General features: G+C 54.8%; 48 protein-coding genes, 1 tRNA gene and 1 pseudogene (1 of these 50 running past the window's edge). 24 read left to right on the top strand and 26 right to left on the bottom strand.

What is annotated here, in order from left to right; all coding sequences use genetic code 11:
* Positions 1–1,521, bottom strand: partial view of a prolyl oligopeptidase family serine peptidase gene (locus KG007_RS09265; protein ID WP_213348416.1) — the 5' portion only. Its footprint begins 615 nt before the window's first position; only the first 1,521 of its 2,136 coding nucleotides appear in the window; its start codon is at positions 1,519–1,521; its stop codon lies off the left edge, out of view.
* Between the two features lie 89 nt (positions 1,522–1,610).
* Here KG007_RS09265 and KG007_RS09260 point away from each other — a divergent pair, with 89 nt between their 5' ends.
* The gene (locus KG007_RS09260; RefSeq protein ID WP_213348414.1) at positions 1,611–2,438 is read left to right on the top strand and encodes a 2,3,4,5-tetrahydropyridine-2,6-dicarboxylate N-succinyltransferase; all 828 of its coding nucleotides are present in this window, start codon (positions 1,611–1,613) and stop codon (positions 2,436–2,438) included.
* Positions 2,439–2,441: 3 nt separating this feature from the next.
* Positions 2,442–3,170: a biotin--[acetyl-CoA-carboxylase] ligase gene (locus KG007_RS09255; protein ID WP_213348412.1), complete on the top strand. Its 729-nt coding sequence runs from the start codon at positions 2,442–2,444 to the stop codon at positions 3,168–3,170.
* Positions 3,171–3,237: 67 nt separating this feature from the next.
* Here the strand turns inward: KG007_RS09255 and KG007_RS09250 are convergent, their stop codons facing one another.
* Positions 3,238–3,876: a hypothetical protein gene (locus KG007_RS09250; RefSeq protein WP_213348410.1), complete on the bottom strand. Its 639-nt coding sequence runs from the start codon at positions 3,874–3,876 to the stop codon at positions 3,238–3,240.
* Between the two features lies 1 nt (position 3,877).
* Positions 3,878–5,335, bottom strand: a complete 1,458-nt coding sequence (locus KG007_RS09245) for a hypothetical protein (RefSeq protein WP_213348408.1) — start codon at positions 5,333–5,335, stop codon at positions 3,878–3,880.
* A 191-nt stretch (positions 5,336–5,526) separates the two neighbouring features.
* Here KG007_RS09245 and gcvH point away from each other — a divergent pair, with 191 nt between their 5' ends.
* Together gcvH and mdh are read left to right on the top strand one after the other, a co-directional pair.
* Positions 5,527–5,904 carry a glycine cleavage system protein GcvH gene (gene gcvH / locus KG007_RS09240; protein ID WP_195460985.1) on the top strand — a complete coding sequence of 126 codons (378 nt, stop codon included), beginning with the start codon at positions 5,527–5,529 and terminating at the stop codon, positions 5,902–5,904.
* Positions 5,905–6,118: 214 nt separating this feature from the next.
* On the top strand, positions 6,119–7,060 hold the full coding sequence (mdh, locus tag KG007_RS09235) for a malate dehydrogenase (RefSeq protein WP_195460984.1): 942 nt from the start codon (positions 6,119–6,121) through the stop codon (positions 7,058–7,060).
* 104 nt (positions 7,061–7,164) lie between these two features.
* On the opposite strand, the gene KG007_RS09230 is transcribed toward mdh, so the two are convergent.
* The 3 genes from KG007_RS09230 to greA all read right to left on the bottom strand — a co-directional run bounded on the left by KG007_RS09230 (position 7,165) and on the right by greA (position 10,561).
* Positions 7,165–9,474, bottom strand: a complete 2,310-nt coding sequence (locus tag KG007_RS09230; protein WP_213348406.1) for a TonB-dependent receptor — start codon at positions 9,472–9,474, stop codon at positions 7,165–7,167.
* Between the two features lie 146 nt (positions 9,475–9,620).
* Positions 9,621–9,950 carry a hypothetical protein gene (locus KG007_RS09225; RefSeq protein WP_213348766.1) on the bottom strand — a complete coding sequence of 110 codons (330 nt, stop codon included), beginning with the start codon at positions 9,948–9,950 and terminating at the stop codon, positions 9,621–9,623.
* 134 nt (positions 9,951–10,084) lie between these two features.
* The gene (greA, locus tag KG007_RS09220) at positions 10,085–10,561 is read right to left on the bottom strand and encodes a transcription elongation factor GreA (RefSeq protein WP_195460982.1); all 477 of its coding nucleotides are present in this window, start codon (positions 10,559–10,561) and stop codon (positions 10,085–10,087) included.
* 161 nt (positions 10,562–10,722) lie between these two features.
* Here greA and cls point away from each other — a divergent pair, with 161 nt between their 5' ends.
* The 8 genes from cls (at position 10,723) to KG007_RS09180 (ending at position 18,539) form a co-directional block, all read left to right on the top strand.
* Positions 10,723–12,087: a cardiolipin synthase gene (cls, locus tag KG007_RS09215; RefSeq protein WP_249413296.1), complete on the top strand. Its 1,365-nt coding sequence runs from the start codon at positions 10,723–10,725 to the stop codon at positions 12,085–12,087.
* Between the two features lie 23 nt (positions 12,088–12,110).
* On the top strand, positions 12,111–12,719 hold the full coding sequence (locus KG007_RS09210; RefSeq protein ID WP_213348404.1) for a porin family protein: 609 nt from the start codon (positions 12,111–12,113) through the stop codon (positions 12,717–12,719).
* A gap of 247 nt (positions 12,720–12,966) precedes the next feature.
* On the top strand, positions 12,967–13,785 hold the full coding sequence (locus KG007_RS09205) for an outer membrane protein assembly factor BamD (protein WP_213348401.1): 819 nt from the start codon (positions 12,967–12,969) through the stop codon (positions 13,783–13,785).
* A gap of 1 nt (position 13,786) precedes the next feature.
* On the top strand, positions 13,787–14,119 hold the full coding sequence (locus tag KG007_RS09200; RefSeq protein ID WP_195460979.1) for a DNA-directed RNA polymerase subunit omega: 333 nt from the start codon (positions 13,787–13,789) through the stop codon (positions 14,117–14,119).
* 12 nt (positions 14,120–14,131) lie between these two features.
* Positions 14,132–15,352, top strand: coding sequence for a bifunctional phosphopantothenoylcysteine decarboxylase/phosphopantothenate--cysteine ligase CoaBC (gene coaBC, locus KG007_RS09195; protein WP_213348399.1), 1,221 nt, complete (start codon positions 14,132–14,134; stop codon positions 15,350–15,352).
* Positions 15,353–15,427: 75 nt separating this feature from the next.
* The gene (gene recN / locus KG007_RS09190) at positions 15,428–17,071 is read left to right on the top strand and encodes a DNA repair protein RecN (protein WP_213348397.1); all 1,644 of its coding nucleotides are present in this window, start codon (positions 15,428–15,430) and stop codon (positions 17,069–17,071) included.
* Between the two features lie 79 nt (positions 17,072–17,150).
* Entirely contained in the window at positions 17,151–17,738 is a 588-nt protein-coding gene (locus tag KG007_RS09185) for a phosphoglycerate mutase family protein (protein ID WP_213348395.1), read from the top strand.
* 123 nt (positions 17,739–17,861) lie between these two features.
* Positions 17,862–18,539, top strand: coding sequence for an MIP/aquaporin family protein (locus tag KG007_RS09180; protein ID WP_213348393.1), 678 nt, complete (start codon positions 17,862–17,864; stop codon positions 18,537–18,539).
* A 54-nt stretch (positions 18,540–18,593) separates the two neighbouring features.
* Here KG007_RS09180 and KG007_RS09175 read toward each other — a convergent pair whose 3' ends face one another.
* The 3 genes from KG007_RS09175 to KG007_RS09165 all read right to left on the bottom strand — a co-directional run bounded on the left by KG007_RS09175 (position 18,594) and on the right by KG007_RS09165 (position 21,518).
* Complete coding sequence (locus KG007_RS09175; protein WP_213348391.1) at positions 18,594–19,508, bottom strand: DMT family transporter; 915 nt, start codon at positions 19,506–19,508, stop codon at positions 18,594–18,596.
* 94 nt (positions 19,509–19,602) lie between these two features.
* Entirely contained in the window at positions 19,603–21,234 is a 1,632-nt protein-coding gene (groL, locus tag KG007_RS09170) for a chaperonin GroEL (protein ID WP_213348389.1), read from the bottom strand.
* 14 nt (positions 21,235–21,248) lie between these two features.
* On the bottom strand, positions 21,249–21,518 hold the full coding sequence (locus tag KG007_RS09165; protein WP_195460972.1) for a co-chaperone GroES: 270 nt from the start codon (positions 21,516–21,518) through the stop codon (positions 21,249–21,251).
* Between the two features lie 246 nt (positions 21,519–21,764).
* Between KG007_RS09165 and KG007_RS09160 the strand changes: the two genes are divergently transcribed.
* A tRNA-His gene (locus tag KG007_RS09160) sits at positions 21,765–21,840 on the top strand.
* Between the two features lie 534 nt (positions 21,841–22,374).
* Here the strand turns inward: KG007_RS09160 and KG007_RS09155 are convergent.
* On the bottom strand, positions 22,375–25,098 hold the full coding sequence (locus KG007_RS09155; protein ID WP_213348387.1) for an ATP-binding domain-containing protein: 2,724 nt from the start codon (positions 25,096–25,098) through the stop codon (positions 22,375–22,377).
* Between the two features lie 284 nt (positions 25,099–25,382).
* On the opposite strand from KG007_RS09155, the gene KG007_RS09150 reads away from it, so the two are divergent.
* From KG007_RS09150 to KG007_RS09130, 5 genes are all read left to right on the top strand, one after another.
* Positions 25,383–25,823: a MarR family winged helix-turn-helix transcriptional regulator gene (locus KG007_RS09150; RefSeq protein ID WP_213348385.1), complete on the top strand. Its 441-nt coding sequence runs from the start codon at positions 25,383–25,385 to the stop codon at positions 25,821–25,823.
* Entirely contained in the window at positions 25,813–27,111 is a 1,299-nt protein-coding gene (locus KG007_RS09145; protein WP_213348383.1) for a TolC family protein, read from the top strand. The genes KG007_RS09150 and KG007_RS09145 overlap by 11 nt, the downstream gene beginning before the upstream one ends.
* Before the next feature lie 14 nt (positions 27,112–27,125).
* Positions 27,126–28,193, top strand: coding sequence for an HlyD family secretion protein (locus KG007_RS09140; RefSeq protein WP_213348381.1), 1,068 nt, complete (start codon positions 27,126–27,128; stop codon positions 28,191–28,193).
* A gap of 4 nt (positions 28,194–28,197) precedes the next feature.
* Positions 28,198–29,802, top strand: coding sequence for an efflux MFS transporter permease (locus KG007_RS09135; RefSeq protein WP_213348379.1), 1,605 nt, complete (start codon positions 28,198–28,200; stop codon positions 29,800–29,802).
* Between the two features lie 119 nt (positions 29,803–29,921).
* The gene (locus tag KG007_RS09130; protein WP_195460969.1) at positions 29,922–30,149 is read left to right on the top strand and encodes a (4Fe-4S)-binding protein; all 228 of its coding nucleotides are present in this window, start codon (positions 29,922–29,924) and stop codon (positions 30,147–30,149) included.
* 106 nt (positions 30,150–30,255) lie between these two features.
* Here KG007_RS09130 and eno read toward each other — a convergent pair whose 3' ends face one another.
* Positions 30,256–31,557, bottom strand: coding sequence for a phosphopyruvate hydratase (gene eno / locus KG007_RS09125; protein WP_213348377.1), 1,302 nt, complete (start codon positions 31,555–31,557; stop codon positions 30,256–30,258).
* A 198-nt stretch (positions 31,558–31,755) separates the two neighbouring features.
* Between eno and KG007_RS09120 the strand changes: the two genes are divergently transcribed.
* The 3 genes from KG007_RS09120 to KG007_RS09110 all read left to right on the top strand — a co-directional run bounded on the left by KG007_RS09120 (position 31,756) and on the right by KG007_RS09110 (position 34,417).
* Positions 31,756–32,940, top strand: a complete 1,185-nt coding sequence (locus tag KG007_RS09120; protein WP_213348374.1) for a sodium:proton antiporter — start codon at positions 31,756–31,758, stop codon at positions 32,938–32,940.
* A gap of 12 nt (positions 32,941–32,952) precedes the next feature.
* Positions 32,953–33,603 (top strand): outer membrane beta-barrel protein, encoded by a 651-nt coding sequence (locus KG007_RS09115; RefSeq protein WP_213348372.1) that lies wholly within the window; start codon positions 32,953–32,955, stop codon positions 33,601–33,603.
* Positions 33,604–33,814: 211 nt separating this feature from the next.
* Positions 33,815–34,417, top strand: coding sequence for a porin family protein (locus KG007_RS09110; protein ID WP_195460965.1), 603 nt, complete (start codon positions 33,815–33,817; stop codon positions 34,415–34,417).
* A gap of 65 nt (positions 34,418–34,482) precedes the next feature.
* Here the strand turns inward: KG007_RS09110 and KG007_RS09105 are convergent, their stop codons facing one another.
* Entirely contained in the window at positions 34,483–35,694 is a 1,212-nt protein-coding gene (locus KG007_RS09105) for an S-adenosylmethionine:tRNA ribosyltransferase-isomerase (protein WP_195460964.1), read from the bottom strand.
* A gap of 225 nt (positions 35,695–35,919) precedes the next feature.
* Between KG007_RS09105 and nadB the strand changes: the two genes are divergently transcribed.
* Together nadB and KG007_RS09095 are read left to right on the top strand one after the other, a co-directional pair.
* Positions 35,920–37,476 carry an L-aspartate oxidase gene (nadB, locus tag KG007_RS09100; protein WP_195460963.1) on the top strand — a complete coding sequence of 519 codons (1,557 nt, stop codon included), beginning with the start codon at positions 35,920–35,922 and terminating at the stop codon, positions 37,474–37,476.
* A 3-nt stretch (positions 37,477–37,479) separates the two neighbouring features.
* The gene (locus KG007_RS09095) at positions 37,480–39,063 is read left to right on the top strand and encodes a peptide chain release factor 3 (RefSeq protein WP_213348370.1); all 1,584 of its coding nucleotides are present in this window, start codon (positions 37,480–37,482) and stop codon (positions 39,061–39,063) included.
* Positions 39,064–39,132: 69 nt separating this feature from the next.
* On the opposite strand, the gene KG007_RS09090 is transcribed toward KG007_RS09095, so the two are convergent.
* Positions 39,133–39,846 (bottom strand): pirin family protein, encoded by a 714-nt coding sequence (locus tag KG007_RS09090; RefSeq protein WP_213348368.1) that lies wholly within the window; start codon positions 39,844–39,846, stop codon positions 39,133–39,135.
* Positions 39,847–39,905: 59 nt separating this feature from the next.
* A complete protein-coding gene (locus KG007_RS09085) occupies positions 39,906–42,005 on the bottom strand; it encodes a KamA family radical SAM protein (RefSeq protein WP_213348366.1) in 2,100 nt (699 codons plus the stop codon).
* Between the two features lie 301 nt (positions 42,006–42,306).
* On the opposite strand from KG007_RS09085, the gene KG007_RS09080 reads away from it, so the two are divergent.
* The gene (locus KG007_RS09080) at positions 42,307–45,414 is read left to right on the top strand and encodes a glycoside hydrolase family 2 TIM barrel-domain containing protein (RefSeq protein WP_213348365.1); all 3,108 of its coding nucleotides are present in this window, start codon (positions 42,307–42,309) and stop codon (positions 45,412–45,414) included.
* A 118-nt stretch (positions 45,415–45,532) separates the two neighbouring features.
* On the opposite strand, the gene KG007_RS09075 is transcribed toward KG007_RS09080, so the two are convergent.
* From KG007_RS09075 to KG007_RS09020, 12 genes and pseudogenes are all read right to left on the bottom strand, one after another.
* Complete coding sequence (locus tag KG007_RS09075) at positions 45,533–46,498, bottom strand: MraY family glycosyltransferase (RefSeq protein ID WP_213348363.1); 966 nt, start codon at positions 46,496–46,498, stop codon at positions 45,533–45,535.
* Positions 46,499–46,588: 90 nt separating this feature from the next.
* The gene (locus KG007_RS09070) at positions 46,589–47,791 is read right to left on the bottom strand and encodes a glycosyltransferase family 4 protein (RefSeq protein WP_213348360.1); all 1,203 of its coding nucleotides are present in this window, start codon (positions 47,789–47,791) and stop codon (positions 46,589–46,591) included.
* On the bottom strand, positions 47,788–48,651 hold the full coding sequence (locus tag KG007_RS09065; protein WP_213348358.1) for a dTDP-4-dehydrorhamnose reductase family protein: 864 nt from the start codon (positions 48,649–48,651) through the stop codon (positions 47,788–47,790). The genes KG007_RS09070 and KG007_RS09065 overlap by 4 nt, the downstream gene beginning before the upstream one ends.
* A 3-nt stretch (positions 48,652–48,654) precedes the next feature.
* Positions 48,655–49,788 (bottom strand): non-hydrolyzing UDP-N-acetylglucosamine 2-epimerase, encoded by a 1,134-nt coding sequence (gene wecB / locus KG007_RS09060; protein ID WP_213348356.1) that lies wholly within the window; start codon positions 49,786–49,788, stop codon positions 48,655–48,657.
* A 51-nt stretch (positions 49,789–49,839) separates the two neighbouring features.
* Positions 49,840–50,913 (bottom strand): polysaccharide biosynthesis protein, encoded by a 1,074-nt coding sequence (locus KG007_RS09055; protein ID WP_213348354.1) that lies wholly within the window; start codon positions 50,911–50,913, stop codon positions 49,840–49,842.
* A gap of 64 nt (positions 50,914–50,977) precedes the next feature.
* The gene (locus KG007_RS09050; protein ID WP_213348353.1) at positions 50,978–52,081 is read right to left on the bottom strand and encodes a glycosyltransferase; all 1,104 of its coding nucleotides are present in this window, start codon (positions 52,079–52,081) and stop codon (positions 50,978–50,980) included.
* A gap of 4 nt (positions 52,082–52,085) precedes the next feature.
* The gene (wzy, locus tag KG007_RS14105; protein ID WP_213348351.1) at positions 52,086–53,462 is read right to left on the bottom strand and encodes an O-antigen polysaccharide polymerase Wzy; all 1,377 of its coding nucleotides are present in this window, start codon (positions 53,460–53,462) and stop codon (positions 52,086–52,088) included.
* A gap of 100 nt (positions 53,463–53,562) precedes the next feature.
* Positions 53,563–54,813: a glycosyltransferase family protein gene (locus tag KG007_RS09040; protein WP_213348349.1), complete on the bottom strand. Its 1,251-nt coding sequence runs from the start codon at positions 54,811–54,813 to the stop codon at positions 53,563–53,565.
* Positions 54,810–56,102, bottom strand: a complete 1,293-nt coding sequence (locus KG007_RS09035) for a lipopolysaccharide biosynthesis protein (RefSeq protein WP_213348347.1) — start codon at positions 56,100–56,102, stop codon at positions 54,810–54,812. Before KG007_RS09035 ends, KG007_RS09040 begins: the two co-directional genes overlap by 4 nt.
* Before the next feature lie 110 nt (positions 56,103–56,212).
* Positions 56,213–57,016 carry a LicD family protein gene (locus KG007_RS09030; protein WP_213348345.1) on the bottom strand — a complete coding sequence of 268 codons (804 nt, stop codon included), beginning with the start codon at positions 57,014–57,016 and terminating at the stop codon, positions 56,213–56,215.
* Between the two features lie 24 nt (positions 57,017–57,040).
* Positions 57,041–57,457: an adenylyltransferase/cytidyltransferase family protein gene (locus tag KG007_RS09025; RefSeq protein WP_213348343.1), complete on the bottom strand. Its 417-nt coding sequence runs from the start codon at positions 57,455–57,457 to the stop codon at positions 57,041–57,043.
* Positions 57,454–57,671, bottom strand: a pseudogene (locus KG007_RS09020) (polysaccharide biosynthesis protein); the annotation flags it as partial. The pseudogene KG007_RS09020 and the gene KG007_RS09025, both read right to left, overlap by 4 nt.

Here is a 57,671-nt window from a genome sequence, read left to right as displayed (position 1 = left end):
CACACAGTAGATGCCGCCCTGCTCGACGAACATCAGCTCCGAGGGTTTGAACGTCGGGGTCTGGTTGATCTGGAAACCGCCGTAGGCATAGAGCAGGCAGGGATTCTTGCCGTTGCGCTTCATGTCCTTGCGATGAGTAACGAACATCGGGACCTTCGTACCGTCCTTCGAGGTGTAGAATACCTGCTCGGTTACGAACAGCGCAGGGTCGAAATTCACCTCCGGAGCCTTGTAAAGCGACGTTTCGCCCGAAGCGATGTCGTATTTGTAGATCGTCGCGGGCGCCGTATAATTGACCAGCGTATAGTAAAGTTCCGTATCTTTCTCTTTCCCGTCGAAACCGCCGACCGAACCGATGGCCGGAAGCGCCACTTCGCGGACCAGCTTGCCGGAGTAGTCATACTGGCAAACCTTGCTCTGCGCATCCTGCAGGTAGCTGGCAAACAGGTAACCGCCCGCCGTTCCGACGCCTTCGAGCAGGTTCGTCTCGCTTTCGGGAATCACCGTCACGATCTCCGCCGGACGGTTCAGGTCGACCTTCATCAGCGCATAGTTCGACGCATTGCGGTTGGTCACGTAGTAAAGCTGGTCGTCCTTGCAGTCGACAGGCATGTAATCGGCATCGAAGCCCGGCAGCAGGGTGCGGAATTTCGGTTCCGACAATTTCCTGTAAAGCACTTCGGTTCCCGACGTGCCCTCCGAACCCACGACGAAAAGCCATTTGCCGTCCTCCGAGGGCCATGCCGAGAAGTAACGCAGCGGATGCTCCCGATCCTCGTAAACGAGCACATCGGCCGACTGGGGCGTCCCCAGTTTGTGGTAATAAACCTTCTGGAACTGGTTCTGCGACGAATAGACACCCGATTTGGGAGCGTCGTAGGCGCTGTAATAAAATCCCTTCGAATCGGGAGCCCACTGTGCGCCCGAGAACTTCACCCACTCGATCCGGTCGGCGGCGAGCGATCCGGTTTCGGTGTCGATCACGCGGATTACGACCCAGTCCGAGCCCGAGGCGGCCGCCGAATAGGCGAAATAGCGTCCGTCTTTCGAAAACGACGTGGCGGCCAGGGCCACCGTACCGTCGTCGGAGAGCGTATTGGGATCGAGGAATACCTCGCCCGGCGCACCCGGCTCCTTCGTACGGCAGATCACCGCCTGGTTCTGCAAACCGTCGTTATACGTATAATAATACCAGTCGCCGTGCTTGCGCGGAGCGCTCTCCTTGGCATAGTTCCACAATTGGGTCAGCCGCTCGCGGATAGCCCCGCGGAAGGGGATTTGCGAAAGATAGTCCTGCGTCACGGCATTCTCGGCGGCAACCCATGCGGTCGTGGCCTCGGAATTGTCGTCTTCGAGCCAACGATAAGGGTCGGGAACCTCCGTACCGAAATAGTTGTCCGCCACCTCGCCGCGTTCCGCCACGGGGTAAGGCTGGTGTTTTATCTGTTTCATATTGCCGCAACTCGCCGCTATCGCCGCCGCACCGAGCAGGAGGGCGGTTTTGATGGATAAATACTTCATATATTGAACCGTTTGGGTGATGATCGGGGCAAAGTTATGAAAAATTCGATATTTTCAGTAACTTTGGCTTTCGAAAACAACAACAGACCATGAATAACGAACTCAAAACGATAATCGAGCAGGCGTGGGACAACCGCGCGCTGCTCCAGGACCCCGCCACGCAGCAGGCCGTGCGGCAGGTCGTCGAACTGGTGGACAAAGGCGAACTCCGCACCGCAGAACCCGTAGACCTCGCCAAAAGCGAATGGAAAGTCAACGAGTGGGTCAAGAAAGCCGTGATCCTCTACTTCCCGATCCAGCCCATGCGCAAGATGGAGGCGGGCGAACTGGAGTGGTACGACAAGATGGAACTCAAGCACGGCTACGAACAACTGGGCGTGCGCGTCGTGCCCCACGCCGTGGCGCGCTACGGCGCTTATATCGCCCCGGGAGCCATCCTGATGCCTTCGTACGTGAACATAGGCGCCTATGTCGACACCGGCACGATGGTCGACACATGGGCCACGGTAGGTTCGTGCGCCCAGATCGGCAAGCACGTCCACCTCTCGGGCGGCGTAGGCATCGGCGGCGTACTGGAACCCGTGCAGGCCGCACCCGTAATTATCGAAGACAGTTGTTTTATCGGCTCACGCTGCATCGTGGTCGAAGGCGCACATATCTGCCGCGAGGCGGTGCTCGGCTCGAACACCGTAATCACCGGTTCGACGCACATCATCGACGTAACAGGCCCCGAACCCGTCACCTACAAAGGGTATGTGCCGCCGCGTTCGGTGGTCGTCCCGGGCAGCTACCGCAAACAGTTCCCGGCCGGCGAATACAGCGTCACGTGCGCCCTGATCATCGGCCAGCGCAAGGAGTCCACCGACAAGAAAACCTCGCTGAACGACGCCCTGCGCGATTTCGGCGTATCGGTATAAGCCATGCTTTACCGCATTTCGGAAACAACTTCGACCAACGACGACGCGCGCGGGCCGAAATACCGCCACGGCGACATCATCTGGGCCGAGCGGCAGACCGCCGGACGCGGCCAGCGGGGCCATGCGTGGCTGAGCGCCGAGGGACTGAACCTCACCTTCTCGCTGGTGCTCGAACCGACGTTCATGCCCGCCGGCGAGCAGTTCCTGCTCAATGAAGCCGTGGCCCTCGCCCTGACGGACACGTTCGCCCAATTCGGCATCGCGACGCGCATCAAGTGGACCAACGACATCTACGCCGGGGATCGGAAACTCGTCGGCATCCTGATCGAACACAGCTATTCCGGCTCGATGCTCATGCGTACGATCGTCGGCATCGGCATCAACGTCAACCAGACGGAGTTCGACCCGGCGCTTCCCAACCCCGTTTCGATGGCCGTGGCTGCAGGCCGCACGTTCGACCGCAGCGAGGTGCTCGAAGCCTTCGGGAAACACATCGGAACCCGCTATGCGCAACTCGAGCGGGGCGAGCGGGAAACCCTCCAGCGCGACTACCGCGAACGGATGTACCGGCTGGGCGAACGCCACACCTACCGCTACCCCGACGGCACGCCGACCGAGGCTGCCATCGAAGGGGTACGCCCCACGGGCGAACTCCTCTTGCGGCACGCCGACGGCTCGCTCCGCGAATACCTGTTCAAGGAGATCGAGTTCGTGATCGAAAAAACGCAATAGGCAAAGAACCGGAATCTGACAGATTCCGGTTCTGTTTTCTCAAACAGAGTCGTTTCTTGGGATACAATCACCTCACGCCCTCATAATCCCCGCCAAGATCCGTATCAAAGTTACTGTCAAGGCCCCCGCCAATATTCGGATTTCTCGGGGGAACCTCACTGTTGAGCGGAACTTTTTGAAAATGTACAAAACTTGAGGTTTGCATAAATTCAAGTTGTTGACCGTACTTGTTAACCTCCCATTTCACATATTTTTTCAGATTATGCTCCAACAGCGCAAAGGTTTCCGGAGGCAGGGACAGCAACTCCGGAACAGCATTCATGATAAATGAAACCTCCAACGTATCGCCATCCGGACCAATTACGTAAAAAATTGTCATAGGGCTATATTTATAGGAACGTAGCGAGAGAATAACCGAATCCGGAAGAGACTTACGGAGCGCCAGGTTTTCAACGCCAGGCTTCATGCTACCGTCTATAACCGCATATTCGTCTTCCGTCTCCAGTTCTCGACCATCTTTATAGCGCCAGTTTGCTTCACCTGCATAAATATTGGCCGTATTTGACAGAAGAAAACCATTCCAACGAAAGTCAACCTCAAAGGTAATTCCATCCGCAGAGACTACCGTAACGCCCTGATACGGGTTTTGGCAATAAGCTCCGGTCGCAAAGGTCAATGCCAACAACAAGATATAATTTTTCATCATCCTATTTATTTATACAATCTTTCAACAATTCCAATAAGTTTTCCACATTCATTTTACCCGGATCGAATGGATAACGGTCTTCATTCCTATACGCTCCGACAGTCCGCAACACCCCGACGACATTTTCGTAGATTTCAGCGAACGCAGGATTCTCCAGATCGTTATTGAGTACAAAATCATTCATACGATCAAAGTAGAATATCCCCTTATTTCCGCCAAGTGCATTTCCAATACTTATTTTACTGCCGGTTCTCTCCCTATACATATACCACGCAAGTTTGGCTTCGACCTCGTTGTTCATCTTTGCGTCCTGGAAGTCAACGATGCCCAGCCGCTGGTATTGATAAACATGCATCAGTTCTTCCATAACCGACAGGGGATCGCATCTGAAGCCTATCTCTACGTTATAACCGGTAATCAACGGCCCGGTAGGAAGATCATAGACGACCGGCCTTACACTAGACCCGCCAAAATATCCGGACGTTATCGTAACCGATTTCCCGATGGCATTGATCAACAACTGCCCCATACAATCGTTGTATAAGGAATCGAGCACCGCTCTAACGGTCGGCTTATCCATCGTTATCTTGGGATTCTTCGGATAAGAAGCACCGGATGATCCTCCCGAATCGGAATTTCCACCTCCGCCCCCGCTGTTGCCCCCGAAGTCAATACCACCAAAAGGAGGCTCAATCGGCGGAATCGCCGGACCCATTGATATCAAGTCGTCGAAGACATTGATCGGCGCATGGCCTACAATTACCACGTCTTCTATCAGATTGTTGCCGTCAATCCCCCGCGTAACCGACCTCGGCCGCACTCTTGCAACACATATATCCGGAAGGAGTCCGATTATTTTATCGACATTTTCCTCTATAGTCCGCGAATCGTCCCAAAGCGATGCCGACTCGGACAGAACTCCGCCGCTGAATTTACCGACACTGACCGGACAACCCGAAAGCATCGTATAGAGAACCAGTCCTGAAAAGCCGTTCCCGGCATCCGACTCGCCGCAACCGGCATCCGGAATAAAGAAGCGCAGATAAGATGCCGTTTCATCGGTATCGGAATCTTTCAGCACAATCAAACGGCTCGGCATCGGAAAAAGTTCCGGCAGACCAGTATCGTCCCGGCGCAGCAAACGGTATCCATACCGGGCTTCGAACACAACACCAGCCTGAAAAAGATGTTCGTCGTAATAAACCGAAACGGAATCCCATAAGGGAGTTATCCAGCCTGGCGACAGGATTTCGGATTCATCGAATTCTCCATCCGCCCGAGTCTGCGGTACAGCCGCATAATCCGATTCGAACGATCGCTTTATCTCGGCAAGAGAGAACCCCGACGGACTGTCCGGCAGGATTTTTTCAGAAACCTGCGGACTTTTCGAACAGGAAAACAAGGCGGACAGAACGACCAAGGTCAGCAAGGATGCATTGAGTAAAAAACTCCTCTTCATAAGCAAGCAAATGACGATTTTAAACCAAGGAACATATCTATTTTAAAATTAGTCAATTTCCGGCAATAAACCAAAATATATCGCAGAAAAAATATATGCTAAAATAGTGTAAAAGTCTTTTGCTGTTACAGAAATAACAGTTATATTTGCATCGTAAAACCGCTAATTTTAAATCAAATATTAAGGATAATATGAACGTACCTGCAAATCTGAAATACTCCAGCGACCACGAGTGGTGTCGCATCGAGGGCGACGTAGCCGTTATCGGCATCACCGACTTTGCACAGAGCCAGTTGGGCGACATCGTCTTCGTAGACGTTCCGACCGTCGGCGAGACGCTCTCGGCAGGCGAAGTTTTCGGCTCGATCGAAGCCGTGAAAACCGTAAGCGACGCATTCCTGCCCGTGGGCGGTGAAATCCTGGAGTTCAACGAAGCCGTAGACGCCGATCCCGCCGTCGTCAACAAGGACGCATACGGCGAAGGCTGGCTCATCAAGGTCAAAATCGCCGACAAGAGCGAGTACGACGCCCTGCTGAGCGCCGCCGACTACGAGAAACTGATCGGATAGTCCGCTTAAGAAGCGGTCTTTAGGGGCGACAGGCGAAACCGAATTATACATTCGGGAGTTTCGCGTTGCAACGAGTTACCCTGTAAAACGTCGGATAAAGTCCCCTCCGAGGAGGGGATTCAGGGGAGGGTCAGATTTGCAAACGCGGCCGAAAATCGCGAACGGGCAGGCCCGGAAGAAACGAAACGAACAATTAACACAAATACTTACTGTTATGTCAAAAGTTACTGTCGTAGGTGCAGGCGCCGTAGGTGCAACCTGTGCAAACGTAATGGCTTGCCGCGAAGTGGCGAGCGAAGTTGTCCTCATCGACATCAAAGAAGGCCTCTCGGAAGGCAAGATGCTGGACATGTACCAGTGCTCGACACTGATGGACTTCGACACGAAGCTCGTCGGCGCAACCAACGATTACAAGATGACGGCCAATTCGGACGTTGTAGTCATCACCTCGGGCATTCCCCGCAAGCCGGGCATGACCCGCGAGGAACTGATCGGCACGAACGCCGGCATCATGAAGGGCGTTATCGAGAACGTCATCAAATACTCGCCCCGCGCCATCATCATCGTGGTCGCCAACCCGATGGACACGCTGACCTACCTGGCCCTGAAGGCTTCGGGACTCCCGAAGAACCGTATCATCGGCATGGGCGGCGCACTGGACTCGGCTCGTTTCAAGTGCTACCTGGCCAAGGCTACGGGCGCTAACATCAACAACGTCGACGGCATGGTCATCGGCGGCCACGGCGACACGACGATGATTCCGCTCGTATCGAAGGCTACCGTAAACGGTGTTCCCGTTTCGCAGTTCGCTTCGAAGAAGAAACTCGAGGAGGTCGTTGCCAACACGATGGTAGGCGGCGCTACGCTGACCAAACTCATCGGCACTTCGGCCTGGTATGCTCCCGGAGCCGGCGCAGCAATGATGGTAGAGGCTATCCTCAACGACCAGAAGAAGATGGTTCCCTGCTGCTGCTACCTCGACGGCGAATACGGCCAGAAGGACATCTGCATCGGCGTTCCCGCGATCATCGGCCGCAAGGGCATCGAGAAGATCGTGAAGATCGACCTCACGAAGGAAGAGGCCGAGAAGTTCGCCGCTTCGGCTGACGCCGTTCGCAAGACCAACAACGTCCTGCACGAGATCAAGGCGCTCTAATTCACAGCCGGGAAGGGCAAGGCATTCGCCGCGCCGAAACCCGATATATCCAAAAAGCCGCTCCGAATTGTCGGAGCGGCTTTTTCGTACCCGGAAGCGCGGTATCAGAAACTGACCTTGGCGCCGATAAACCAACTGCGCGGAAGCGAAGGACCGTAGATATAACCCGAGTCGCGGTCCACGCCCTTGTCGAAATCCTTCTGGTAGGCGTTGAACAGGTTCTGCACCCCGCCGTAAAGTTGGAGGGTGATCTCTTTATAAATCCGCAGGTCGTATGCAAGGCGCAGGTTCACGTCGCAGAACGAGGGCGTCGTAACGGCCACGTCCTGCTCCACACCCGAACCGGTCATGTGCTGCACGAGCATCTCGCCCGTGCAGGTTCCGGTCACGTCGGCCGTAAAGTTGCGCAGGGGCTTGAACGATGCGGTGAAATAACCGTAAAGGTCGGGCGTGCGGAACATCCGGCGCACGGGCGGGACCGTCTTGTCCTCACTCCAGTATTCGGGTTCGGCATAGCGGCTCCGCTGCCACGTCACGCCGGCCTGCAACTCGAACCAGCGGGTGAAAATCGCCCGGCCTTCGGCATTCAGCCCCCGCACCGTAGCGCCCGAGCCGTTGTAACGCTCTTTGACCTTGCCGCCGTCGGCCGTATCCTCGATGTCGCGCAGGGCAAACACGTCGTCGAGTTTCGTATAAAATCCCTCGACGAGCAGGTTGGTCTGTACGCTGCCGAACGAATGGTAGAGGTCGGCCGAAAGGCTCACACTGTGCGAACGCTCCTCCTTCAGGTCGTCGGCCAGCCGGATGCGGACCCGCTCGCCGCCCACGATGGCGATGTGCATATCCTCGTCGAAGGCCTGCGGGGCGCGGTAGCCCCCGGCGTAACTCACGCGCAGGTTCACCGATTCCGAAGGGTTGAAGCGGATATTGGCGCGGGGGCTGAAGATCGCATGGTCCACGAGGTTGTGCTTGTCGAGACGGCCGCCGATGAGCAGCGACCACTTTTTGGTCTTCCATTCGTTCTGGAGATAGGCCCCGACGATGTGCACCGTCTGGTCGGTATGGATATCGTAACCGATCGAACGGTCCGAAAGGTCGTCGTAGCTGTACTCCGTGCCGAGCGTCAGCTCCGAAGGCATGAACAGCAGTTTCCGGAAAGCGTGAATATACTGCATGCCCGCGGCGACGGTCAAATCGTGCGTCGTGCCGTAGGCGTCGAGATCCTGATTACTACCGTAGTAGCTCTTGCGGGCCGTATTCTGGAACGAAGCGTAGGCGTTGAAGCGGTTGCTGCGATCGGCCGACGAGATGTCGAACGAGAGGCTTCCGCCATCGATCGCATGGTCGGTCTGCTCGGCGACAAAGGCTTCGTGGGGAGGTTGCTTCAGCAGGTCGCCGCCCCGGCGGTACTCGTCGATGTGGTGAAACTGGGCCGTGATGCGCGAATAGGCCCCCGTACGGAAAAACGAACGCATGCCGACCGACTGGCTGTTGATGACAGGCAGTTCGGTGAATCCGTCGCCGTCGTGGTCGTAGCCCGACCGGTGGCGGCTCTGGCCGAAGACGCTGATGCCGGCACGGCCGCTTTCGGAGACGATCGAGGCGTTGAGCATCGTGTTGTTGTCGTAGGAGTTGCTGCCCCCGAGCGAAGTCAGCGTATGCGACAACTGGGCCGAACTGCGCGTCGGTTCCTTCGTGATAATGTTGATCGTCCCGCCGATGGCCGACGAACCGTAGAGCGCCGATCCGCCGCCGCGCAGCACCTCGACCCGCTCGATCATGTTGGCCGGAATCTGTTCCAGCCCGTAAACGCCCGTCAGGGCCGAAAAGACCGGGTGCGAGTCGACCAGGATCTGGGAATAATGGCCGTCGAGACCGTTGATGCGAACCTGTGTAAAGCCACAGTTCTGACAGTCGTCCTCGACGCGCACACCAGGCTGGAAGGCGAGCCCCTGCGCCAGGCACGAGGCATTGGCCCGTTCGAACAACCCCGCGTCCAGCACGCTTACCAGCGCAGGAGCTTCGCGCCGCAGCGTCGCCGAACGGCTGGCCGAGACGACCACTTCGTCCATCGAAATGCCGCTCTGCGCCACCTCGAAATTGAGTTCCAGCGTCTGGCCCTGTTTCAGCGTGACGGCCATCTGCGCCGCGGCATAGCCCAACGCACGGACTTCGAGCGTCAGTTCGCCGACAGGAAGGTTTTTCAGGAAATAGTGCCCCGAAGCATCGGTCGTCGTGCCGAAAGCCGTACCGACGACAGCTACCGAGGCATAGGGAATGTGTTCATGGGTTTCACGGTCCACAACGTGGCCGAAAAGATTCGCGTCCGTGCCCTTGCGCGGCGCATCGGCGCCCATCACGCCGGAGACAGTCAGGCACACCGCAAGGAGCCCCGACAGGATATGTCGTTTCATATGAAAATATCGAATAATGAGGTAAGTAATCCCGCTCCGGCATGCGGATAGCCGCGGCCTTCAGCCGCGTTTACAAATTCGACCCAGCCATAAGCCACTTCCGGATAGAGACTTACACAAACAGGCGGATCACCGAAAAAGCAAGATTACGCCGCAGGAGGAGCCCGCAGGGAGAAACACAAAACCTCGTCCGCACATTTGCAGCGCGTGGCTTCGGGCAGCAGCACGGCCAGTATCTCGGAATAGAATTCATGCGGAGGCCGGACTTCGGCCAGGTAGGGGAAGAAATAGAAATCGTCGACGATACAGAATTCGACGACCTGCTCGACAGCGCCGTTATCGGGGACGAGATCGCCGCTGAAAGCCGCGAAGTGAGCGTGGTCCTCCAGGTAGATATGCACCTTCTGGCCCGCGTAGGCCGCGAGCAGGACAGCCAGCAGAAATGCCGCATAACATTGTTTGAGGAACTGTTGCATCTTCTTCACAGCGGCGAAGATACGAAAAAAAGGGACCGCGACAAGCGGTCCCTGCAAAAATACCTATTAATGAGGATGTATGTCCTGTCCGGCAATCCCCGGGGAAAGCGGACGCCCCCGGAAAACCGGGCGGCTCAGATGCTGATGTCGAGAATCTCGAAATGGATCGTACCGGCCGGAACCTCCACGTCCACACGGTCGCCTTTCTTGCGGCCCAGCAGCGCCTTTGCGATAGGCGTACCGATCGCCAGCTTGCCCTCGCGCAGGTTCGCCTCGTGCTCGGCGACGATCGTGTAGGTCATCTGCTTCTGGTTGTTGTGGTTCAGGAGCGTCACCTTGCTCAGGATCTGCACCTTGCTCTTGTCGATCTTCGACTCGTCGATCACGCGCGCATTGGCCATCGTATCCTCCAGCTTGGCGATACGCATTTCCAGCAGGCCCTGCGCCTCGCGGGCAGCGTCATACTCTGCGTTCTCCGAAAGGTCGCCCTTGTCACGCGCCTCGGCGATCGCCGCCGAAATCGCCGGACGTTCGACGGAACGCATGTGGTCGAGTTCGTCCTTGATTTTCTTGTAGCCCTCCGCTGTCAGGTAAATAATCTCTTGTGCCATAATCAATAACTTTCCGGGATCTCCCGTCAAAAGCAGAAAATCCCCAAAAACTTAAATCGTAAAAATAAGAATCCTGGCCCGTAAAGGCCAGAACCCTGTTGCTATTGCATAGACAAAGATAGGAAGTAAAATCCATATTTCCAAATCTTTTTTCATTCCGCATGGCACGAATCATGCCCGGCGCAGGGGTTATGTACATCGCCCTTACGCTTCATCTGCTGTGGACGCTCGGCGCAGCCCTCGTCATCACGCGCCAGCAGCGAATCCCCGCTTCAGCCGCCGTATGGCTGGCACTTGTCTTCCTGCTGCCCGTCGCCGGCACGCTGCTTTACGTGCTGGCCGGATACCGCCGTGCAACCCCGCCGCCCGAGCCGGGCGACTACCGGGGCGACGCCGTGGAACAGATCGTCGCCCGCGGCTGCGGGACGCGCCCCGCGCCCCGCAACAGCGTCGAACTGCTGCACAACGGCAACAACGCTTTCACAGCGCTGATCGCAGCCCTGCAACACGCCGTCCGTTCGATCCACATGGAGTATTACATCATCCGCGACGACCGCATCGGCCGCACCATCGCCGAAATCCTGATCCGCAAGGCCCGCGCGGGGCTCGAAGTACGGGTCATCTACGACGCCGTAGGCTCGTGGCGGCTCAGCCGCACGACGCTTCGCCGCATGCACGAAGCCGGGGTGTGCACAGCCGCTTTCGAACCGGTACGCTTCCCGTGGTTCACAACGCGCGTCTCACGCCGCAACCACCGCAAAATAGTCGTTACAGACGGCCGCGTCGCCTTTCTGGGTGGCATAAATATTGCCAAATACTATCTCGACGGAGATTACATGGGCAAGTGGCGCGACGAGCACCTTCGCATTGAGGGCGACGCCGTGAAGGACTTGCAGCGGCTCTTCATCGCCGACTGGGCGCGTGTCACGGACGAATGTCTCGACCCGCGCCGTTACGTCGCCCCGCACGGTATCCGGCAGCGGCTGCCGATCCAGCTGGCCTGGTCCGAAGAGGGCCCTTCGCGGCTGACTATCGCCGAAGCCTTTGCAGCGGCCATCGTCCGGGCCCGGGAGCGGGTGCGCATCTGCTCGCCCTACTTCCTGCCCCCGACGCTGATCCTCGACGCGCTGCGGCTGGCGGCACGGGGCGGGATTCGGGTCGAGGTGATGATCCCGACGTGCAGCGACTCGCCGTTCTCGGACCTCGTGTCCGACTCCTATGTCGGGGACCTGCTCGACGCCGGGGTCGAACTCTACCGCTACGACAACGGATTCCTGCACGCCAAACTGGTGATCGTCGACGACACGCTGGCGTCGGTCGGAACCGCGAACATGGACTACCGCAGTCTGGCGGACAACCTCGAAGTCACGGCTTTCATCCGCGGCCGGGAGGTTGTCCGGCAGTTGGCGGCAACCTTCGACGACGACCTCGCCTCGTGCCGGCGCATCACGCGCGCGGAGTGGCGTCCGCCGCTGTGGCGGCGGACGCTGGGCGACGTGCTCCGGCTCGTGTCACCCCTGATGTGATCCCGTCCTAAACATCAATGTCTATGAAACACTTGTTCTTCCTCCTCCTCGCCCTCGTCCTCTCGGGTGCGGCCTCCGCCCAGCGCCTGATGGTCGGCGTGCGCGGCGGCGTCAGCTTCGCCGACTACTCGTTCGTCCCGACCCGCATCGGCGACACCCGCTTTTCCCCCGGTTCCGTCCGGGCCGGTTACAACGTGGGCTTCGTCCTGCGGCTCAACCTGTCGAAACACCTCCACCTGCAGTCGGAACTCAACTACGCCTTCGTAAACTACAACGTGCTGGCCGAAAACAGCGGAAGCCGCCGCATCACGCTGCGCACCGAACGGTTCGAAATTCCCGTCCAACTGGGCTTCCAGTTCGGTGTGCTGCGCCTGTTCGGCGGCGCACAGTTCCGCGTCACAGGCTCCGAACGAAGCAGTGTCCCGCAGGTGCTCAAGGTCCGGTTCAACAACGGCGACGTAGGCGTCATGGGCGGTTTGGGCTTCAACGTCCGCAAATTCTTCATCGACTTCCGCATTTCAGGCTACCCGCGCTCGCGCGTCTGGCACAATTTCACCTCCGACGGAGTGACCCAACGCGTCAAAGTTCCCCGCGACATCGTTTACGGCGGTTCCCTGGGATTTTTCTTCTGACAATGCGGAGCAGAAAACCCTATCCGCCACGACAGGCTGCAAATCAACCCGTTACCGCATGAAAAAGTCGCCATGGCAACGACCGGACCTCACCCCCGAACCTCCGCCCCGGCGGAGGCATTTTCACTTGTGGCCGGAAAAAACATCCCGCATCGCATCTTCGAGCCTCCGGCGTGCAATAATTTTTTTTGCAAATCGTTAATTTATGCGTAACTTTGCGCGATAAAGCGCCGTAAAAGATTCATAAATGAAGCAGACTTTTTTATACGCCCTTTGCGGAGTGGCGGTTGCGATCATCCTCGGAGGATGCTCCGGAATGAACGCCCTTCTGAAAAGCGGGCAGCCCGAACTGATTTACAGCAAGGCGCTGGAGTACTACCAGAAAGAGAAATGGCAGCGCGCCTCGACCCTTTTCGAGGGCGTGCAGCACTACTACACGGGCACGTCGCGCGAAGACAGCGTCTCGTTCTTCAACGCCCGCTGCAAGTACAAGAACCGTGATTTCGACACGGCCTCGACCCTGCTCGACGACTTCCGCCGCAAATTCGGCCGCAGCGCCTTCATCGAGGACGCCGAAGGCATGTACGCACTCTGCTTCTACTACCTCTCGCCGGGCCCCTCGCGCGACCAGACGATGACCGGGCATGCGCTGATCGCCATCAACGAATTCATGTCGCGCTATCCGCACAGCGACCGCGGCGAGGATTTCAAGAAGATCAACACCGAGCTGACGGAACGCCTGCACGAGAAGGCCTACCTGAACGCCTACACCTATTATAAAACCGGCAAGTACAAATCGGCGATCGTGGCGTTCAAGAACGCACTGAAACAATACCCCGAGAGCAAGCGCCGCGAAGAGATCATGTACCTGATCGTCGACTCCGGCTACAAACTGGCCAGCAACTCGATCTTCGAAAAACAGACCGACCGCTACCTGTCGATGCTCGACTCCTACCTTTCGTTCAAGGAGGAGTATCCCGAATCGACGCACGTCAAGGCCCTCGACCGCATGGCCCAGCACGCCCGCGACTACCTCGACCGCAATAACAAAGACAACAACATATAAGATGGAAATCAAGAAGAACATTCCCAACAACACCATCACGCGCAAGCTGGTGGATCTGGACCAGGAGACGGGCAACGTCTACGAAAGCATCAACATCATCGCCCGCCGCGCCAACCAGATCTCGACCGAACTCAAAACGGAACTCAACCGCAAGCTCGCCGATTTCTCGTCGCCCACCGACACCATGGAGGAGACCTTCGAGAACCGCGAGCAGATCGAGATTTCGCGTTACTACGAGCGCCTGCCCAAACCGGTGATCATCGCCACCGAGGAGTTCCTCGACCACGAACTGGTCTTCAAGGAGGGCAAGGACGGCGTGATGAAGGAGATCTAAAATCCGCACGCAATGGCATCCGAAAGCGCGTGTTCCCCGCTGGCGGGGCGCCACATACTATTGGGCATCACAGGTAGCATAGCAGCCTACAAGGCTGCCGTGCTTTGTCGTTTATTGAAGACGGCAGGCGCCGACGTACGCGTGGTGATGACCCCCCTGGCGAAGCAGTTCATCACGCCGCTGACGATGGCCACGCTCTCGAAGAATCCCATCCTGGTGGAGTTCTTCGACCCCGAAAACGGCGCGTGGAACTCCCATGTGTCGCTCGGCGAGTGGGCCGACTGCTACCTGATCGCCCCCGCCACGGCCAACACGCTGGCCAAAATGGCCTCCGGCATCGCCGACAACCTGCTGCTGACGACCTATCTTTCGGCCCGCTGCCCGGTAGCCGTGGCTCCCGCCATGGACCTGGACATGTATGCCCACGAGGCCACGCAGCAGAATCTCCAGACACTCGTCCGGCGCGGCGTACACGTCGTAGAACCGGGCGAAGGCGAACTGGCCAGCGGACTGACGGGCAAAGGCCGCATGGCCGAACCCGAAACCATCGCCGCATTCGTCGGCGGCCTCCTCCGCGAAAAAAAAAAGAGCCTGCAAGGTAAGCGGCTGATCGTCACGGCTGGAGCCACGATCGAAGCCATCGACCCCGTGCGGTTCATCTCGAACCACTCCTCGGGCAAGATGGGCTATGCCATTGCCGGAGAACTGGCCCACAGGGGTGCGCAGGTGACGCTCGTAACGGGCCGCACGTCACTGCCGACACCTCCGGGAGTCGAGCGGATAGACGTACTTTCGGCCGCCGAGATGTACGATGCGACGATCCGGGCCTTCGACGGGGCGGACGGCGCCGTGATGTGCGCCGCCGTAGCCGATTACACTCCCGACCGGGTATCGGAAACCAAGATCAAGAAATGCGACGGCGACATGTGCATCACCCTGCGCCGTACGCAGGACATAGCCGCCGAACTGGGCGCTCACAAAGGCGGCCGCCTGCTGGTGGGCTTCGCCTTGGAAACCCACGACGAGCAGATGCACGCCGAAGCCAAACTCGCGAAGAAGAATTTCGACTTCATCGTGCTCAACTCGCTCCGCGACGCCGGGGCCGGATTCCGCGGCGACACGAACAAGGTGACCTTCATCGACCGTGCGGGCCGCGAGGAACTCCCCCTGCTGTCGAAACCCCGGGTCGCCGAACGGATTGCCGAACGGATCGAAAAGTTTTTCGCCGGATAGTCCGCGGTCTCGCTCCCGATTCTCGGTTTTCTCATTTTTAATTCTTAATTTTGAATTTCTAATTCCTGATTTCGCATGCTACGCCGTCTGTCGGTCGAAAACTACGCGCTTATCGACAAGCTCGAAATGGAACTGGACCCGCACCTGAACATCATCACAGGTGAAACGGGAGCCGGGAAATCCATCCTGCTCGGAGCCCTGGGCCTGCTGCTCGGAGCCAAAAACGACGGTTCGGCAATGAAGGATGCGGCCCGGAACTGCACGGTGGAAGGAATCTTCGACCTCACGGGAAGCAACCTCGAAGCGTTTTTCGACGAAAACGACCTCGACTACGCCCCCGAGACGACGCTGACGCGCATGATCACCCCGGCGGGCAAGAGCCGTGCATTCATCAACGACATACCCGTGCAGTTGGCACAACTGCGCGACCTGGGCACGCGCCTGCTGGACATCCACTCGCAACACCAGAACCTGATCCTCTCGTCGGAGGAGTTCCGGACTTCGGCACTCGACACCGTAGCTGCGAACGGGGAACTGCTGGCACAATACACCGCGCAGTATGCCCGGCTGACCGAACTGCGCCGCCGTCTCACAGCCCTGCGCGAAGCCGCCGCAAGCGGCCGCCGCGACGAGGAGTGGCTTCGTTTCCAGACCGAAGAGCTCACGGCCGCCAACCTGCGCCCGGGCGAACAGGCCGAACTGGAGGAAGAGTTGGCAGTGCTCGAAAATGCCGACCGCATCGGCGAAGTGCTGACCGCCCTGCGCAACGCCCTCGACGACGACGAGACCGGGGTGCTGGCACAGCTCAAAAATTCGGAAAACGAACTCAACCATATCCGCGGGCACTACCCCGCCGCCGGGGAGTATGCCGCGCGGCTGCGCTCCGTATTGGAAGAATTGAAGGACATCAACGGCTCGGCCGCCGCGGCCTGCGAACGGCTGGACGCCGACCCCGAGCGGCTGGCGAAACTTTCGGCGCGGCTCGATATGCTGATCGCCCTGCAACAGAAACACCGTGCGGCAGACGAAGCCGAACTGATCGCCGTGCGCGACCGCTGCGCGGCGCAACTCTCCGCCATCGTCCACAGCGACGAAGAGATCGCCCAGGCGGAAGCGGCCCTCTCGGAGGCTGCTGAAAAGGCCGCGGCACTGGCCGACCGCCTGCACAAGACCCGCGAAAAGGCCGCAGCGGGATTCGAAAAACACATCCTCGCCATCCTCACCAAGCTGGGCATGGCCGAAACCGTCTTCCGCATTGCCCTGACGCCGCTCGCAGAGTTGTGCCGCACGGGCCGCGACAGCGTGCAGTTCCTTTTCACGGCCAATCCGCGGATGAGCCCGCAGCCTGTCGAGCGAATCGCGTCGGGCGGTGAACTTTCGCGCGTGATGCTGGCCCTGAAAGCCCTGCTGGCCGAACGGATGCAACTGCCGACGATCATTTTCGACGAGATCGACACCGGCGTTTCAGGCCGTATCGCCGACGCCATGGGCGAGATTATCGAGTCGCTCGCGGCCTCGATGCAGGTGGTGGACATCACCCACCTGCCGCAGGTCGCCTCGAAGGGCGCAGCGCATTTCGTAGTCTACAAGCGCGACGGACGCACCGACATCACCCGCCTCGGCGACGAGGAGCGCGTGACCGAGATCGCAAAAATGCTCTCCGGTTCGGAGATCACCGACGCCGCCGTGGCACAGGCCCGCATCCTGCTGGGCAAATAATCGCCATAAGATGCTTTACCACAAGACGGAACGCCTCGATCGCTCCGCCCGCTACGATAACCCCTAAAAAAAACGCAACATGAACGACATCCTCGAAATTGCGGCCGCCAATCAGCAGCGCGCCCGCAATATCATCCGCGACACTGACCTGGAGGCCATCTGGCGCTCGGTCGGGGCCGAACCCAACCTCGTCGGATCGCTCCGCACGGGCCTGCTGATGACGCACCGCGACATCGACTTCCACATCTACTCCTCGCCCCTGCGGGTAGCCGACAGCTTTGCGGCGATGGCCCGGCTCGCGGAGAATCCCCGCATCCGCCGCATCGAATACGGCAACCTGCTCGATGCGCAGGACCAGTGTCTCGAATGGCATGCCTGGTATGCCGACAAAGACGATGAACTCTGGCAGATCGACATGGTCCACATGCCCAAGGGATCGGCTTACGACGGTTATTTCGAACGCGTCGCCGACCGCATCGCCGCCGTACTGACCGACGATACGCGGCGTGCCATCCTGCAAATCAAGTACGACACGCCGGAAACGGTGAAGATCATGGGTATCGAATACTACCAGGCGGTACTCCGCGACGGAGTCCGCACCTACGCCGAATTCGAGGCATGGCGGGCAGCCAACCCCGTGACCGGCATTCTGGAGTGGATGCCATAAACACTGAAAAACAACACAACCCTGCGCCACAGTGTCTTTTATCCGCACAATGCGGCCCTTTTATTTCATTTTTGCTATATTTGTTCTGAAAACAGGACTTCGGTCCCCTAAACTCAAGTGATTATGAAGAAATATTTTGCAGAAATGGTGGGAACCATGGTTCTCGTCCTGATGGGCTGCGGAAGTGCCGTATTCTTAGGCTGCGACGCACCGGCCGAGATCCTGGCGGTAGCTTTCGCATTCGGCCTCTCGGTCGTGGCGATGGCCTACTGCATCGGCGGCATTTCGGGCTGCCACATCAATCCGGCCATCACGCTCGGCGTATGGCTCTCGAAGCGCATGAGCGGCAAGGATGCCGCAGGTTACATGGCCGGACAGTTCGTCGGCGCGCTGATCGGTTCGGCAATCATCTGGCTGCTCACCTCGACAGGCAACTACGGCGCAACCACGGCAACGGGCGCCAACGGTTTCGCCGACGGCCAAATGTGGCAGGCACTGATCGCCGAGGTGGTCTTCACCTTCATTTTCGTACTCGTAGTGCTCGGTGCGACCGACAGTGAAAAGGGCGCGGGCAACTTCGCCGGACTGGCCATCGGCCTGACGCTGGTGCTCGTACACATCGTCTGCATCCCGATCACGGGAACCTCCGTGAATCCGGCCCGCAGTTTCGGTCCGGCGATTTTCGCCGGCGGCACAGCCCTCAGCCAACTGTGGCTGTTCATCGTCGCACCGTTCGTCGGTGCGGCCCTGTCGGCCGGCGTCTGGAAAGCGCTGAACTGCACCTGCTGCAAAGGGAAATAACCCTCCGGTATACAAAAAAACGGACCGTTCCAAAAAGGGGCGGTCCGCTTTGCATCAATGCCGGCGCAATTGCCATCGCCGGACGATCGTCTCGCCCTTGAAATAGATGACCAGCGAACTGACAATGATCGCCATGCCCGCCACGGTACTGAAATGGGGATGTTCGCCGGGCAGCATGATCCAACTCAATACCGCCCCCAGGACGGGGTTGATCAGGCGGCACATATTGATATCGCTGACCTTCGTACCTTCCGTGCGCAAGGCCATGAACCAGAAACTGAAGGCGAAGACCGAAATGAAAATCAGCACGCCGAGGCTTCCGTAGAACCCGGCGGGTTTGTCCCAGAAAAGATGGAAGCCCTCCGCGGCAATACCCACGCCGTAAATCAGCAGGCCGCCGAAAAACATTTGTACGGCATTCAGGAAAACCGGATCGACCTTGCCTTTGTCCTCCGAAACCGAAATTGCGGAATAACCCTGAAACAGAATGCAGGCCAGCAGCAGGACGATGCCCCCGACGCCGCGCCAGTCGAGCGGCTCACCGTCACTGCCCGTACCGACGATCAGCAGCAGCCCCGCAAGGCTGACCAAAAGACTCACGGCCTTGTAGCGATTCAGGCGATCGTTGCTGGCCACGAGGTGGGCCAGCAGGACGTTGATCAGCGGCGTGAGGCCCATGACGATCGAACTGATAGCCCCGCTGACGAAATCGACACCGAAATAAAAGGCCGTATAGCCCATGAACATATTGATCAGGATCAGGTTACCGAAGAGCCTGCGGTGCTGCACGATCTCGCGCCACATCCCGCGATGCCAGGTGTAGGCAAAAAGAATGATTCCGACGATCGTAAAGCGCAGGCCTGCGAAATTCATCGGCGAGAAGTCGTAACTCAGCCCCTGCTTGATGAACGGATTGACAATCGCCCACAGCACCGAAGCCAGCACAGCATAGAGAATACCTTTTTTCATAATGTCTGTTTTCCGCCGCAAAGGTAACAAAAAACGGCAAAAAAATTCGGATGCCCTCCCATGAGGACATCCGAATTTACGATTGATCGGTCGGCTACATCATGCCGCCCATACCGCCTCCGGGCATCGCCGGCATGGCAGGAGCGTCCGACTTCTTCTCAGCCAGCACGCACTCGGTGGTAAGGAACATCGAAGCGATCGAAGCGGCATTCTCAAGCGCAACGCGCGACACCTTCGTCGGGTCGATGATACCGGCCTTCAAAAGGTCCTCGTACTTGTCGTCGCGGGCGTTGTAACCGAAGGCATCCTTGCTCTCCTTCACCTTGTTGACAACGACCGAACCCTCGCCGCCGGCGTTCTCGACGATCTGGCGAAGCGGCTCTTCGATGGCGCGTTTCACGATCTGGATACCCGTTGTCTGATCTTCGTTCTGACCCTTCAGGCCTTCGAGAGCCACCGTAGCGCGGATGTAAGCCACACCGCCGCCCGGAACGATACCCTCCTCGACTGCTGCGCGGGTTGCAGCCAGCGCATCGTCGACGCGGTCCTTCTTCTCTTTCATCTCGACCTCGGTAGCGGCTCCGACGTAGAGCACGGCAACACCGCCGGCCAGCTTGGCCAAACGCTCCTGTAACTTCTCCTTGTCATAGTCCGACGTAGCCTTGTCGATACCGGCGCGGATCTGGGCTACACGGGCCGAGATCTCCTCCTTCTTGCCGGCTCCGTCGACGATGGTGGTGTTCTCCTTGTTGAGCGTAACCTTGTCGGCCGAGCCCAGCATGTCCAGCGTCGTATCCTCAATCTTCATGCCCTTGTCGGCCGAGATCACGGTTCCGCCCGTCAGCACGGCGATATCTTCGAGCATCTCCTTGCGGCGGTCGCCGAAGCCCGGAGCCTTGCAGGCCGCGATTTTCAGCGTTCCGCGGAGTTTGTTGACAACCAGCGCCGAAAGGGCCTCGCCGTCGACATCCTCGGCGATGATCAGCAGCGCACGGCCGCTCTGGGCCACCGGCTCCAGAACGCCCATCAGCTCCTTCATCGTCGAAACCTTCTTATCCGTGATCAGGATATAGGGCTTTTCGAGCTGCGCCTCCATCTTCTCGGTGTCGGTGATGAAGTAAGCCGAAATATAACCGCGGTCGAACTGCATACCCTCGACCACTTCGACATGAGTCTCCGTACCCTTGGCCTCCTCGACGGTGATAACACCCTCGTTGTTGACCTTAGCCATCGCCTCGGCGATCAGCTTGCCGATCGTCTCGTCGTTGTTGGCCGAAATGGTGGCCACCTGCTCGATCTTGGCGAAATCCGAACCTACCTCCTGACTCTGCTTCTTGAGCGACTCCACGACCGTCGTAACGGCCTTGTCGATACCGCGCTTCAGGTCCATCGGGTTGGCTCCGGCCGTCACGTTCTTCAGGCCGACACTAATAATCGACTGGGCCAGCACCGTTGCGGTCGTCGTTCCGTCGCCCGCATCGTCGTTGGTCTTCGAAGCGACCTCACGAACCATCTGGGCGCCCATGTTGGCGAAAGCGTCTTCCAGCTCCACTTCCTTGGCTACGGTCACACCGTCCTTGGTGATCTGGGGAGCACCGAACTTCTTGTCGATGATCACATTGCGGCCTTTGGGGCCAAGCGTTACCTTAACGGCGTTCGACAGCGCGTCGACACCCTCCTTGAGCAGTTCGCGCGCTTCTACATTGTATTTAATATCCTTTGCCATGACTATTTATCGAATTAGATGATTGCCAAAATATCGTTCTGCTTCATAATGAGGTAATCCACGCCGTCGACCTGGATCTCCTGGCCGGCATACTTGCCGTAGAGCACCTGGTCGCCCGCCTTGACCTCCATTTTGACCTCCGACGTACCGGGGCCTACCGCAACGACTTTACCTGCCAGGGGTTTTTCCTTTGCCGTGTCGGGAATAATCAATCCACCGGCCGTCTTCTCTTCCGCGGGGTTCGGGAGAACCAGCACGCGATCCGATAATGGTTTTACATTCATAGCTTTGTGTTTTTTTAGTTTTGTTTTACTGTATAATAGTTTTATTAGCTTTTTAGCTTTTGCAACCATTTTTCCAACAATAGGTGTGCCAACCGGTTTTTGGCAGATTTGGCGTGACAAACGAGCAGTGCGGACTGCCATTTTGTCATTTCCGGCATTTCCGGACGATTTTTCAGTCGTTTTTTTTGCACGGACCGAAAAAGTGTATTACATTTGCATCCCGATACGATAACCATGTATCGAAATGGTGGATGTAGCTCAGTCGGTTAGAGCGTCGGATTGTGGTTCCGAAGGTCGTGGGTTCGAGCCCCATCTTCCACCCAAAATGGTCTTCGTAAGAAGACCTTTTTTGTTGGCAGACAGCCGCAAATCAGCGCAAATAATCTTGTATATCAACGATATGCGGGATTATTCCGTTTCAGACCATAGCAAAGGCAAGCACACGAAAGCAGGTCACTAAAGTGCTTAATCGTGGTACATGGATACGAGTTGCAAACTAATTTGCGAAAAAGTCAAAATAAACCGGACATAGAGCCATTGATAGCTCTAATGCCCGGTTTGCTTATTGCGGCAGTTATTTACTTTTTTTCGGTGGATAATTTAGTGAAGCAAAAAACTCATCAAGAGTTATTTTATAGAATTACATAATCTTGACATTGAGTTAACAGGCGGAGTATCTCTCCCGTTTTCAATATATGTCTACACCAGTATTTTCAAATACAAAACTCGTGAGAATGACAGTAACCTATTCCCTTATGCGTCTAATCATCATTTCGCTTGTGTTTGCAAAAAAGGCAGTTACAAAGTGTGTAACTGCCTAATTATTTTAATACATTAAAAAGTCGGACTATCTATTTTAACTGCCTATAAGCCATTTACGCGATGTGGTATCGAAGTTCTCCTTTAAAAAGGACAAATTATCGCTGAATTCTTTACTGAGGGTCAACCCCAAATAAAAAGTAGCCCTCGATAATCCGACATACAGATATTTCAACAGTAATTCTTCAGGAAAATGCAGTTCCTGCAACCTATCCAAATCATAGAAGAAAACAGCTTCGAATTCGAGTCCCTTTATTTTATCTATAGAAAAAACCCTTACAAAATTTTCATCCCCCAAAACTTCGCCGTCTCTGCAGGCTTTGACGTTGATCCCGACATCCGCGAGAGTATCTATATTGCCCAACAGTGACGCGAAGTGTTGAATCTGCTCCTCCTGAGGAAGGAATATGGCAATGGATGGGATTTTATCATCATAAGCTTTATAAATCTCGATTATTCGATCGGCTATCCAGTTCATTTTTTCCTCTTCGTCTTCCGAGACCATCACTAACGGTTTTGGCTCCTCGCGATGCTTTTTAATGAAAGAATGGTAACTAGCCTTGTTTCCCGTAACTTGTTTATAGATCGATCCGGCAAGAGAAAGCAAAGTAGCACTCTGACGATATGACACTTTGAGATTACTTATATGGGTATTGGGAAGAACCGCTGACAGATCGTCCCATGATCTTAATCCGCATTCGGTCATAGCCTGCATAACATCCCCGCAAAAAGTGACAGATGAGATGTCCGGGTGTTCGAAACTGGAAATTGCCAACAAATCGATCAATGAGAAGTCGGTGGCCTCATCGACAGCGATAACGGGTTTGCAGTTGGCCTTATATGCAGTAAGGTATGGATGGGAAATGCGATTGTATTGATTATTAAAGTTTTTTGCCAATATCCGGCAAATTGTATTTATAAAGTAAAGTAATAAGTCCTGTTCATCGGAATGAATCCTTGTGTTTTTATCAGTTTTTACCAGTCTCTCAAGCACGAAAAGATCGTAATCCACCGACTTAGAGATCAACTGTTCTTTTCTAAACCGTTTGTAAATCAACGGAATTTCTCGCAAAACGTTCGAAACGATACCTCGAGTCACGCTTTCAAAATACTTTTTAAAAAAAGCCGTATTCCCGATATTTTTATACTCGGGCTGATCCACGGCTTCCGGGATCAATTCCAGAAGTTCTTTTTCTTTGCCCGAGATCTTTGTATTTTTATCGAACCGGCTGAGTGCTTGCTTTCGGCACAGGGATTTCAGTTTGATAAAAAGCTCTTTTTCTTGATCCAAAATCGAGGTATCTTCTTTTTCGTCGAAATCCTCCTGTTCGATCTCTATTTCGTCGGTTTCTTCTTCGTTTTCCTGCCCGGAGGTCTTCCACGAAGTTAAAAGTCGTTTTATCTTAGAAAGCCTGTCGTCATCCTGAGAAACGAGTAACTGCACTCTTGCGGCAACTGTTTCTATCGACTTATTGTAACCTTCCGATATCGCATCCGATTCGCTTTTGTAGGTCTCGCTCAGATTAATGAAAAGACGTATCAATGCATCCCAGGTAGATAAATCTTTTTTTCCTGAAAGAAATTTTTGAATCGACATCCCTGTGTTTCTCCAGGTCATAGCAGTTACATCAATATCGAGTAGATTTGCTATTTTCTCCTTCTGATAATTAAAATAGTACTTTCCCAGATTTTTGGTTATAGAAACAATATTTTCAGGCCTATTGGTGATAAGGCATTTATCAGCTGTATTCCGGTACATCATGAAAGGCCGCATGGTCTGCGTATCGACCAATTTATAACTTTTCACGAGTTCGTTCCTGTGAGCGAACCACACTTTTACCCTTTTCGGATCGGCTGTAAGCCCCTCCATGCGCATACTATTCTGGAGAAACAACGCCAGCAGTTCATTGGGTGAATAGAAAATCCAACTCGATTTCTCATCGTACAGAATAGCTTTCTGCTTGGGAGTCAAATCCTCTTTTACCTCTTCTATTGTGTCCGAAATAAGGTACTTTATCCGTTGTATAAGGGAAGTGGTTTTCCCCGTACCCGGCCCCCCGTTAATCACAAGACAACCATCGAACAATCTTGAACGCTTTATGGATTCCTGGATGGGATCAAGTATGGGCTGAAATCTCAATGAAGCAGATTTTCTTATAAAACTCTGTGTCTTGGATAACAACCGCTTCTTCTCCTCTTCTTTGCGATTGATACGGGTTATCAATTCATGCGTCTGTTCTTCAGTTGCCTTGAGCAATTTTTTTTTCTCCTGTTCTATCTCCAGTTGCAGGGCCAGTATTTCGGAAAGATTCTCAAAATAATGAGTTTTGCTATCGCCGGAAAGATTGATCGAAATGTCTATAGCACATTCATCCTCGCTGAAAGAAGTCATGCATGGAGTGTAAACCGCCCTATTAAATATCTCGATCTCAATCTCGCCTCTGGGCGTAGTATGTTTGTGAATTCCTTCATAATGCTGAATGAATAAAGCCCCGAGTTTGGAATCCCGCTGAATATTGGTGCCGTCACCATCATATGTATGATGTGTTTTTTTCGCCGAATTCGGATCGATATTACCGAGTATATCACTCCGGTAACTCATTTCCACTTTCGGCCTGAGGGTCAGCCAAATTACCTTTTCCTGTTTATCATAATCGACAAGAAGCCTTCCGATAGCATTATTAGAGGATTGGCTATTTATCTCATTCTCGCGATGGATTTTGATTCTATTGGCGATATCTTCGATTTGCTCTTTAACCATAATTCTAAAAAACAAGATTTGACTTCTGTTATTGAATATATGTTTATATGGATTGCTTTTTTGCAGACTTCAAATTTTTGTCTAAGTTATAAAAAATAAATATTAATATAGTCTGCGATACAAGTTAATTTAGAAAACAATGTCTGGATGATAAAAGGTACTTTATAAATAAATCTCAACAGAAACATCGCATATATGGGAATCGACCAATGCATTAAAATAGTTTAATATCGAACTATTTTCCGGAAAGTATATTATCTTTGTGCCCGAAAAATCCACCCGTCATGACAAACAGCGAACAGGCGCATGAACTTATGCTGCAGATAATCCGTACCCGCCGGGCATTCCGGCAGACGGTACAGCGGATGCTGCGGTCGCACAACGTGGAGATGACCTTCGAGATGCTCCAGGTCATGTACCGCCTCTGGGAACAGCAGGGCATCAGCCAGCAGCAACTCGCGCAACTCACCTCGAAGGACAAGGCTTCGCTCACCAACCTGATCAACAACCTCGTGCGCAAAGGGTGGGTCGCCCGCCGCGAGAATGCCGCCGACCGGCGCAGTCGCCTGATTTTCCTCACGGCAACAGGCCGGGCACTGGCCGGAATCGTCAAACCCATCCTAAAGGGAATTTACGAGCGGGCCGGAGAACACATGGACGCCGGGGAAATGATCCTCGCAACGGCATGCCTGGGAAAACTGAACGGGATACTCGATGAAATCTAAACTCCTCTTCGCATTGCTCCTCCTCATGCCGTGTGCCTCGACGGCACAGCCGGTCCGCAGCCTGTCGCTCGACGAACTGTTCCGGCTCGGGACCGGAAACAGCCTCCGCCTGGCCGCCTCCCGCATCGGCGAAAGCCTTGCCGGCGAGCAGGAACTGGATGCACGCACAGGACGGTTGCCCGACATTCGTATCGGGGCAACGACCGGTTACCTGGGCCAACCCGTGGTTTTCAGGCAGGGCCTGACCCGGCCGTCACAGCCCGAAAGCCCCGACTGGCTCTACAACTACAACATAAGCGTCGTGCAACCCCTCTACGAAGGCGGGCGAATCCGGAGCGGCATCCAGCGTGCAGCGCTCCAACGGCGGATTGCCGCACTGACGGTTACCGACGACGAAGCAGAGGTGCGGATGCTCCTGCTGCGCCACTACCTCGACCTGTTCAGCCTGTACAAACAGCGGGAGCTTTTCGCCCGGAATATCGAAGAGGCCGAGCGGCGTCTGGGCGACATCCGCCGCATGCGGAACGAAGGCCTCGTTACGCGCAACGACGAGATACGCAGCGAACTCGAACTGACTAACTTCCGGCTGAGCAGCCGCGAGACCGACGACAACATCGCCATCGTATCCCAGCAACTCGACCTTCTGTTGGGGCTTGACGAATCGCTGCTGCTGAAACCCGACACGGTGGCGCTGGCCGCCGTGAGTCCCCTCGGCGCATATGCCGACTATGTCGAAGAGGCCTGCGACAACTATCCGGGGCTGAATATCGCGCGGCGGAATATCGACCTGGCACGGACCGACGTAAGGATCGCCCGTTCGGCCTATCTGCCCTCGCTGTCGCTCCAGGGAGCCAATACGCTGGCCCGCCCGCTTACAACGACGATGCAGGACCTTTTCGCCAACAACTGGAACATCCAGCTTTCACTGTCGTTCAACCTCTCGTCGCTCTACCGCAACCGCCACAAAGTACAGGAGGCGCGCTATCAGGCCGCACTTTCCGAAAACCGCGAACAGCAGGTCCTGCAAGAGCTGCGCATCCGCGTGCGGAGCGCCTATATCCGGCATCGGGAGGCATTGGAGCGCGTGGAGTCGCTGAGGCTGGCGGAGCAGCAGGCCGAAGAGAATTACCGCATCGTCCGCAACCGATACCTGAACCAGCTTTCGATCCTGACGGACCTGCTCGACGCCAACGGCATCCGCCTGCAGACCGAACTGCAACTCACCGCCGCCCGGGCCGAAACGGTCTATACTTATTATGAACTGCTGCGCGCATGCGGCAACCTGTAATCCGAACATCCGAGATGACAACACATTCCATTCGCCGCAAGCGGCTGAAAAAACTGAAAATAAGGAGTATCGTCATTAACACGGTGTGCATCCTGCTGGTGACGGCCGGAATCGCCTGGGTGGGCGACTTCTTCTGGCGCTACGCCAACTACGTAACCACCAACGACGCCGTCGTGGACCAATACATCTCCCCGGTCAGCGTTCGCGTGCCTGGCTATATCCGAGAAGTGCGTTTTTCCGAACACCAGCAGGTGCGGGCGGGCGACACGCTGCTCTTGCTCGACGACCGCGAGTACCGCATCCGGCTGATGGACGCCGAAGCGGCGCTGATGGATGCACATGCCGCCAAAGAGTCGCTCGGCTCGGGCATCGAAGCCTCGCAGGTCAGCGTCTCCGTACAGGAGGCCAACATTGCCGAGACCAAAGCCCGGCTATGGCAACTCGAACAGCAATACCGCCGCTATGCCAACCTGGTCGAAGAAGAGTCGGTCTCCCGCCAGCAGTATGAACAGGCGAAGGCCGACTACGAGGCGATGCAGGCCCGTTACTCCGCCCTGCTGCACCAGAAAAGCGTCGCTGAGTCGCACTATACGGAGACCGCACACAAAGGCGCCAGCGCCGATGCGGCGATCCGCAGGCGCGAGGCGGAAGTCGAGATGGCGCGGCTCAATCTCTCCTATACGGTGATCACGGCCCCTTACGACGGCTACATGGGCCGCCGTACGCTCGAACCCGGGCAACTCGTACAGGGAGGCCAGACAATCTCCTACCTCGTGCGCGGGAGGGACAAATGGATCACGGCCAACTACAAGGAGACGCAGATCGCCGGCATCTTCATCGGCCAGAAAGTCCGCATCCGTGTCGACGCCTTCCGGGAGCGGATTTTCCACGGGACCGTATCGGCCATTTCCGAGGCGACGGGATCGAAATATGCGCTTGTCCCGACGGACAATGCAGCCGGCAATTTCGTGAAAATCCAGCAGCGCATCCCCGTGCGGATCGACTTCGACGACGCCTCTGCGGAGGATATGGAGCGGCTCCGGGCGGGCATGATGGTCGTAACCGAAGCGGAAAAAGAGTAATCCGATGGCCGTACAGCAACCTCTGAGCGTCCCCGTACGGCCCTGGGTTCCCCGGTGGCTGGCCGTCACGGCGGCCTTTGTCGTCATGCTGCCGATCATCTTTATCAACGGAGCCTATACGGGGTGTATCACCGAGGTCTCCAATACGCTCGGGGTGCTGAGCGAGGACATCAGCATGGCCTATTACGCCACGACAGTCGGCATGGCGGCGGCCTATCCGCTCGTACCGAAAATCCGGTCGGTCGTCACCACCAAGACGATCCTGCTGGTCGACCTTCTGATGCAGGTGTTTCTGAGTTTCGTCTGTGCCCGCACGGGACAGATGGAAGTCGTCGTCATATGCAGTTTCCTGATCGGATTCCTCAAAGCCTTTGCGATGCTGGAGATCATCCTCATGATCCGCCCCTTTTTCAGCCCGGCCAATGTCCGAAGCGAATTTTACGCCTATTTCTACCCGATCGTCTTTTCCGCCGGACAGATTTCGATGTACCTGACAGCCGAACTGGCTTACCGTTATCAGTGGCAATATATGTATTACTTCGTCATCCTGCTGCTGCTGATCGCCATCCTGTTTATCCTCGCGCTGTTTCGCTACGGCCAGAAAAAGATCGTAATTCCGTTCCGCGAGATCGACGGCAGGAGCATGCTGCTGATCGCGGCGGCGCTGCTGATGACGCTTTATGCAGCCACCTATTTCAAGACGCTCGACGGATTCGCGTCGCCGCAGATCGCGGTCGCGGCCTTTACGGCCCCCGTCCTGCTCTGGCTCTTTCTCCGCAGGCAGACTTTCCGCAAAAACCCCTACCTGCACCTGGAACTGCTCAACAGCGCCAAAGCGCTGATCGGCTATACATTCATGATCTTCGTCATGTTCCTTTCGGCGACCAGTTCACTGGTGACACCCTATCTGACATCGGTGCTGCGCGTCGACAGCGTACACGCCAACTCGATCTACCTGTGGATGCTGCCGGGATTCGCATGCGGGGCCTTCGTCTGTTTCTGGTGGCTGCGGTGGCAGCGATGGCGGTTTCGCTACCTGATCGCATGGGGACTGTCCTGTTTCGCGCTCAGCCTGGCCATTATCTATTTCGGGGTCTCGGCATCGGGACGCTACGAGATGCTGTTCCTGCCGATGGCGCTGCGCGGCATGGGCATGATGATTCTCTTCATAGCCTTCGGCGTATACGTCGTCGAGGAACTCGACCCGAAACTGATGATCTACAACGCATTTTTCCTGATTACCTGCCGTTCGGTACTGGGCCCGGCCTTCGGATCGGCTTTTTTCAACAACCTGCTCTACCGGACCCAGCTCGGCAACATGAACCGCCTGGCAGAACACCTGACCCTCCAGGATCCGCTCGCAGCACAGCAATACGCCTCCGCCCTGCAACAGGCCGCAGCACACGGAAACGGAGCCGCTGAGGCGGGGCAACTGGCCGTAAACGGCCTTTACTCAACGCTTCAGGTACAAAGTCTGCTGGTAAGCGTGAAGGAGATCGTGGGCTATGTGCTGTTCGTCGCAATCGTCATGGCCGTCGTTGCATGCTTCATTCCGTTCCACAAAACCCTGAAGGTAGCCATCGTCAAAACAGGCGAAGACATGGTCTGATTTCTTCCGAGACCTTTTTTGTTGACACGTCGGGCGGCAACGTAACGAATCTATTCCTATATTTGTAAATAACTATCCGACAAACCTTTTTACCAATCAATACAAACTTGTCCATTGCCATGAAACCAGAAGACAATCGCAAAGAGTACACAAACGGTGAGATCGTGATAATCTGGCAGCCGAAACTCTGCGTCCACGCAGGCGTCTGCGTAAAGATGCTGCCCAAGGTTTACAACCCCAAAGAGAGGCCTTGGGTAAAGCCGGAAAACGCGACGACGGCCCAGCTCATTGCACAAATCGAAAAATGCCCTTCGGGAGCGCTGTCCTACCGCATGGCTGAAAAGTAACCGGACGGACAACGCAATAGCCCCGGGAACCGACGGTTCCCGGGGCTATATCAGACAAAAAACCGGACGCCTTGCGGCATCCGGTTTTTTCTTGTCCTGCTGCAAATTACTTGCGGTAGATTTTCGTGTAGCCATAGATAGCCTCGTCGCCGAGCTCCTCCTCGATGCGGAGCAGCTGGTTGTACTTGGCCATACGGTCCGAACGCGATGCCGAACCGGTCTTGATCTGACCCGAGTTCGTAGCCACGGCGATGTCGGCAATGGTCGAATCCTCGGTCTCACCCGAACGGTGCGACGTTACCGACGTATAACCTGCGCGGTGAGCCATCTCGATAGCATCGAGCGTCTCGGTCAGCGTACCGATCTGGTTTACCTTGATCAGGATCGAGTTGGCACAACCCATCTCGATGCCCTTCTTCAGGAAATCCACGTTCGTCACGAACAGGTCGTCACCCACGAGCTGGCACTTGTCGCCCAGTTCGGCGGTCAACATCTGCCAGCCTTCCCAGTCGTTCTCCGACATACCGTCCTCGATCGAGTCGATGGGGTATTTGGCAACGAGTCCCTTCAGGAACTCGACCTGCTCCTTCGACGTACGCTTGGCTCCCTTGGCGCCCTCGAACTTCGTGTAGTCGTAAACGCCGTCCTTGAAGAACTCCGACGAAGCGCAGTCCATACCGATCGACACATCGCCGCCCTCGCACTTGCGGCCGGGCTTGTAACCTGCCATCTTGATAGCCTCGATGATCGACTCGATGGCATCCTCCGTGCCGTTGAGCGCGGGAGCAAAACCACCCTCGTCGCCTACGGCCGTCGAGAGATTGCGGTTGTGGAGTACTTTCTTCAGGTTGTGGAACACCTCAGCACCCATGCGGATACCCTCCTTGAACGAAGCGGCGCCTACGGGACGGATCATGAACTCCTGGAATGCGATGGGAGCGTCCGAGTGCGAACCGCCGTTGATGATGTTCATCATCGGAACGGGCAGCGTCTTGGCGTTCGAACCACCGATATAGCGGTAGAGCGGCATGCCGAAATAGTCGGCAGCGGCGCGTGCAACGGCCAGCGATACGCCGAGGATGGCGTTGGCGCCGAGCTTCGACTTGGTAGCGGTTCCGTCGAGGGCGATCATGGCCTTGTCGATACCTACCTGGTCAGCAACGTTCATACCGATGATGGCCGGGGCGATCACCTCGTTGACGTTCTTCACGGCGTTCAGTACGCCTTTGCCCAGGTAACGGCTCTTGTCGCCGTCACGAAGCTCCAGAGCCTCGTTCTCGCCCGTCGATGCGCCGCTCGGAACGGCAGCGCGACCAAATGCGCCCGATACGGTACGAACTTCGACCTCGATGGTCGGATTGCCTCGCGAGTCGAGGATCTCCCTTGCGTGAATCTCTACAATCTGCATAGTTGTAATAGTTTGAATTTTATGGTGTTTGAATACTAACTTCCTAAACGGCACCGCAAAGGTACAAAATAATTGTGAATTGCGGATTGTTTATTGTTATTTTTTCACGGCTCCGGCACGTGTTTTTCTGATTCTGCAAGAAATGTGCTATCTTTGTGCCGCGGCACTGGCGCATAATCTGTAAACGACATTCTATCAATGCGAAAAGTCCTTTCGTTCTCGCTCTTTCTGATGCTGGGCCTCGTTGCCTCGCAATTGCTTCCCGGCGCCCTCGGCACGGCGTTTCCGGGCTTCAAGGCAACGACCGATACCCTGCTCTACGTCTGCCTGGGATTCATCATGATCAACGTCGGACGGGAGTTCGAGATCGACAAATCGCGCTGGCGCTCCTACACCGCCGATTACTTCATCGCCATGGCTACGGCCGCGCTGCCGTGGCTGCTGATCGTCCTCTACTACATTTTCGTGCTGCTGCCCTCCGATCTCTGGACCGACTCCGAGGCCTGGAAGGAGAACCTGCTGCTGAGCCGCTTTGCCGCCCCTACTTCGGCAGGTATCCTCTTTACGATGCTCGCGGCGCTGAGCCTTAAAAAAAGCTGGATTTACCGCAAAATACAGGTGCTGGCGATCTTCGACGACCTGGATACCATCCTGCTGATGATTCCGCTGCAAATCCTGATGATCGGCCTCAAGTGGCAGATGTTCGCCATCGTAGGCGTAGTCGTCGTGTTACTCGTCGTGGGCTGGCGGTGGCAGGCGACGTGGAACGTCCGGCAGGACTGGAAACGTATCCTGGGGCTTTCGGTAGTGGTCTGCGGCCTGACGCAACTGCTCTACATCGTCACCGCCCGCTGGTACGGTCCCGAAAACAGCATCCATATCGAAGTCCTGCTCCCGGCGTTCGTGATCGGCATGCTGATGAAGCACAAGGACATAGACACCCCGACCGAACGCCGTACGGCAACGGGCATTTCATTCCTGTTCATGCTGCTGGTAGGGCTGAGCATGCCCCTCGTAACGGGCGACTCGGCAGCCGACGCCGCTCAGGCAGCCGCTTCGGTCACCGCATCGCAGCCGATGATGCCGTGGGGCGTGCTGATCCTGCACGTCGTGGCCGTTTCGATACTCTCCAACCTGGGTAAACTGGTCCCGGTCTTCTTCTACCGCGACCGGAAACTGAGCGAGCGGCTCGCTCTCTCGATCGGCATGTTCACCCGCGGCGAAGTGGGTGCAGGCGTAATCTTCATCGCTCTGGGCTACAACCTCGGAGGCCCGGCGCTGATCATCTCGGTACTGACGCTCGTATTGAACCTGATCCTGACGGGCGGATTCGTCGTCTGGGTCAAAAAACTGACCCTGAGAAGCTATACCCCCGAAGAATAACCTTTTGCCTCCATGAAAAAATACGCACTGATCCTAATCACCGTCCTGCTGGCAGGAGCCGTCCGGGCGCAGAAATACGAAAAAAATATCCTGGGTATCCGCGCCGGCGTCAACGTGTCGAAATACGACATCTCGGCCGAAGACATGCAGATCAGCACCGGTTCGCGCGCGGGATTCAACTTCGCCGTAACGGACCAGGTCCTGCTCCACCGCAGCCTGCCGCTCTACATCGAAACGGGCGTCGGTTTTTCGAGCCTCGGCAGCCGGGCCGCAGCCCCGATATACGACCAGATCGAGACCATGACCATGCGGCCGTTCTACCTCCAGGTTCCCCTGCTCGTCAACTACCATTTCCTCATCGGGGGCCTCGTCACGATCCAGCCCTTCGCAGGCGTTTACGGCGGCGTGGGCGTGCGGGGCATGATGAAAACCCAATACGGGAGCGAGGATTTGTTCGGCGACCGGGGGATTCTCTCCCGGATGGATTTCGGCGTGCGTGCAGGCGTCGGATTCGTCGTAAGGCGCATCTACCTGGGAATAAACTACGACATCGGCTGCCGGGACCAGTTCCGGGGCGGGGATTTCTTCTACTACACGCTCCGGCCCGAAAGCGCCGAAATCCGCAACAACAGCCTCACGGTAAGCATCGGTTACAATTTCTGACCGGCAAGTTGCCACCACACAGCGGGACGCACCCTTCGGGGTTGCGTCCCGTCTCGTTTCGGCGATGTATTCCGCCGGATTCGTTTCACAAATAGCACATTTCGTTGAAAACCCGCTCGGTTCGGACGTATATTCAAAAAACTTTTTTTATCTTTAGCGTACCGTTTTGGACAAGAAACGGCTAAAATTAACCTCACTTTTTTATAAACGTATGAAAAAAACACTCCTTCTTCTGACGGCAGTTCTGCTGGCGAGCGCGGTCTCGGCGCAAAATTACGAAAAAAACATCCTCGGCGTCCGCGCCGGCCTCAACCTGTCGAGCTACTCGATTTCGGCCGGAGGTGCGTCCATCAGCACCGACTCGCGGGCCTCGTTCCATGTTGCCGTGACTGATCAGATCCTGCTCTGCAACAAACTGCCCTTCTACCTCGAAACCGGGCTCGCCTTCTCGAGCCGCGGCGGCAAGGTCGACGGCGTGAGCTTCCGTCCCTCCTACCTGCAAATCCCCGTGCTGGTAAACTATCACTTCAACATCAAGGACATCGTTACGATCCAGCCGTTCGCAGGTCTTTACTACGGGTTCGGCATCGGCGGCAAGATGAAAGCAGGCGGCGAGAAGGCTGACATCTTCGGCGACGAAGGCGGGCTGAAACGTTCCGACCTGGGGGTGCGTCTGGGCGCAGGCGTCGTCTGGAACCGCATCTACTTCGGGCTGGGTTACGACATCGGCTGTCTGAATCTGGTCAAGGAGAGCGACGGCGAGGGCACGCTGCGCAACAACTGCTTCACGATCAGCGTCGGATACAATTTCTAATCCGGCCCTGCGCCAATAAAAAAGGGACGCCCGTGAGGCGTCCCTTTTCCGTTCCGCATAAACGGTTATTCACGCAGCAGCACCGACGAATCGCCGTAGCTCAGGAAACGGAAACCGTGCCCGAGGGCATAGTCGTAAATCCGCTGCCAGTCGTCGCCCACGAAAGCCGAAACCAGCAACAGGAGCGTCGATTTGGGCTGGTGGAAATTGGTAACGATATTGCGCACGATGCGAAACTCGTAGCCCAGCGGCGTGATCATGATCTGCGTCGAGGCTTTCAGGCGGTCGAGGCCCTGCTCATCCATATACCGCAGCAACACCTCCAACGCCTCGCGGCCCGAAAACTCCGCGGGAATGTCGTACAGTTCCCACTGCCCCACGACCCGCCCGGCGTCGGGCGTCCCGGCCGTGCGGATGCGCCACGCAAGGGCCGCAAGCGATTCGAGCGTACGTACCGAAGTCGTGCCCACGGCCGTGATGTGTCCCCACCGTTCCAGCAGACGGGCCGCCGTCGCGCGGCGCACCTCGAAATGCTCGGTGTGCATCGGGTGTTTCGCGGCGTCCTCGTCCTTCACGGGCAGGAACGTTCCCGCTCCGACATGGAGCGTCACCTCCTCGAACCCGAATCCGCGGGCTTCCATCCCTTCGATCAGCTCCGGGGTGAAATGCAGCCCGGCGGTCGGCGCCGCCACCGAACCTTCGAACTTCGAATAGACGGTCTGGTAGCGCGTGTTATCGATCTCTTCGCTCTCGCGGTTCAGGTAGGGCGGAATCGGAATGCGCCCGAGATATTCCAGCAACTGCCCGAAAGTCATCGGGGCCGTCCACTCGAAACGCACGACGCACTCGCGTCCGTGGTCCTCGACGAGCCACGCGCGGAGCGATTCGGCGCGGCCTTCGCAGTCGAAATTGATCTCGACGTGCCCTTCCTTCCACTTCTTGCGGTTGCCCACGATGCACGACCATGCGCACTGCCCCGTGACAGCGAACGCCCGCTCATAATCGGCCGGGTCGTGCGGTTCGAGGCAGAACACCTCGATACGCGCCCCGGAGGGTTTGTGCATGATGATCCGGGCCCGGATCACCTTCGTGTTATTGAAAACCAGCAGTTCGCCCGCCGGCAACACGTCGCCGATGTCGGCGAACTGCTTTTCCCCTATTTCACCGCCCCGCCAGACGAGCAGTTTCGAGGCGCTGCGCTCCGCAAGCGGGAATTTGGCGATCCGCTCGTCGGGAAGGTCGTAATCGAAGCGGTTGATGTCGATATGTCGTTCCATATTTTGCCCGAAATTATGCGGCAAAGTTACTATTTTTTGTAACTTTGCGGCGCTTCTTCCTGCAAAGAAAAGCAAAATCTCCCCTTTTAAACGGGGAGATTCAGCGGGATTCCCGACACGAAACCGGGGGCACGGCCCCTTTTAACGAAAGCAGAGACGGGTTTCACATCGGGAACACCATTGGCCCACAAAGCCGTGAAAGCCGTCTCTGCCCTTGTTAAAACTATGAAAACCGACTTTCTGGTTATCGGTTCCGGCGCTGCGGGCCTTTCGTTCGCGCTGAAAGCCGCAGCCCACGGCCACGTGACGATCGTGACCAAAGGCGAGATCGAGGAGTGCAACACCAATTACGCACAAGGCGGCATCTGCTCGGTAACGTATGCTCCCGACACGTTCGAAAAACACATCCACGACACGTTGGTCTGCGGCGCAGGCAAATGTGACGAGAAAGCCGTGGAACTGGTCGTCCGGCAGGCCCCGAAACTCATCGCCGACCTGATCGCCTGGGGGACGCGCTTCGACAAGACTCCCGACGGGCGGTTCGAACTCAACCGCGAAGGCGGGCACTCGGAACACCGCATCCTCCATCACGAAGACCTTACCGGAGCCGAAATCGAGCGGGCGCTCGTACAGTCGGTAAAGAGCCATCCGAACATCACCGTACGGGAACACCACTTCGCCATCGACCTGCTGACGCAGCACCATCTGGGCGAATTCGTCACCCGCCACACACGCGGACTGGCCTGCTTCGGGGCCTACGTCCTGAACCTCGACACCAACGAAATCGAGACCATGCTCTCGAAATTCACTGTCGTTGCCACAGGCGGCTGCGGCAACGTCTATTCCACGACTTCGAATCCCAACGTCGCCACGGGCGACGGTATCGCCATGTGCCACCGCGCCAAGGCGATCACCGAAAACATGGAGTTCATCCAGTTCCACCCCACGACGCTCTACAACCCCGGCGAGAAACCCAATTTCCTGATAACCGAGGCCATGCGCGGCTTCGGGGCCATCCTGCGGCTGCCCGACGGCCAGGAATTCATGGACAAATACCATCCGATGAAGTCGCTCGCCCCGCGCGACGTAGTGGCCCGCGCCATCTACCGCGAAATGACCAAACGGGGTTCCGACTTCGTCTACCTCGATGTGACGCACAAGGACCCCGAGGCCGTGAAGAGCCATTTCCCGAACATCTACGAAAAGTGCCTCTCGATCGGCATCGACATCACGAAGGACTGGATTCCCGTCACCCCTGCGGCGCACTACTGCTGCGGCGGCGTGAAGGTCGACACCAACGGCGAGACCTCCGTGAAGCGGCTCTACGCCCTGGGCGAAACCGCCTGCACGGGCCTGCACGGCGCCAACCGGCTGGCCTCGAACTCGCTGATCGAAGCGGTGGTCTACGCCGACCAGGCCGCACGCCACACGGCGTCGCTGCTGGCGAAGGCCGATTTCCAGGAAGGCATTCCCGACTGGGACTTCGAAGGCACGCAGCACACCGAGGAGATGCTGATGATCATCCAGTCGAAACGCGAGATGCAGACGATCATGTCCAACTACGTGGGCATCGTCCGCTCGAACCTCTCGCTCAAGCGCGCCATGCACCGCCTGGAGATACTCTGGCAGGAGACCGAGGAGCTTTACAACAAAACCAAGCCCAACCGCGAACTGTGCGAACTGAGGAACATGATCGCCATCGCCTACCTGGTGATCAAACAGGGGCGAGAGATCAAAGAGTCCGTGGGCTGCCACTATAACGCCGATTACCCGAAAGAATAACACATGACATTACAGGAAGAGATAACACGCCGCCGCACATTTGCGGTCATCGCCCACCCCGACGCGGGTAAAACCACCCTTACGGAAAAACTGTTGCTGTTCGGCGGCGCCATCCATGTGGCCGGAGCCGTCAAGAGCAACAAGATCAAGAAAGGCGCCACGTCCGACTTCATGGAGATCGAACGCCAGCGAGGCATTTCGGTCGCCACCGCCGTGATGGGATTCGAATACCAGGGCTGCAAGATCAACATCCTCGACACCCCGGGCCACGAGGATTTCGCCGAGGACACCTACCGGACGCTGACAGCCGTCGATTCGGTGATCATCGTCATCGACGGCGCCAAAGGCGTCGAGGCCCAGACGCGCAAACTGATGGAGGTCTGCCGCATGCGCAAAACCCCGGTGATCGTCTTCATCAACAAGCTGGACCGCCCCTCGAAGGAGCCGTTCGACCTGCTGGACGAAGTGGAGAAGGAGCTCCGAATCCGTGTGCGGCCGCTGGCTTTCCCCATCTCGAACGGCCCCACGTTCAAGGGCGTCTACAACCTTTACGAGAAAAACCTCTCGCTCTTCACGTCGGACGAAAAACTGACCGCCGACGCGTCGACGGCCGAAATTTCGGACCTTGCATCGCAGGATCTCGAAGGCTACATCGGTGCAAAATTCGCCGAACAACTGCGCTCCGATGTCGAACTGGTCGAGGGCGTCTACGACGAATTCGACCGCGAGGCTTACCTTAACGGCGAACTGGCCCCGGTCTTCTTCGGCTCGGCGGTGAACAATTTCGGCGTGCGCGAACTTTTGGATTGCTTCGTGCGCATCGCCCCTTCGCCGCGCCCGGCCCCGACCGAAACCCGGCTCGTGGAGGCTGCGGAACCGAAAATGTCCGGCTTCATCTTCAAGATACACGCCAACATGGACCCCAACCACCGCGACCGCATCGCGTTCCTGAAAATCTGCTCCGGCACGTTCGAACGCAACAAGAACTACCTGCATGTGCGCAGCGGCAAGCAGTTGAAATTCTCGTCGCCGACGGCTTTCATGGCCGAGAAGAAATCGGTCATCGACTTCGCCTACCCGGGCGACATCGTGGGCCTGCACGACACGGGCAACTTCAAGATCGGCGACACCTTCACCGAAGGTGAGAAACTCCGTTTCACCGGAATTCCCTCCTTCGCTCCCGAGCAGTTCCGCTACATCGAAAACGCCGACCCTCTGAAATTCAAGCAACTGGCCAAAGGCGTCGACCAGTTGATGGACGAAGGCGTGGCGCAGTTGTTCACAAGCTCGCTCAACGGCCGCAAGATCATCGGCACGGTGGGCGCGCTCCAGTTCGAGGTCATCCAGTACCGCCTGGAGCACGAGTACAACGCCGCGTGCCGTTGGGAACCGATCTCGATCTACAAAGCCTGCTGGATCGAAAGCGACAACGCGGCGCAACTGGCCGACTTCAAACGCCGCAAACACACCAATATGGCCGTCGACAAGCACGGCCGCGACGTTTTCCTTGCCGACACGAGCTATGGCCTCGCCCTCGCACAAGACAACTTCAAGGAGATTCGGTTCCACTTCACCTCGGAGTTTTAGCACACGCCAGAACACAAAAAAACCGCCGGAGTCTGCACTCCGGCGGTTTTCGTATCAGGCCGTTACGCCTCAGATCATCGGGACTTCGATAACCAGCAACTTTGCGTCCTCGGAGGCCCGGATCAGGAACTCGTCGGCATCCGATACGCCCATTCCGTCGCGGGGACCGAGCTTCTCCCCGGCAACCTCGGCCGAGCCTTCGATCACGAAGACATAAGCCCCGTTTCCGTGAAGGTTCATGCGGTACTGTACCTCCCGCCCGGCGTCGAGGTCGAGCGTATGGAACCACGCCGTCTGGTGAATCCAGCCCACGTTTTCGCCGCCGCAGCCTTCCGGAGCGACGATCAGCCGGAACTGGTTACGCTTTGCGGGCGCGAGTTCGATCTGGTTGTAGCGGGGCGTGTGGCCCTCGGCATCGGTGATAACCCAAATCTGCAGGAACTTCACCGGTTCTTCGCGGCTGGCGTTCATCTCGCTGTGGGTAATGCCCGTACCGGCGCTCATCACCTGCAGCTCACCCGGCTTGAGCACCTGCATATTGCCCATGCTGTCGCCGTGCTTCAGGGCTCCCGAAAGAACGAGCGAAACGATCTCCATATTGTCGTGGGGATGCGTCCCGAAGCCCTCGCCCGGGGCCACCGTATCGTCGTTGAGCACCCTGAGGGCCCCGAAGTGAATCCGCTCGGGATCGTAATATCCGGCGAAGCTGAAGGTATGGTGTGTCCGGAGCCAGCCGTGATCGGCGTACCCGCGGGTCGCGGCTCTGTGAATCGTCTTTTTCATAATTGCATTTATTTAATAATCACTATATAATAAACGCAAAATCAGTGCCGATATTGTGTCTATGCCAACTCCAGGTTGCTCACGCGGTCGGTCGTCGCAAACCCGAAATCGGGGTAGACATAAAGCCCGAAACGCGGCTCAGTTTCACCGTGCGTATAGGCCCAGATCGAGGCGTAATCCTCCGGGTCCTCGCCCATGCGGTCCAACTGGCGCAGGTAGGCGGCCAGCGATTTGTTCTCGACGATGAATATCTCGCCCATACTGTCGATGATCGGGCTGTGGTGACGCGTCCGGTCGTGGTCGAAACGCAGCAGTCGCCTGCCCCCGGCCGTAATGCCCACCAGCCGGAACGACATGCTCTTGCCGATGGCCGGAAGGTTCAGCACGCTGCGGTCCGTGGCGAGGAACGGAAGGTGGTGCTTGCGCATGAAGCGGCGGATTTTCCCGGCCGTATCCTGTCCGTCGGCAAGCAGATCGTCGAGTTCAGCCGCCTGCTCCGGGGTAAGCCGCCCGTAAATTTTCTCCTCAACCTGCTCCTGCATCGAACGGCTGTTGGGGGTGAAGACGGCGTAATTCTCCTGAAAGCCCTTGACCGAAAAGGTATAATAACAAACAACGCCGAGCGAATTGAGCACCTGCCTCAGGCGCGTAGTGTGCCCGCGGCGCGACGCAGCCACGGTGTAAACCAACTGATTGGTGATAAGCCACCCCGCCGAAAGGATTTTCCGGATGGCCTCCTCCGCTTCGGGGGTCACCTCGAGCGGCGTCTGGAAATGGGTCTGGATGATAAACTGCTGCACCCCGACCGCCGAAGCCTTTTCGCGGAACTCGCGCAGGATTTCGACCAGTTCGTCGTTCACGCGCATCGGCAGGTAAGCCGGCAGGCGCGAACCGAGTCTCACGCGCTGCAACTCGGCATATTTCTCGCCGTCGGGACGTTCGGCGTTGGCCCGGCGCTTGCGGCAGGCCATGCGGTAAACCGCTTCGAGGATGTTGCGAAGCGTTTTGTTCTGGCTCATCAGGGCGTCGCCTCCCGTGATGAGGATGTCGCGCAGCTGGGTGTCCTCCTCGAAATAGTTCATCAGGCGGCGCAGTTTGTGGTCCCAACTCTCCTTCGGGCGCAGGGCCTCGAATTCGAAATTGAGGCGCTCGCTCTGGAAATCGTACATCCGCTGACACGAAGCGCACAGTCCGCCGCAGGCGCGGCCCATCGTGTCGGGAATCAGGATCGCCACCTCCGGATACCGGCGGTGGATATTGTGCCCGTCGGGCAGCAGCCACCCGGCGGCATTGGGTTTTCCGGCCTCGACGACATCCTCGCGTTCCCAGGCGCGGATCTGTCCGTAGGTCTCGACCAACTGCGGCGAATAGAGGATGTAACTGCGGATGGCGGCATCGTCGTAGCCGTCGCCCGTCACATCGAGCAGCGAAAGGTAGTAGGGTGTGGCAAAGAAGGGCATTCCCTTCTTGCGGGCTTTCGAGAGCAGGTACATCGTCTCCGACGAGAGCGAATTGCCCAGGAAGCGGTTCAGCTCCGAGGGGCTTTTCACGGCCATGGCCAGTTGGAAGCGAAAATCGCCCCACCAGTCGGCAACCTGCCGGTATTTCTCTTCGTAGGTCATGCCGCCGGCAAACAGGAAGCGCGACGGAGTTTTCGACTTGCGGTTCTCGATCTTCTGGATCAGCAGGTGGAGCATCCGCTCGCGGTTGTCGGCGCGGATAGCCTGCACCGCTTCGTCCTGTCCCGAGGGCCAGCGTTCGGTGCGGCTGCGCACGCGCTGCGGCGAAGGGAGCGGAATCCCGGGAGTTTCCAGCAGGCGGAAAAGGTGATACAGGTCGACGAACAGATCAGTGGGCATCTCGGGATCTTCGAGTTTCCCTGCAAGGAACTGCCACAACAGCGTAAGCGTTTGCACTTCCATCTGCCGGTCGGTGGATAATTCGTGGACCTCACGTCCATCGTAATCGATCAACAGTCGAATCTGCTCCGCCGCTTCGCCATCCGCCGCCCGATGTCCTTCAAGAAACTCCCGGAGCCGCGTGCGAAACTGCCCGCCGTCGCTGCTGGCGTCGGCGAGAGCCGCAAGGCCGGGAAGCTCCTGGCGATAGAGCTGTCCGAGCTGGGAAAGGGTCAGTGCAAGCATTTTCTTTTGTTTCATAAGCATAATCGTATAAGAGTTGTAACCATTCAAAACAGGCCGGCAAATTTCGGAACGCTCCGGCCCTCGAATTATATTCGGGGCGATAATATAGTAAAAATTTTTAAGATTTTCAAGGCCCGCCCTGCAAATTCCTCCGCTTTTAACCAAAATTCCGTAAAAATTTCACAAAACACCTCCGGAGCCTCTTTTTGCAGGTAAAATAAGGCGGTTTCGTTCTGCAACTTGCGAAAGTTTCGATTTTTTATTATTTTTGCTCCGATACCGATACATTATTCGCCCAACCCCAAACAACCGAAAAATGAAAAGACTGCTGTTGCTCGCACTCTTCGCCGCCACGGCGGCCTCGGCAAAAGCTCCCGCCGAACGCTGGCTCGACCCCGAATGCTTCGATGTCGGCCGCGCCCCGATGCGCACGAGTTTCATCGCCTTTCCCACGGCCGCCGATGCTATTCCCGAAAACGATTACACCCGTTCGCCTTTCTACCGCACGCTCAACGGCGAATGGACCTTCCTGCGCGTAGACCGCCCGGGAGCCGAACCCGAAGGATTCTTCCGCACCGGGCACGACGATTCGGCATGGGGCGTAATGCCCGTACCGGGGATTTGGGAAGTGAACGGCTACGGCGATCCGGTCTACACCAACAAACCCTATCCGTGGCACAAGTTCTTCGAAATGCGCGCCCCGCTGGTTCCCTACGAACAGAACTACACGGGACTCTACCGCCGCACGGTGGCTGTTCCCGCCGACTGGAAGGGCCGCGACGTATTCGTCCACATCGGCTCGGCCACTTCGAACGTAACACTCTGGGTCAACGGCCGCGAGGTGGGTTACAGCGAAGACAGCAAACTCGAAGCCGAATTCGACATCACCCGCTTCCTGACGCCGGGCAGCGACAACCTGATCGTGATGCGCGTCAACCGCTGGTGCGACGGCTCGTTCCTCGAAGACCAGGATTTCTGGCGTCTTTCGGGCATCGGCCGCGACTGCTACCTCTACGCCCGCGACAAACGCCGGCTGGCCGATGTACGGCTTACTCCCGACCTTAAGAACGACTACCGCGACGGCACGCTGCGCGCCGAAATCGCCACGACGCCGGGCGTCGGCAGTGTACGGCTGACGCTGCGCGACGATGCGGGCAAGGCGCTCGACACCCGCACGCTCAAACCCCGCCGGAACAGCGCCGAAACGCAGTTCGAAGTTGCCGCCCCGAAGCAATGGAGCGCCGAAGCGCCGAACCTCTACACGCTCACGGCCGAAGCCCTCGCCGCCGACGGCTCCGTGATCGAAGCCGCGGCTTTCCGCGTCGGATTCCGCAAAGTCGAAATCCGCGACGGACAACTGCTCGTCAACGGCAAACCGATCCTGATCAAAGGCGTCAACCGCCACGAAATGGAGCCCAACACGGGTTACTACACGACGCGCGAAGAGATGATCCGCGACATCCGCGAGATGAAACGCCTCAACATGAATGCCGTGCGCACGTGCCACTACCCCGACACACCGCTGTGGTACGACCTCTGCGACGAGTACGGACTCTACGTCGTGGACGAGGCCAACATCGAGTCGCACGGCTATTACTACCGCGACAAGGCAAAAAACCTCGCCGGAAATCCCGCCTTCGCCGCCGCACACCTCGACCGCAACCGGCGTATGGTGTTCCGCGATTTCAACCACCCGTCGATTATCGTCTGGAGCACGGGCAACGAGGCCGGAAACGGCCCCAACTTCGAACGCTGCTACGACTGGATCAAGGCTTTCGACCCGTCGCGCCCCGTGCAATACGAACAGGCCTCCTACCACAAGGACTACAACACCGACATCGTCTGCCCGATGTACTGGAGTTACGAGCAGTGTGAGAAATACCTCGCCGAGAATCCCCAGAAACCGCTGATTCAGTGCGAATACGCCCACGCCATGGGCAACTCGATGGGCGGATTCAAGGAGTACTGGGACATGACCCGCCGCGAACCCAAATACCAGGGCGGATTTATCTGGGACTTCGCCGACCAGGCCCTCGCCTGGCGCAGCCCCGAAGGCAAACTTACCTACCGTTACGGCGGCGACTACAATGCCGTCGACGCTTCGGACAGCACCTTCTGCTGCAACGGCGTGCTGGCCGCCGACCGTTCGTGGCATCCCCACGCCTACGAAGTGAAGCAGCAGCACCAGTCGATCCACACCACGCCCCGCGACCTGAAGAAGGGCATCGTAAACGTTTATAACGAAAACTTCTTTACGGACCTTTCGCCCTACCGCCTCCTTTGGGAGATCACATCGGACGGACGCCCCGTGCTGAGCGGCTACGTCGAGCACCTCGACGTAGCTCCGCAGGCTACCGCCTCCGTAACGCTGGGTTACAAACCCGAACAGGTCTACGCCCTGGGCGGCGAGCTGCTGCTCACGGTCCGCTACCAGCTTCGCGAACAGCAGGGCCTGCTCGACGCACTCTACGAAGTGGCTGCCGACCAGTTGACGCTGCGCGAGGACGACCCGGCGGCCCGCTTCGCCGCAACGCCTCCCGCCGGAACGCTCCGCGTCGCGGACAAAACCGTTTCGGGCGAAGGATTCTCAGTCTCGTTCGATCCGGCAAGCGGATTCATCAACTCCTACAAACTCCGCAACGTGGAACTGCTGGCAGGCCCTATCCGCCCCAACTTCTACCGCGCGGCCACGGATAACGACCTCGGCGTACGCCAGACCGGGAAATACCCCGACAGCCACATGTGGGCCAAAGCCGAGCCGGAACTCGTCAACTTCACCCTCACGCCCCGCGACAACGAAGTGAAGATCGTCGCCGACTACACGCTCCCGAACGTCGGTGCGAAACTGAATCTGACGTATTCGATCGCCGCCGACGGTTCGGTCCGCGTCAGTGAAACGATGACCGCCGATCCCGCCCGCAAGGATGTCGCCGACCTGATGCGCTTCGGCATGGCCTTCGAAACCCCGGGCATGTTCGACGCCGTGGAATACTACGGCCGCGGTCCGATGGAAAACTACGCCGACCGCGCCAGCGCAGCCTTCGTAGGACACTATGCACAGCGCGTTGCCGACCAGTTCCACATGAAATACGTCAGCCCGCAGGAGTCGGGAACACGCAGCGACCTGCGCTGGTGGCGACTGACCGACGCCTCGGGCCTCGGCGTCGAAATCTGCTCCGACGGCGACTTCTCGGCTTCGGCCATCCCCTACTCCATCCCGCAGCTCGACAACGGCTCGCCGGAGTATGTCCGCCATCCGAGCGACCTTGTCCCCGACGGCCGTACGCACGTCAACATCGAAAGCGTCCAGTCGGGCCTGGGATGCGTCAACAGTTGGGGCCGCCTTCCGCTCCCCCAATACCTGCTGCCCTACGGCGACTACGCCTTCAACTTCCTCCTGCGTCCCGTTGCCGGAGGACGATAGCCCGATAACCCCAATGCAAGAGCCGCAACCCGGAAAGGTTGCGGCTCTTGCGTTTACATATAACAAACAAGTCCCGGAGCATAAACTCCGGGACCTGCCAAATACACCGTTACGGCTTTTACCTTTTCGTTTGAAGATACGCTTCGTGGAGGCAGTAATATTTCATTTTAAACAACACGTAGACAGCGGAAAGCAATACGATGACAGCGCCGAAATAAACCCATCCGTTGACCGGCAGACAGATGGCCCCGAACGAGATTACAACCTGCAAAAGTGCATAGATCGCAGAAACTACCACATGCGGAATCTTCAGTTCATTGGCCATCAACTGGTATACATGTTTCCGGTGCGCTTCGAAGATATTTTCCCGCAGCAACAACCGGTGACAGATCGTCAGCACAGAATCCACCCCATAGACCACGAGGAAAACCAGATACCAGAGATTCCCGGTCCGAAGAATCAACGCGCCCAGCATAAACAGCAGGATAAAAGCTATGGAAACCGCCCCTACATCACCCGCAAAACACCGGGCCTTCGGACGGAAATTGAACCAGCAGAAAACCAATACGCTCAGAACCGCTACCCAAATCAACTGCGGATCGATAAACGCCTCCCGGGCATTGACGACAACCAACGGCAGCAATACCGAAAGCGAATACCCGCCCGTAATGCCGTTGATCCCATCCATGAAATTATAGGCGTTGATGATACCCGTGCAGACGATCCACGCCGAAAGAAGATACCACCACTGCCCAGCCGAAAAAAGACCCAGTTGATAGAACATCAGCAACATCGCTGCAAAATGCACCGCAATCCGGATTCTATTGGGAACCGAATGCACATCGTCGGCAAAACTGATCGCAGCTATCAGCGTGAGCCCCGCCAGGAACCACGGATACTGAAACCCGTAGAACGCCGCATAAAGCCACATCCCGAAAAGGAATATAACTCCGCCGCCGCGAAGCGTAATCCGGTTGTGCGAACTCCGCTCATTGGGCTTGTCGATAATATTGAAACGGTCGGCGATCCGAAAATAAAGCAGCTCGGCAAAAACGAGCAAAACTCCAACAATAAATAATTTCATTTCGCATGAAAACTTTTCAGGGTTTTCGCCAGTCCCTCTTCCGCACGCGGAGCGCATTCCGGCTGAGTTCGAATCGTACCAAGAGGCATATTACATATAGGATACGATCTTATCCAGAATTTCATCCTTTGAAAAATTCTTTTTATAATAAGTGAATCCCCGTTTTCCCATATCGGCCAACTCCTGTTTATCCATTTCATAAAGACGGCGTACGTTTCTCGACAAGGTTTCCGCATCGCCGGCATCTGCCGTAAGGCCGCATCCGGCCGCATGAATAACATCGTTGCCAACACCGTCGATCATCGAAAGGACCGGCTTACCGGAAGCCATGTACGCCTGCAATTTAGAAGGAATCGTAAGTGAAAAGATATATTCATTACGAAGGGTAACCAACATAGCATCCGCATGGATGAAGAAGGCAGGCATTTCCGTCACCGGATACCGGCCCAAGAATAAGACCGTACGATCCAGCCCCTCATTTTGCACGATCCGTTCAGCCTCAGCGCGCTTACGGCCATCTCCGACAATTACCCATTTGATCTCAGGAATATCCTTTGTCAAAGAAGCGGCCCGGAGGATCGAATCGAAGTCCTGTGCAGCGCCCACATTCCCGGCAAACATCACCCGAAAACCGTCGGGCATTAAATGTTGGTACTTACAGCTGTCGATATTTCCCCGAGCACAAAACAAATCCTCCGCCCAATTCGGTGTATAGACTATCTTATCCTCAAAAGGACCTTTTGCGCAGATGGAACGATGAAATGCTTCCGACTGGACAAAGAGCGTGTCGCACTTCGCATAAATCCGCCTTACCATGCTTTCGAGGTATCTGTGCACGAACCGATTGTTTACGTCTCCAGCGGCAGAAACACTTTCCGGCCATAGATCCTGCACCCAAAGGCCGACCTTGCATTTATACTTTTTCTTCAGCATAAGGGCCGGATATGCCTGCGTTATCGGAGACAACTGAAAGCACAGCACATAATCATATTCTATTTTATGAAACAATGCATAAAGGCTTCCGAAAAAAGCAAATGACAGATAATTGGCAGCCAGGCGGATAGCCGTGCCCTGTCCCCGGCGGACCACCGGAATCCTAATAATCTCGGCTCCTTTGTAATTCTCTTTCTTAATTCCCCAGAAACCGTACCCTTCGAAATACGCTCCCTTCGGATAGTTCGGTTTCCCGGTAAGCACTGTAACGGAATGTCCGCGTTCGACCAAACTGGCTGCGAGATCATTTACTTTAAACTCTTCCGGATAGAAATATTGACTTACCAACAGGATTCTCATAGCCGGTAATTCGAATCATACAAGTAACCATGACTGTCCATCCACTCCTTCTGCTCCTCCAGCATCCGACGATACCCCGGAATTGTATAGTCCAACCGGGTAGAACGGGCAATACTTTTATCCACGCCATTGGCATCCACCGGAAGGATCTCGATATCTCGCTGCCAAATTTCCCGAAACAGACAAAGCAGGTCGTATTTACTGATACCTTCCCCGTTACTCAACTGAATCAAACCCGTGCACTCGGTCTGGATGGCATAATCAATCGCCTTGGCCAATTCCAATGTGGTAACACCGCCCCAGATTGCCGTTTTAAACCCATTTACAGAGCCTGTTTGATGCATAAACCAATGGAAAAGCCCCTCACCATTTACCTTCAGTTCCGGCCCGATGATCGACGTACGGAGCGTCAAGTCCTTGTCGTTAATAACCTCACCCATCGCTTTGCTGCGCCCATAAGTATCGTCAGCATCGCGGAAATCCGTCTCCGAATAATTCCCTTTTCGACCTGAGAACACGCAGTCCGTACTGATATGGACGAGTTTTGCCCCAACTTCATCTGCCAGAGCTTTCAACTGATGCGGGAAATAGGCATTGATATAAATCGCATTGTCAGGATGTTCCTTGGACCCCCGAATCAATACGCCCACACAATTCAGGATAATATCGGGCCGAACAGTATGAACCACATCCGCAACAGCCCTCCGATCCGTCACATCGACTACGATGCTGGCGTCCGTCAACGGAGTCCGGAAAACAACATTTGTCAACTCGTAATGTCCCGTCCCTTGCAAATAATAATAAGCCATATGCCCGGCCATGCCTGTTGCACCGAAGAGCAAAATTTTCTTTTTATTCATAGGTCATTCGCTCTCGTTATGCCAAACCGTACGATTCACATAATCCGTATAGGAAAGGATGATGCGCACGACTTTTTTCGACACATTGTCCGCCGCATAATCAGGAATGGAATGGATAGCATCTGTCCCCTCCGCATGTTGAGAGGTTACAACATCAATGGAGTCCAGAATACGCTTGCTGTTCAGGCCTGTCATAATCAGCGTACCCTCATCCATTCCTTCCGGACGCTCATGGGCTTGACGGATCGTGATTGCGGGAAAATGCAGAATAGAAGACTCTTCGGTAATCGTTCCGCTATCCGAGATCACGCAGAAAGCGTTCATCTGGAGTTTTATATACTCCATAAATCCGAATGGCTTCATAAATTCGATCATCGGATTAGTGTTTGTAAAACCGATCTCTTCCAATTTCTTGCGGGTACGCGGATGGGTCGAAACAATAACTTTCTTTCCGTATTTGGCTGTAATTGCATTTAAAGACGCCAAAAGGTCCGTAAAATTCTTCTCCGAATCCACATTCTCCTCACGGTGTGTACTCACGATAAAGTATTCACCTTTCTTCAGTCCTTCTTTCTCCAGGACATCGTTCTTCTCCACTTCAGGAAGGTGATATTTCAGCACTTCGGTCATGGGTGATCCCGTCTTAATCACAGTCTCGGGACGAAGCCCTTCCGCAAGCAGATAACGACGGGCATGCTCGGACAACGGCATGTTGATATCACTTAGATGATCGACGATCTTACGGTTGATCTCTTCGGGGACACGCTGATCGAAGCAACGGTTGCCGGCCTCCATGTGGAAGATCGGAATTTTCTTTCGTTTGGCTGAAATCACCGAAATACAACTGTTGGTATCCCCATAAAGCAGAAGCGCATCGGGACGAATCCGCTCCATCAGTTCGTCTGACTTCAGAATAACGTTGGCAATCGTCTCCGCAGCATTCCTGCCGGCCGCATCCAGGAAATAATCCGGTCTGCGAATATGTAATTCGTTGAAGAATATCTCATTCAGTTCATAATCGAAATTCTGTCCCGTATGAACTATAACGTGATCGGTATACTTATCCAGTTCAGCCATCACACGACTCAATTTAATAATTTCGGGTCGCGTTCCGACGATGGTCATTACTTTCAACATGGCAATATTTTTCTCAGATAGTTTATTAAACAGGTCCGCCTATCGGGGGTATCATTCACTTCTTATTTCGCGGGATTTAGCTTTCGGCTCCAGTCCCAGATCCTCACGGATAAAGCGGAGTTTGAGCAGGAGTTCCTTCATCCCAGCCACGTCCAGACGGCGCGTGTTGTGGCTGTGGTAATCCTCGATCTTCGATACCTCCTCGTTGCCTTTCGTGAAAAACTTGTCGTAATTCAGATCGCGCGTATCGCAGGGAATACGATAATATCCACCCATATCTTCGGCGCGCACCATCTCTTCTCGGGTTACCAGCGTCTCATAAAGCTTCTCGCCGTGACGCGTACCGATAACCCGGACCTCAGTCTGCAGGTATTTCGGGGAAATCTTTGCATAAGTCTCTTTAAGCGCCTGAGCAAGTGTCGCAAGCGTGGCTGCCGGAGCCTTTTGTACGAAAAGATCGCCATTGCGACCATGCGTAAAGGCATAAATCACAAGGTCCACGGCATCGTCAAGCGTCATCATAAAGCGTGTCATATCCGGGTCGGTAATGGTAATAGGCCGGCCGGCCTCCATCTGCTCCACCCAGAGAGGAATCACCGAACCGCGGCTGGCCATAACATTGCCATAGCGCGTACAACAGATCGTGGTTCCGGCATCTTCTCCAAGTTCGCGGCCTTTGGCTACGGCCACTTTTTCCATAAGGGCCTTACTCATACCCATTGCATTGATCGGATACGCCGCTTTGTCCGTAGAAAGGACAACAACATTTTTCACACCGTGTTCAATAGCTGAAAGCAACACGTTTTCCGTTCCGGCAATATTCGTATGTACAGCCTCCATGGGAAAGAATTCACAACTCGGGACCTGTTTCAGTGCCGCTGCACTAAATACATAATCAACCCCACGCATGGCGACATCCACCGACTGCCGGTTACGGACATTTCCTATGTAAAATTTCACCTTCGGATTTTGCAGGGCATGGCGCATGTCGTCCTGTTTCTTTTCGTCCCGGGAAAAAATGCGGATTTCCCGCACATCTGAATCCAGAAACCGCCGAAGAACGGCATTCCCGAACGAACCCGTTCCTCCTGTAATCAACAGGACTTTGTCTTTGAATACGGACATAGTATTTTATGATTTGAATTATGTTGGTACAACAATGCTTGCCGCCCCGGAATGTTCCGCACGTTCAGGCCAGGCGACCGATTAGTGCGAAAAATTCCAGCCACGAATTACTGTCGGCAGATTTCAGAGGCGGGTACTTTTGCCTTTCGCGGCAGACGTTCAAAATAGATTGCGCCCATTGCTGGCAATCACGCACAGGAATGAATTCCGTCCCGGTATACTCCCCCATCACCTCATGGGCATAATCGAGGTCCGAAGCCAAAACGGGCAGACCGAAAGCCGCCGCTTCTAAAAGAGGAAGTCCCAGGGTTTCAATAGTGCTCGGAAAGAGCAGGCCACATGCCGATTTATACATAGCAAGCAATTGGGCATGCGGAACGCAGCCTTCAAACACGACATGCTGTTCCAAGCCGGCCCGCTGGATTTCGGCCTCCAGTTCAGGCGCCTCGCCCGGCGCGAGTGTAAAGTGCAGCCGGATTTTTCGAAACTCCCCGAGGTCGGTTTCGCGAAGTACTTTCAGCGCTCCGACAAGTGTCCTGTGTTCCTTGTAGGATACTCCCGTCGCCGGGTAAAGGAAATGTTGCAGACCCGGCTCGAAAGGATAGCCGTCTATCCGTGCCACATCAACCGCTTCTACCTCGGGAAACAAGACGTGGACCCGATCTTCCGACACACCGAAATAGCTGATAAAGTTTCGTTTAATAAAAGGTATCTGTACGACGACATGCGTCCGGGGCGTAAGTGAGGCCTTCACAAAAAACGGATAGACCCGACTGTAAAAAAAGAGTGTCCGCTCCGCTTTTTTCAACGGATTCCAGCGGTGCGGATAGAACGGAATCGACTGATGATAGTAAATGACCTGTGGAATACGCTCCGGATATCGGACGCCGGTATTCTGCAAGGATACGATCAAGTCGGGGCGGATAGACCGACGTTTCAATGCGGCTGCAAATCCGAACCAATCGAAACGTACTCTTCTGACATTACCCCTTATGTCGATATGAATATACTCCACCCCGTCGATAGCCGGCTGAGGCATTTCCGGGTCGACAAACACGAAATAACGATTATCACCGATATGCTTCCGCAACCGCTCGATAAATTGCCGGTATATAGTCAATGCGCCGCTCGAGCGCAGAGCGGCAGCCGAAACAACGATATTTTTCATCGTATCAGATGGAAACGGAGCGTCGGTTCACCCTCAAGATTACCGAACATATCAGGTAAGCCCAAATTAGATTCCGGTAGAATCCGAAAAACGATCCCCGGCAAAAGAAAACTACGGATGTAAAAAGGATAATATAAAGGCAGGCATACTTTATATTCCCCGGGCTGTTCTGCTCCAAAAAACGAATCCCGTATCCTAAAAGCCCGAACAAAACGATCACACCGATCACACCAAAAGCCATATATACGTCAACAACGCAATTACTTCCGAGTTCGTAATCCAAATCACTATGTCCGAGATCGGTTCTGGTATAATCAGTCAGCATTTCCTGGGATGTAAATTTCACAGCAGGCTCCCCCAAAAAGGACCTTGAAACGAAATCGGGTAAAAATGGGACTGGGGCGAACAGCGTAGGTATATAATGATACCCATAGGTATAACCCCGATTGTCATCATCGACATACTGCATGCCGACATAGAGGTTTCTATTGTTCACCATCAGATCGGTAAACATATTCCAATATCCGCTTACCCTGCTATCCTGGTAATCCCTGTTTTTAAGCAATCCGGAGGAAGCGTACGTTTCGCCGCTTGCATTTCTGATTTGGGAAACATAGTACATGGAAATCACTCCGATCAACAGCAATGGCAACAAAGTCTTCAACCTTATCGGTCGAACGAAATTCGAGAAAACGAAAGCGACCAATAAAAACAATGTCAACGCATATTCGCGGCTTCCTAACATTAAGGTTATAGCAACATATAATCCGATAATCGAGAGAATAAGCCAGTTAATCTTTAAAAACAGAAACGGACGATCATATATCTTTCTCCTATTCCGATATGAATTAATCATCAGAAGGACACATGACAACATACTAAGCAAAGAACCTCCTTGAAACGGGACTCTGGCATCTCCGTAGATCACGGCTCCAATCTGCGGATAAATTATATAAACATTATAAAGGAAAACCAAACAGGCCAGTGCAAGGAAAAAATTATACGCATTGATGTTAATCGAATATTCCCTCCCATGAATTATTTTACGGTCCCGGGAAAAGCCCTCCGCAAATGCAGCGAACGCCACTACACATAAGACTGTACCTCGGTTAATATATTCCGGAGAAAACGAGTATCTGAATTGCAGGATAAACGTAGGGTCCGTGGGATATATGAATACCGGATAGGCAAAATTCACAAAAAAAAGCGTTGCAAAGAACAGAGTGGCGTAGCTGAATATCTTATAGTTTCGGGTTTTGACTATGATTTTCAAAAAAATGAAACAAAATATTGCCAACATACAGACGCAGAAACTCCATGAATATTCAGCCGGAGCGAATAAATATGACAACAGAATTACTGTATACAAAATGCCCTTCATGCAATTTTTAGTTCTTGACGATTGAATTTTCCATGGAAGATTTCATATTTTCCGAATCATATACCAATAAGACACAAAGAATTACTATCAACACAAGTCATTATGAAAGGATTAGGTCACAAGTAGTAGAAGGTAGCGCATCATTATAAGTCATAGCTACATCCTCGAAAGAAATGATCTTCGATTTAGTTCGCTCAACAAACCTGATAAGAGAATCGATATCTTTCCTATCAATACGCCCCTTTTTATCGGATTTCAAAGGAAAGAACAGAGAATATTTTTTCAGTATCCGAACATTAATATCCTCTTCTGCGTAATATATTAGGATAATCGGCTTCCCATACGACATATAAGTGAATATCTTGCTAGACATTTGTATCCCAGAAAATTCTGCAACACATAAAAAGAAGTCCGCTTTGCTCATTTCAAAAAGCGCTGTTTCCATCGCCACACAGCCATGATTGAAGACTTGTAAAGGAAACGCAGCAACAAATTCAGTTATAGGCGACAGTGCATTTCCCATAACAAAAAAGTCTACTTTATAATCATACTTTTCCAGAATTTCCGTTAAAGCGGATATCAATCCGCCCGCCTCTACATAGCCTTTCAGAAAAGATCCCGTATATAAGAAAGATACGCCCTGTTTTTTCGTATTTTCATATTGGGGCGGAATAAGAAGAGGATGTTCGATAAAATGAGTTTTATCTAAAACAGAATCGTGATTTTTCGTAAAATATGATTTCTGAGTATGCATTACGAGTATTTTTTCACATACTCCGAATATAGTATCCAGCAGTTTTACATGCCTCTTCTTTTTCAACAACCGATTAATCCCGACCCTGTGCAAAGAGGGGTTCTCAACGAAATTGTCAAATATCACAGGAATAATTTTTGCCTGCCGAAAGGCATTATGGTATTCATATCCTGCAACTAATGATTCTACTGGAAATACGAAAGGTAAAATCAAATCGATCGATTCGCGTTCTCCTATACTAATAAGGGCTTTATAATAAGCTGATACGAATTTACGCCTAACACTGACAGGAGAAATCAAAATATTGACAAATCTCAGCAATTTAAGACAGACCCTACCTAATTTATAAATATATCGAAATGAGGATAGGTCTTGTTTCATCTTTTCATCGAGGCGTATCTGGTAATCGATAATTCGTGAACTTATATATTTTAGATCCACTCCATCTATCCGAAAATCAGTATCCATCATTGTCTTTTTATTGGCAACAACGGTAACTTTATGCTTTGATTTCAGTATATCAACGATATTCCTGGCGCAGATACCAACTGCAGAATAGTTCGGATAATAACTACCTACGAGCACGACGATATTCATTGCTTCAACAGGGCTAAAATAGATTTGTTTTTACGGCGGTCCGCGACGATCCACAGACAATAAATTCCGGCCGTGAATGCTGCGCTCCAGGTCAGCGAACAGTAGGAACTACTGAGCAGAAACAGCAGCATAAACACGAGTTCGAAGACAATCCGTCCGTCAGGCGGCATCGAAACAGCCCGGCATAAGGTGAATTCCGACATGTAACAGCGGTAAAGCATCGCCAGAAAAGTACAAAATGCAATCACCCACATATCCTGATTCAAACTGAAACCCACCAGTGCCATTACCACGAAAAGCGCGACACACGATATATTGGCCCAGAGCATGCCTGTCTCCTTGCGAAGCACCTTATAGAAAGTGTTGTCCAACAGGCTGATCTTGCACTGAAGGAATACGATTAGGAACAGAATGTTCAGATAGGGCAACACGGAAGCATACTTCGGATAGAAATAAGCAATAAACAGATATGCCGGGAAATAACACAATATCGAACTCAAGCCGAATAGGCGTGTAAAACTGTTCACCTTATCGAATATCTCTGCATAACGTTCCGCCGGGATTCGTTTTATCGTAGGATAAAGCACGAGACTGAAAGCCGTCACGGCGGTCAGCACCAAGCCCGTAATGGATATACCGAACGAATAGATGGCAAAATCCCGGATATTGCCGAAAATCTGGACGATAAATTTCCCCGCACCTATAAGAAGCATGGACATCAGGTTAGCCACCATCAGTTTGATGCCTACCTGCATATTCTGTCCCATAAATTTCAAAGACTCCCTAAATGCGGTTACGGGGCCAAAAAGCAACTCCTTCGTCTTCCACACAATCACGGCAAGGACAATCAATTTGGAGACAAAATCGGCAACGACGATAATCCGGAAATTATTTTCGTTAATCAGGACCATCAATCCGATAGCAAAGAGCACCAGAACTTTATCTACAACTGAAAAAAAACTGTATTTTTTAAACTGGTTAGTGATCTGAAAAATATAGATATATACACCCATCACCCCCAATACAAAGATATTCAATGCGGCGAAAACCAGTGCAAAACGCACTTCGGATGAAAATCCGGACAAATTGATTCCGCCGATAGCGACCGCCACAAAGAGCAAAAGCATCCCGGAGAAAAGCCTTGTCGCCGAACGTATCTGTTTTATAGGTAGCCGATCGATGTCGTACTCGCCATACTTCAGATAAATGCCGTCATTATATCCCAAACAAAACAAACCGACATAACAAGTGTAAAACCAATACACTTCCCAATAACCGAAAGCCTCCACAGAAAAGAATTTCGGCAAAATCAGAGCCCGTGCAACGCTGATAAACAGGATTAGGAATTGCGCCCCAAATACGAACGAAAGATTCTTCAGAAACGGCCTTATCATAATCTCTACTTCCAGCCTGCTATAAAATCATGGTGAGGAACCCGCTTTTCCTCGGGAGGCAATTGCATATAGTCTCCATAGGCATTACGCAGATATTCATCGTAATCCTTCAATCCGTTGAAATAGCGGTCTTCAAAGGACATATCCTCGATATCGAGAAAGACATCTTTCCGAAAACGGCGACGTACACATACCCCTTGGACATTCTCGAAGACAAACCGGGTCGACGCATTGTTGTATTTTCGGGCATACCGGTCAAGGAAACGGGCGAAACGGCTCGGGGAAACAGGTAGCAATACCCCTTTCACAATCACCAACAGCATATTCTTCCAAAGACTCCGGGATTTATTCAGCCGGATGAATTTCATTTGGAACAACCGCTGAAAAAACAAGCGTTTCCGATTATAAGCCACCCATTCGCTTTCGTTGTCGGGAACATTGTCAATGGGATAAACATCTATCCCTACACCTATCACATACTTATAAGCAGCGTTCTCCCGAAACACAGTTCGGTTGTCGTAAGCCTTTGCATAGGGACGCTCCCAAGAAGCATCCCGCTCCAAAGAAACAAGTTTGTATTTTCCATCGTAAAGCGAAGGGAACGATTTCATCAGCCGTTCATAATCCTCACGCAACAAATAGATATCAATATCGTCGTCCCAGGGAATATAACCTTTGTGACGGACTGCGCCCAACAGTGTTCCGCAACCCATCGTATATTTTATACCCTGTTTTTCGCAAAATCCGTGTATCGCTTCCAACACATCGGTCTGCAACATCTTTAACTCGTCCGTATCTATTTTTTTCATCGATCTTCTCCCTCTGAAAGGTAATTATCCGTTCGATTTACCCTCACCTATGAATCCACGCAGGATTGTCGATGAAACGCCATCCGTCCTGGGGAGAACTACAACAGCCTTATGATGATCCAAACACCATTGAGTCGCTTTTTGAAACCCCTGATGCGTCTGGTCAGGACCTTTTACAAAAACGTCGAAATCAATCGCGGTGATAATGGAATCCACGTCCTGATAGCTGACGACCCGGTCTACATACCGAACAGAATCGACCATAAACATCCGCTCTTCCGTCGAATTGATAATTTTTGTCCCGGGTTTGTATTTCAGTATAAAATCCGAATCCTGAACTGCGACAATCAACTCATCGCCCAACTGCTTTGCACGTTTAAATAACAGGACATGACCCGCATGCAATAAGTCATACACCCCGACTGTAAAGATTTTTTTCATATTTTTTTGTCGTACTGCTCAAACCTGGAGTTTTTGGAAATGAACTCGGGCACTGTCTGTTTCATCAGCCTCACCATCTGCGGGATGTCGACCGAGCGGGAGAGCGTCTCCAGTTCTTCGGCGACGCGGCACGCTTCCTCATAGTCATATTCCCGCACCTTGGCGATACGTATCCTGTCGTGCGACGTGGGCAGCGTGTTCTCCTTGTTCGACA

Origin of the sequence: Alistipes montrealensis (assembly GCF_018362775.1) — a bacterium.
Lineage (GTDB): Bacteria > Bacteroidota > Bacteroidia > Bacteroidales > Rikenellaceae > Alistipes > Alistipes montrealensis.
This window is presented reverse-complemented; position numbering and strand designations above follow the sequence as displayed.

Excerpts from the sequence above, each read along its gene's own strand:
- wzy (WP_213348351.1), bottom strand. The coding sequence starts at position 53,462 with ATGAAGGGCATTTTGTATACAGTAATTCTGTTGTCATATTTATTCGCT.
- wecB (WP_213348356.1), bottom strand. The coding sequence starts at position 49,788 with ATGTTGAAAGTAATGACCATCGTCGGAACGCGACCCGAAATTATTAAA.
- KG007_RS09115 (WP_213348372.1), top strand. The coding sequence starts at position 32,953 with ATGAAAAAATACGCACTGATCCTAATCACCGTCCTGCTGGCAGGAGCC.
- KG007_RS09090 (WP_213348368.1), bottom strand. The coding sequence starts at position 39,846 with ATGAAAAAGACGATTCACAGAGCCGCGACCCGCGGGTACGCCGATCAC.
- coaBC (WP_213348399.1), top strand. The coding sequence starts at position 14,132 with ATGGCATCCGAAAGCGCGTGTTCCCCGCTGGCGGGGCGCCACATACTA.
- KG007_RS09145 (WP_213348383.1), top strand. The coding sequence starts at position 25,813 with ATGAAATCTAAACTCCTCTTCGCATTGCTCCTCCTCATGCCGTGTGCC.
- KG007_RS09200 (WP_195460979.1), top strand. The coding sequence starts at position 13,787 with ATGGAAATCAAGAAGAACATTCCCAACAACACCATCACGCGCAAGCTG.
- KG007_RS09110 (WP_195460965.1), top strand. The coding sequence starts at position 33,815 with ATGAAAAAAACACTCCTTCTTCTGACGGCAGTTCTGCTGGCGAGCGCG.
- KG007_RS09260 (WP_213348414.1), top strand. The coding sequence starts at position 1,611 with ATGAATAACGAACTCAAAACGATAATCGAGCAGGCGTGGGACAACCGC.
- KG007_RS09030 (WP_213348345.1), bottom strand. The coding sequence starts at position 57,016 with ATGAAAAAAATAGATACGGACGAGTTAAAGATGTTGCAGACCGATGTG.
- KG007_RS09095 (WP_213348370.1), top strand. The coding sequence starts at position 37,480 with ATGACATTACAGGAAGAGATAACACGCCGCCGCACATTTGCGGTCATC.
- KG007_RS09040 (WP_213348349.1), bottom strand. The coding sequence starts at position 54,813 with ATGAATATCGTCGTGCTCGTAGGTAGTTATTATCCGAACTATTCTGCA.
- KG007_RS09245 (WP_213348408.1), bottom strand. The coding sequence starts at position 5,335 with ATGAAGAGGAGTTTTTTACTCAATGCATCCTTGCTGACCTTGGTCGTT.
- eno (WP_213348377.1), bottom strand. The coding sequence starts at position 31,557 with ATGCAGATTGTAGAGATTCACGCAAGGGAGATCCTCGACTCGCGAGGC.
- KG007_RS09075 (WP_213348363.1), bottom strand. The coding sequence starts at position 46,498 with ATGAAATTATTTATTGTTGGAGTTTTGCTCGTTTTTGCCGAGCTGCTT.
- KG007_RS09070 (WP_213348360.1), bottom strand. The coding sequence starts at position 47,791 with ATGAGAATCCTGTTGGTAAGTCAATATTTCTATCCGGAAGAGTTTAAA.
- KG007_RS09140 (WP_213348381.1), top strand. The coding sequence starts at position 27,126 with ATGACAACACATTCCATTCGCCGCAAGCGGCTGAAAAAACTGAAAATA.
- KG007_RS09025 (WP_213348343.1), bottom strand. The coding sequence starts at position 57,457 with ATGAAAAAAATCTTTACAGTCGGGGTGTATGACTTATTGCATGCGGGT.
- recN (WP_213348397.1), top strand. The coding sequence starts at position 15,428 with ATGCTACGCCGTCTGTCGGTCGAAAACTACGCGCTTATCGACAAGCTC.
- KG007_RS09085 (WP_213348366.1), bottom strand. The coding sequence starts at position 42,005 with ATGAAACAAAAGAAAATGCTTGCACTGACCCTTTCCCAGCTCGGACAG.
- KG007_RS09165 (WP_195460972.1), bottom strand. The coding sequence starts at position 21,518 with ATGAATGTAAAACCATTATCGGATCGCGTGCTGGTTCTCCCGAACCCC.
- KG007_RS09205 (WP_213348401.1), top strand. The coding sequence starts at position 12,967 with ATGAAGCAGACTTTTTTATACGCCCTTTGCGGAGTGGCGGTTGCGATC.
- KG007_RS09080 (WP_213348365.1), top strand. The coding sequence starts at position 42,307 with ATGAAAAGACTGCTGTTGCTCGCACTCTTCGCCGCCACGGCGGCCTCG.
- gcvH (WP_195460985.1), top strand. The coding sequence starts at position 5,527 with ATGAACGTACCTGCAAATCTGAAATACTCCAGCGACCACGAGTGGTGT.
- KG007_RS09225 (WP_213348766.1), bottom strand. The coding sequence starts at position 9,950 with ATGCAACAGTTCCTCAAACAATGTTATGCGGCATTTCTGCTGGCTGTC.
- KG007_RS09155 (WP_213348387.1), bottom strand. The coding sequence starts at position 25,098 with ATGGTTAAAGAGCAAATCGAAGATATCGCCAATAGAATCAAAATCCAT.
- KG007_RS09175 (WP_213348391.1), bottom strand. The coding sequence starts at position 19,508 with ATGAAAAAAGGTATTCTCTATGCTGTGCTGGCTTCGGTGCTGTGGGCG.
- KG007_RS09065 (WP_213348358.1), bottom strand. The coding sequence starts at position 48,651 with ATGAATAAAAAGAAAATTTTGCTCTTCGGTGCAACAGGCATGGCCGGG.
- nadB (WP_195460963.1), top strand. The coding sequence starts at position 35,920 with ATGAAAACCGACTTTCTGGTTATCGGTTCCGGCGCTGCGGGCCTTTCG.
- KG007_RS09120 (WP_213348374.1), top strand. The coding sequence starts at position 31,756 with ATGCGAAAAGTCCTTTCGTTCTCGCTCTTTCTGATGCTGGGCCTCGTT.
- KG007_RS09250 (WP_213348410.1), bottom strand. The coding sequence starts at position 3,876 with ATGATGAAAAATTATATCTTGTTGTTGGCATTGACCTTTGCGACCGGA.
- cls (WP_249413296.1), top strand. The coding sequence starts at position 10,723 with ATGGCACGAATCATGCCCGGCGCAGGGGTTATGTACATCGCCCTTACG.
- greA (WP_195460982.1), bottom strand. The coding sequence starts at position 10,561 with ATGGCACAAGAGATTATTTACCTGACAGCGGAGGGCTACAAGAAAATC.
- KG007_RS09210 (WP_213348404.1), top strand. The coding sequence starts at position 12,111 with ATGAAACACTTGTTCTTCCTCCTCCTCGCCCTCGTCCTCTCGGGTGCG.
- groL (WP_213348389.1), bottom strand. The coding sequence starts at position 21,234 with ATGGCAAAGGATATTAAATACAATGTAGAAGCGCGCGAACTGCTCAAG.
- KG007_RS09255 (WP_213348412.1), top strand. The coding sequence starts at position 2,442 with ATGCTTTACCGCATTTCGGAAACAACTTCGACCAACGACGACGCGCGC.
- KG007_RS09135 (WP_213348379.1), top strand. The coding sequence starts at position 28,198 with ATGGCCGTACAGCAACCTCTGAGCGTCCCCGTACGGCCCTGGGTTCCC.
- KG007_RS09150 (WP_213348385.1), top strand. The coding sequence starts at position 25,383 with ATGACAAACAGCGAACAGGCGCATGAACTTATGCTGCAGATAATCCGT.
- KG007_RS09105 (WP_195460964.1), bottom strand. The coding sequence starts at position 35,694 with ATGGAACGACATATCGACATCAACCGCTTCGATTACGACCTTCCCGAC.
- KG007_RS09185 (WP_213348395.1), top strand. The coding sequence starts at position 17,151 with ATGAACGACATCCTCGAAATTGCGGCCGCCAATCAGCAGCGCGCCCGC.
- mdh (WP_195460984.1), top strand. The coding sequence starts at position 6,119 with ATGTCAAAAGTTACTGTCGTAGGTGCAGGCGCCGTAGGTGCAACCTGT.
- KG007_RS09055 (WP_213348354.1), bottom strand. The coding sequence starts at position 50,913 with ATGTCCGTATTCAAAGACAAAGTCCTGTTGATTACAGGAGGAACGGGT.
- KG007_RS09130 (WP_195460969.1), top strand. The coding sequence starts at position 29,922 with ATGAAACCAGAAGACAATCGCAAAGAGTACACAAACGGTGAGATCGTG.
- KG007_RS09230 (WP_213348406.1), bottom strand. The coding sequence starts at position 9,474 with ATGAAACGACATATCCTGTCGGGGCTCCTTGCGGTGTGCCTGACTGTC.
- KG007_RS09180 (WP_213348393.1), top strand. The coding sequence starts at position 17,862 with ATGAAGAAATATTTTGCAGAAATGGTGGGAACCATGGTTCTCGTCCTG.
- KG007_RS09050 (WP_213348353.1), bottom strand. The coding sequence starts at position 52,081 with ATGAAAAATATCGTTGTTTCGGCTGCCGCTCTGCGCTCGAGCGGCGCA.